Annotated in this window: 37 protein-coding genes and 1 pseudogene; 13 read left to right on the forward strand and 25 right to left on the reverse strand. The window is 59.4% G+C overall.

Annotated features, from left to right (window positions below; all coding sequences use genetic code 11):
• Positions 1-179: pseudogene (locus tag GCT13_RS36775) on the reverse strand (IS256 family transposase); the annotation flags it as partial.
• 408 nt (positions 180-587) lie between these two features.
• Between GCT13_RS36775 and GCT13_RS48715 the strand changes: the two are divergent.
• Positions 588-1,043 (forward strand): hypothetical protein, encoded by a 456-nt coding sequence (locus GCT13_RS48715; protein ID WP_193727851.1) that lies wholly within the window; start codon positions 588-590, stop codon positions 1,041-1,043.
• A gap of 207 nt (positions 1,044-1,250) precedes the next feature.
• Here GCT13_RS48715 and GCT13_RS49865 read toward each other — a convergent pair whose 3' ends face one another.
• Positions 1,251-1,634: a hypothetical protein gene (locus tag GCT13_RS49865; RefSeq protein WP_152766796.1), complete on the reverse strand. Its 384-nt coding sequence runs from the start codon at positions 1,632-1,634 to the stop codon at positions 1,251-1,253.
• A gap of 675 nt (positions 1,635-2,309) precedes the next feature.
• Between GCT13_RS49865 and GCT13_RS36785 the strand changes: the two genes are divergently transcribed.
• Positions 2,310-2,513, forward strand: a complete 204-nt coding sequence (locus tag GCT13_RS36785) for a cold-shock protein (RefSeq protein WP_007577962.1) — start codon at positions 2,310-2,312, stop codon at positions 2,511-2,513.
• 153 nt (positions 2,514-2,666) lie between these two features.
• Here GCT13_RS36785 and GCT13_RS36790 read toward each other — a convergent pair whose 3' ends face one another.
• The 3 genes from GCT13_RS36790 to GCT13_RS36800 form a co-directional block, all read right to left on the reverse strand.
• Positions 2,667-3,413, reverse strand: coding sequence for an H-NS family nucleoid-associated regulatory protein (locus GCT13_RS36790; protein ID WP_152766798.1), 747 nt, complete (start codon positions 3,411-3,413; stop codon positions 2,667-2,669).
• A gap of 967 nt (positions 3,414-4,380) precedes the next feature.
• A complete protein-coding gene (locus GCT13_RS36795; RefSeq protein WP_227747205.1) occupies positions 4,381-4,770 on the reverse strand; it encodes a 3'-5' exonuclease in 390 nt (129 codons plus the stop codon).
• 41 nt (positions 4,771-4,811) lie between these two features.
• The gene (locus GCT13_RS36800) at positions 4,812-5,480 is read right to left on the reverse strand and encodes a DUF6880 family protein (protein ID WP_152766800.1); all 669 of its coding nucleotides are present in this window, start codon (positions 5,478-5,480) and stop codon (positions 4,812-4,814) included.
• A gap of 173 nt (positions 5,481-5,653) precedes the next feature.
• Here GCT13_RS36800 and GCT13_RS36805 point away from each other — a divergent pair, with 173 nt between their 5' ends.
• Complete coding sequence (locus GCT13_RS36805; protein WP_152766802.1) at positions 5,654-8,734, forward strand: Tn3 family transposase; 3,081 nt, start codon at positions 5,654-5,656, stop codon at positions 8,732-8,734.
• Positions 8,735-9,042: 308 nt separating this feature from the next.
• On the opposite strand, the gene GCT13_RS36810 is transcribed toward GCT13_RS36805, so the two are convergent.
• Complete coding sequence (locus GCT13_RS36810) at positions 9,043-9,609, reverse strand: hypothetical protein (RefSeq protein WP_152766805.1); 567 nt, start codon at positions 9,607-9,609, stop codon at positions 9,043-9,045.
• A gap of 342 nt (positions 9,610-9,951) precedes the next feature.
• On the opposite strand from GCT13_RS36810, the gene GCT13_RS36815 reads away from it, so the two are divergent.
• On the forward strand, positions 9,952-10,233 hold the full coding sequence (locus GCT13_RS36815; protein WP_152766807.1) for a type II toxin-antitoxin system ParD family antitoxin: 282 nt from the start codon (positions 9,952-9,954) through the stop codon (positions 10,231-10,233).
• Positions 10,230-10,568, forward strand: coding sequence for a type II toxin-antitoxin system RelE/ParE family toxin (locus GCT13_RS36820; RefSeq protein ID WP_152766809.1), 339 nt, complete (start codon positions 10,230-10,232; stop codon positions 10,566-10,568). Before GCT13_RS36815 ends, GCT13_RS36820 begins: the two co-directional genes overlap by 4 nt.
• 216 nt (positions 10,569-10,784) lie before the next feature.
• Here GCT13_RS36820 and GCT13_RS36825 read toward each other — a convergent pair whose 3' ends face one another.
• From GCT13_RS36825 to GCT13_RS36910, 17 genes are all read right to left on the reverse strand, one after another.
• A complete protein-coding gene (locus tag GCT13_RS36825) occupies positions 10,785-12,104 on the reverse strand; it encodes an MFS transporter (RefSeq protein WP_152766812.1) in 1,320 nt (439 codons plus the stop codon).
• 312 nt (positions 12,105-12,416) lie between these two features.
• Entirely contained in the window at positions 12,417-13,874 is a 1,458-nt protein-coding gene (locus GCT13_RS36830) for a sulfatase-like hydrolase/transferase (protein ID WP_152766815.1), read from the reverse strand.
• 111 nt (positions 13,875-13,985) lie between these two features.
• Entirely contained in the window at positions 13,986-14,942 is a 957-nt protein-coding gene (locus tag GCT13_RS36835) for a GntR family transcriptional regulator (protein WP_227747206.1), read from the reverse strand.
• A gap of 17 nt (positions 14,943-14,959) precedes the next feature.
• Positions 14,960-16,630: a GMC family oxidoreductase gene (locus GCT13_RS36840; protein ID WP_152766816.1), complete on the reverse strand. Its 1,671-nt coding sequence runs from the start codon at positions 16,628-16,630 to the stop codon at positions 14,960-14,962.
• 54 nt (positions 16,631-16,684) lie between these two features.
• The gene (locus tag GCT13_RS36845; RefSeq protein WP_152766818.1) at positions 16,685-17,656 is read right to left on the reverse strand and encodes a PDR/VanB family oxidoreductase; all 972 of its coding nucleotides are present in this window, start codon (positions 17,654-17,656) and stop codon (positions 16,685-16,687) included.
• 24 nt (positions 17,657-17,680) lie between these two features.
• Entirely contained in the window at positions 17,681-19,117 is a 1,437-nt protein-coding gene (locus tag GCT13_RS36850; RefSeq protein WP_152766820.1) for a Rieske 2Fe-2S domain-containing protein, read from the reverse strand.
• Between the two features lie 55 nt (positions 19,118-19,172).
• A complete protein-coding gene (locus GCT13_RS36855) occupies positions 19,173-20,618 on the reverse strand; it encodes an NAD-dependent succinate-semialdehyde dehydrogenase (RefSeq protein ID WP_152766822.1) in 1,446 nt (481 codons plus the stop codon).
• Between the two features lie 961 nt (positions 20,619-21,579).
• Positions 21,580-22,614, reverse strand: coding sequence for a GlxA family transcriptional regulator (locus tag GCT13_RS36865; protein WP_152766824.1), 1,035 nt, complete (start codon positions 22,612-22,614; stop codon positions 21,580-21,582).
• Positions 22,611-23,651 carry a LysR family transcriptional regulator gene (locus tag GCT13_RS36870; protein ID WP_227747207.1) on the reverse strand — a complete coding sequence of 347 codons (1,041 nt, stop codon included), beginning with the start codon at positions 23,649-23,651 and terminating at the stop codon, positions 22,611-22,613. Before GCT13_RS36870 ends, GCT13_RS36865 begins: the two co-directional genes overlap by 4 nt.
• Complete coding sequence (locus GCT13_RS36875) at positions 23,648-24,982, reverse strand: MFS transporter (RefSeq protein ID WP_152766825.1); 1,335 nt, start codon at positions 24,980-24,982, stop codon at positions 23,648-23,650. The genes GCT13_RS36870 and GCT13_RS36875 overlap by 4 nt, the downstream gene beginning before the upstream one ends.
• Before the next feature lie 81 nt (positions 24,983-25,063).
• A complete protein-coding gene (fabF, locus tag GCT13_RS36880; protein ID WP_152766858.1) occupies positions 25,064-26,359 on the reverse strand; it encodes a beta-ketoacyl-ACP synthase II in 1,296 nt (431 codons plus the stop codon).
• Positions 26,360-26,406: 47 nt separating this feature from the next.
• A complete protein-coding gene (gene glyA, locus GCT13_RS36885) occupies positions 26,407-27,687 on the reverse strand; it encodes a serine hydroxymethyltransferase (RefSeq protein ID WP_227747208.1) in 1,281 nt (426 codons plus the stop codon).
• 139 nt (positions 27,688-27,826) lie between these two features.
• Positions 27,827-28,513 carry an isochorismatase family protein gene (locus tag GCT13_RS36890; RefSeq protein ID WP_152766827.1) on the reverse strand — a complete coding sequence of 229 codons (687 nt, stop codon included), beginning with the start codon at positions 28,511-28,513 and terminating at the stop codon, positions 27,827-27,829.
• Between the two features lie 203 nt (positions 28,514-28,716).
• Entirely contained in the window at positions 28,717-29,757 is a 1,041-nt protein-coding gene (locus GCT13_RS36895; protein ID WP_152766830.1) for a porin, read from the reverse strand.
• Between the two features lie 33 nt (positions 29,758-29,790).
• Positions 29,791-31,125, reverse strand: a complete 1,335-nt coding sequence (locus GCT13_RS36900) for an MFS transporter (protein WP_152766832.1) — start codon at positions 31,123-31,125, stop codon at positions 29,791-29,793.
• Between the two features lie 186 nt (positions 31,126-31,311).
• Positions 31,312-33,066, reverse strand: a complete 1,755-nt coding sequence (locus GCT13_RS36905) for a hydantoinase B/oxoprolinase family protein (RefSeq protein WP_152766834.1) — start codon at positions 33,064-33,066, stop codon at positions 31,312-31,314.
• 13 nt (positions 33,067-33,079) lie between these two features.
• Positions 33,080-35,173 carry a hydantoinase/oxoprolinase family protein gene (locus GCT13_RS36910; RefSeq protein ID WP_152766836.1) on the reverse strand — a complete coding sequence of 698 codons (2,094 nt, stop codon included), beginning with the start codon at positions 35,171-35,173 and terminating at the stop codon, positions 33,080-33,082.
• 405 nt (positions 35,174-35,578) lie between these two features.
• Here GCT13_RS36910 and GCT13_RS48720 point away from each other — a divergent pair, with 405 nt between their 5' ends.
• The 4 genes from GCT13_RS48720 to GCT13_RS36930 all read left to right on the forward strand — a co-directional run bounded on the left by GCT13_RS48720 (position 35,579) and on the right by GCT13_RS36930 (position 37,380).
• Positions 35,579-35,836 (forward strand): hypothetical protein, encoded by a 258-nt coding sequence (locus GCT13_RS48720; RefSeq protein ID WP_193727852.1) that lies wholly within the window; start codon positions 35,579-35,581, stop codon positions 35,834-35,836.
• Positions 35,833-36,069, forward strand: coding sequence for an ATP dependent DNA ligase (locus GCT13_RS36920; RefSeq protein ID WP_152766838.1), 237 nt, complete (start codon positions 35,833-35,835; stop codon positions 36,067-36,069). Before GCT13_RS48720 ends, GCT13_RS36920 begins: the two co-directional genes overlap by 4 nt.
• A 106-nt stretch (positions 36,070-36,175) precedes the next feature.
• Positions 36,176-36,676, forward strand: a complete 501-nt coding sequence (locus tag GCT13_RS36925) for a hypothetical protein (RefSeq protein WP_152766840.1) — start codon at positions 36,176-36,178, stop codon at positions 36,674-36,676.
• Positions 36,677-36,912: 236 nt separating this feature from the next.
• Positions 36,913-37,380 (forward strand): LPS-assembly lipoprotein LptE, encoded by a 468-nt coding sequence (locus GCT13_RS36930; protein ID WP_152766842.1) that lies wholly within the window; start codon positions 36,913-36,915, stop codon positions 37,378-37,380.
• 489 nt (positions 37,381-37,869) lie between these two features.
• Here GCT13_RS36930 and GCT13_RS36935 read toward each other — a convergent pair whose 3' ends face one another.
• Positions 37,870-38,538, reverse strand: coding sequence for an H-NS family nucleoid-associated regulatory protein (locus GCT13_RS36935; RefSeq protein ID WP_152766844.1), 669 nt, complete (start codon positions 38,536-38,538; stop codon positions 37,870-37,872).
• Positions 38,539-38,557: 19 nt separating this feature from the next.
• Positions 38,558-39,196 carry a hypothetical protein gene (locus GCT13_RS36940; RefSeq protein WP_152766846.1) on the reverse strand — a complete coding sequence of 213 codons (639 nt, stop codon included), beginning with the start codon at positions 39,194-39,196 and terminating at the stop codon, positions 38,558-38,560.
• Positions 39,197-39,295: 99 nt separating this feature from the next.
• Here GCT13_RS36940 and GCT13_RS36945 point away from each other — a divergent pair, with 99 nt between their 5' ends.
• The 4 genes from GCT13_RS36945 to GCT13_RS36960 all read left to right on the forward strand — a co-directional run.
• Positions 39,296-40,669, forward strand: coding sequence for a hypothetical protein (locus GCT13_RS36945; protein WP_152766848.1), 1,374 nt, complete (start codon positions 39,296-39,298; stop codon positions 40,667-40,669).
• A 333-nt stretch (positions 40,670-41,002) separates the two neighbouring features.
• Complete coding sequence (locus tag GCT13_RS36950; RefSeq protein ID WP_087733237.1) at positions 41,003-41,206, forward strand: cold-shock protein; 204 nt, start codon at positions 41,003-41,005, stop codon at positions 41,204-41,206.
• 242 nt (positions 41,207-41,448) lie between these two features.
• Positions 41,449-41,634: a hypothetical protein gene (locus GCT13_RS36955; RefSeq protein ID WP_152766850.1), complete on the forward strand. Its 186-nt coding sequence runs from the start codon at positions 41,449-41,451 to the stop codon at positions 41,632-41,634.
• A gap of 348 nt (positions 41,635-41,982) precedes the next feature.
• A partial coding sequence (locus GCT13_RS36960) for a helix-turn-helix domain-containing protein (RefSeq protein WP_193727853.1) occupies positions 41,983-42,222 on the forward strand: 240 nt, incomplete at its 3' end.

Genomic DNA, 42,222 nt, shown 5'->3' on the forward strand with positions numbered 1-42,222 from the left:
CGTACCACCGCGCGTTGTCCATGCAAGGTCTTGACGTTCTCGAATCGCTCCAGCAGCGCCGACAGCTCCGCTTCGATTGCCTGCTGAATCACTTGCCGCGCTCCGTGTCGCACCAATTCGTCCAGGCCCAGACCGACTTCCGATAGACCGACAACTGCTTTTTCCGTAAACTTGCTCATGGTGGATGGTTTGTTGTTTGCTGGTTTCCGACTTCGACAATCAGATTCTCAGCTGAAACCTCCACCGCCTTCAATCTCCCGCCTCAACTCCCCCGTACACCAGTTCCGACTTTAGCTCTCGAACCGCTGAGCTGCCGCGATAACGCACGGACTTTGGATGAACATTTGCAAAAGTCGCATCAACGATGATGTCGATCGCCAACGTTTTGTTCGCGCGGTTCAATATTCGCGATCACCGCATCGCCCCAGCTCGGAAAAAGCAGGCCGAACGTGATGCTGATTTTCCACGAGGCGCGAACGCCACAGAAGGCGCAAGTGCGTGTAGATTAGGATCTTGTTGCGACCCGCCACAGTGTCTTCGAGTCGGTCGCCATCGGAGTTAGTCCTGAAGTGCACACAGGAGCCGGCTTGAACACGAAACACAGCAAGAAGGGCCATCTTGAAGCCGCCGCATCACACCACGAGCATGCAGCGCGACATCATCGTGAGGCATCGCGGCATTTCGAGGACGGTCGAGACTTTGCCCACGCCGCACATCAAGCGATGATGGCCCATGGACACACGTTGCATGCGATCGATCAGGCCCACGACGCTGGGGCGCACAGCGCCAATACGCCGTCGATATCGCCTCCATCAAGCGTCTCAGGCGTAAGCGCTGCGGACGTGGCAAGACATCATGCGGCTGCCGTGGAGCTTCACACACAGGCGGCGCAGCATATGCGCCATGCCGTCAAGCTCTTCGATCAAGATCGGAGCGCGGTCTCCCACGACGCACAGCTAGCGCTCTCCCTCGCACTTCGCGCTTTGTCACACGGCAACGAAGCAGCGAGACTATTCGTCACGCTGACTGCCGGTGCTTCGTGAGTCAAGGTTGGTTGACTGCAAGCCAGTCACATCTTGTTTAATGGAGAATTCGGAGTGGTGCTGCGGTATCCGTTTAGACACATTGAACCGCTTTCTGCACTGCATGCACACCCTACAGCACCGGGTTGTTGCGCGGATCTACGGTCGTGGGCCCGTCGTAAAATCCACGCATTGACAGGTATGGCGCAATCGGCGGCCCACTCGCGACTAGGCCTTTCGCTCCAGCATGTCTATTGCGATAGACTTCGCATGCGCTACGGCCTCTTGCGCGTCGGGGAATACACCGAGTTGCTCCCAGTACTCTTCGACTGCGTACGTTCCTTTCATACCGAGTGCTCTCTGAACACGCAGTTGCGCTGCGTACCTGCCGTCCTCCAGTGGTCGAGCAGTCGCTATTACCTTGTGCGGAAGGTCGGATCTTTCTGGCTGAACCAACTCTACTGGACCGCCAGGCAGGCCAATATCTTTCAACTCGTTCCTGATTTTGCAGTCCGGGCAGTAGAAGCACCACCCGCTGTCCTCATGATTGGATCTGACCTGCCCGCGAGCCAGCACAGCACGACATTCAACGTTTTCGCAGATGAACGGCATAGCAGTTTCCCGAGTTGTTTGAAAGAAATCCTAGCATGTACCGACGGCCAATCATCGGCGTTGTTGCTTTGCCCGAGGCTAAGGAAAACCCTCAAGTGGAAGCCGGTGAGGTCGCGCCCAGGGCCTCCTCGCACTTGATCGTTCATATCGGGGTTCGGTTTCCTCGAACCGCTATTCCCGATGCATGCAGCCTGATGTGATCCGCGCGCTCACCATACGAGCAGGCCGTTGACCTGGATCACTTCCGGGAGGATTGGGGCGCTAAAGATAGCGGCCTTATCCCCGACCGCTGCAAGGCCGTGAAGATCTATCGACGCAGTGGAGACGACGTCCGCTGCCAACCCCTTGCGTGTGGCCCTGAGAGAATCTGTGACGTGTCGATGGCTCGCGAGCTTCGGAACCGGCTGCCGCGCGCCAGTCAAATCAGTCTCCGCGGCGACAGGGGACCGTTGTCGCGCTAACGCAAGACTCCGCAACAGCGATGCAGCCACCGTCCGTCGGCGCGACCAGCGCCTGAGCCGGTTCGGGCCAGGGAAAAGCAGACCACGTGCTGTCGGCAGACGTACCGATTGGCAGGTATCATCCCGACGTGGTAAATATTCTTCTGTCGCGGGCGGCCCCTCTGTGTGGAACGGCGGTCGCGAACGCGGATTTTAAACGTCTACAGGTTCGAAAATGGCAACCGGTACAGTTAAATGGTTTAACGATGCAAAGGGCTTTGGGTTCATCACACCGGACGAAGGCGGCGAAGACCTGTTCGCCCACTTCTCAGAAATCAAGACTGAAGGCTTCAAGTCATTGCAGGAAAACCAGAAAGTAAGCTTCGAAGTGAAGATGGGGCCGAAGGGCAAGCAGGCCGCCAATATCAAGCCTGTCTAAGCGGCGCGCGCTACCCTGACAAGTGACCCGCCCCGTGCCGGTCAAGTTTTTTTAGGTTCAGCGTGTCGGGAGTCGGTGCACGGGGTAGCATTCCGGTTCACCGATTCGAGCAGGACCGGCAGGCCCTGCTCATCACCGTCATCTCACTGACAATCAGCCCGCGACGGGCACCGAGACGCTTTCGCTGGCTGGTACAACTGCTACCGGATTGTTCGGCGCGCGCTTCGCGCGCGCCTTCCTCGCCGCAGCTTTCCTGGCTGCGGCCTTCCTCGCTGATACTGGCTTTGGCAGTGCCTTGGCTTTCTTCGCGACAACCGTTTTTTCCTTTACCTTTTTGGTCGCGGCCTGTTTCACGGTTGCCTTGGTGGACGAAACGGCCTTCGAGCCTGAACCGCCCGCTTCCGCGGTGACAATCAGAAACTTCGAACGGTCTTTGGCACCAGCCAACCATGCCGGCGCCGGACCGCGACCACTCCATGTCGCCCCACTCTTTGGGTCACGGTATTTCGGCGCCTGGGGGCCCTTCACGTAGTTGCCCGCCTTCGCGGGTTTCTTCGCGGCAACGGCCGGTTGTGTAACGCTGCCGTCGACCAGAAACTTCGTCCGGTCACGTACGCTCGCGATCCACGCCGGCGCGCGGCCGTGCCCCGTCCAGGTAGCACCCGTCTTCGGATGACGGTACATTGCCGACGCCGCTGGTTTGGCAGTCGTTGCGGCGCCTGGCTTGCGACCACGCTTCTTGCCGCCGGTATGTGCTTCGATGTCCGCAACGGTCAGACCATGCTTCTCCATGATGTCACGAATCTTTGCGATAACGCCGGACGACTGCTTTGCGGCAAGCGCTTCGGCTTGGGCCTGCAATCTGGCGATTTTCGCCTGCACGTTTTCGAGCGTAGCCATGATTTCCTCTTTTGTGTATGTAGTAATGGCCGAACTATGCCAGCAAGTAAGCCGCAGGTCGATAGTGGAGCGCTACAATTCAGGAATGCTTCAATTCAAAACGAACAATTGGGTCCTTCATCGGCTTTGGATAAGCTGAATTTACGGATGAGCGACTGCGACAGGATGGATTCGATAGCGGAACCCTGTTGCCCTCCAGTCTGTGGAGAAAAGCAATGGTGGAAAGGCTGTTTCGATAATCGCATCGCGAGCATCCCGACTCGTCCCGACCTCGAGGATAGAGCCAGCGCACCTCCTGGAAATTCTCCCCTTTATCGACCTGAGCACGCGAAAGAGCGGAGAGTGCTCGCCCGCCCTGGGAAGGTGTCAAGCCAGGTGGTGTTGCGCAAAAGTCATTTGAGTACCTCTTTTAGCGCATTTTCCTGACACACCGATTGTGCTGCGTCATAGAATGAATCTGCTTGCCGTATGAACAGATTCGCAATCGGATACTAATTCGAACGAGAGTCGACTGCGACCATTTGCGTCACCTTCGCGATAGTCCGAAAATGCGCCGTAACAAGGGTTCAACTTAACCAATTGCTGACGTCCCACGGTCAGCCTGTAAAGGCTTGTCTCGCGGCCCCGGTACAATCAGAATGATCGAAGCCCTCAGCGGATCATTTCGACGCCGGACTCAAACCTGATGCCAACGGAAGCTCCCTCGCCGTTCGTTCGCCTTTCTCCCGACGTCCTCTTTAGTCGGGAAGTGCTCGGCCGTCGGCTTGATGAAGAACCGTTTTCGCTCTCCAGCATCGCTGTGCGCCCTACGCCAAGGTCCCGGGCAATCACCCGGAAAAGCGCGGTCCGGTCCGACGTCGCTCCCACTGAACAGCCATCCCTCTTCTGAGCATCGCGGCACTTCGAAGAATCGCGGCCGACGATCTGAGCATCCTCCTCATCCAGTTCTTCCGCGTGATCAGATTCATCATCTGAACAAACGCAGGAGCGCGTCGCGAAGATCCGATACGTCCAGCACGTGCTGCGCGCGTGTGCACGCGACGTAGAGCAGCCGCAGCTCGTCCTCCTCCACAGTCAGGCGACCAGCGACGTATTTGAACAGAAAATCGTTGATGACTTTCACCCGTTTCCATTCAAGGCCCTTGGCCCGGTGCACCGTGGAGATCACGTAATCGGCCTGCGCTTCAGGCGTAATCCGTTGTGCCAGCGAGCGCAGATAGCCGGTTCCGAATTCATCGACAATCCTCACGACGGGAAGCAGATCGGCACCGGCCGCGCTGCGAGCGAAAGTCTGTGCATGGCTATTTTTACCCATCCCCCGAAAACTGAAAATCCTCCTCAAACGCTTGCCGGGCAAGGCACGCCGGGAATGCGCGGTGGCGAAAATCGCCGACCAAACTATGTTGGAGACAGGGAATCGAGTTCCTGCAAGGCACGCCGCAAATCCCTGCTGCGTTCGCTATTCGGATCGGGCGGCTCCTCCAGCAATCGATGGAGCAAGACTTTCAGGTCAGAGACGTAGGCAGGTGCCCACGGCTGAGCGGATGCAATAGCCCGAATCAGGGCACGGTACTCTCCGTACTGGCCGGAGGTGATCGCCGCGACAACTTTCGTGGCGAATTCCATCGGTTCGACTTCTGCGTCGACGCTTACCGTGACCAGATCGGAGCAGGCCTCGTCGAAAACGCAGCTGATTTCCCATCCCTCTTCGGTCGTACGCTCAAAGATTGTTCCAGCCAGCGTGAAGAGCTGCCACATCAGATCCAGCGCAAGATCGGGCGCCGCCCGGGAAACATTCGAGGCAATGGTGACCCGCATGGCGTCGAGCTCCTCTGCCAGTTCGCCGACCTGCTCCGCGTCGAGAAATGACGTTTGCGCGCCGAACTCGCTGATCCACTGGAGAACGGCATCTGGAACGTTTTCGCCTTTTTGTGCGGACAGCTCGAATTGCAACCGACGACGCATGCACAGATTCGTCATAGCCGCCTCGGCCAGCAGCATCGCCAGGCCTTCTGGTCCGACAGCCGCCGACGCTTTGGCATCGATCGGATTCCCCTCGTTCGACATTGCTCCTCCTGCAGAATGAAAGCCGCTGAGGCCACGGTTACTGTGAAATGGTGGATCGCTCGGTTGTGCTACGTTCGGCAAGGCAACTCAAGGCCCGCCCCCTGCCAGCAAGCTCACGCTCAGGCAAAGCGAAACCCTGATTCCCACTTGCGCGCGTTCAAGAATATAAACTCATGTCCGCCTCGCACCGCCTCTCGATCCTCAGACGTGCCGAAATCGACGAACTGTATGCGTTGCCGCGCTTCAACGACGAAGACCGGCACGCGTACTTCGAGCTCGGCAACGCCGAACAGCAGCTCGTCCGGGCGCGCACATTTTCGGTCGCGGTCCACCTCATCCTGCAACTCGGGTACTTCAAGGCCAGATTCCAGTTCTTCCACTACGATCCACCGGCCGTCGCAGATGATCTGCGCTACATCGTCGCACGGCACTTCCCCGACGAAGCGCCTCCCGCCGTAACGATTCCTTCGGCACCCACGCGCCGCGCACTACAGCGCAGCATCCTTGATCTGTTCGGCTTTCGGCTATGCGAGGGTGCCACGAAAGCCGACCTCGAAAAGCGGGCACAGCGCCTCGCGAGGCTTTCCACACAGCCCGCCTTCATCCTGCGCGAATGCCTGCAGTATCTGAAGCACGAACGTGTCGTCGCGCCCACCTACTCATTCCTGCAGGACATGGTTGGCCGTGCGGTCGCTGCGGAACGCCAGCGCGTCTCAGCGCTGCTCGAACGCGCGCTCACCAGGTCAATCGCGCAGCAACTCGATGCGATGGTCGAGGTCGACGACTCGATCTATCAGGTGACGCTCCTCAAGCGCGAACCAAAGGACTTCAGCTACAAGGAACTGCAGCAGGAATCCGAACGCAGAGCTCTCTTCGCACCGATTTACGCCTTCGCCCAGCGGTTTCTTGGCACCACCGGGATCTCGGCGGACAGCATCCGCTACTATGCCTCGCTCGTCACCTTCTACACCGTCTACAAGCTGCGTCGCATGGACCCCGGCGTCGCGCGCCTGTACCTGCTGTGCTTCACCTGCCACCGCTTTCGCCAGGTCAACGACCGCCTGATCGAGGCCTTCATCCGTCTCGTCGACGACTACGAGCAGACTGCGCGGCAGGCTGCCGGCGAGGCGGCGCAAAACGCGCTCACCGAAGCGGGCACCCACCTGAAAGCCGCGGGTGAGGTCCTGCGCCTGTTCGTCGACGGCTCGATTCCATACCATGCCTCCTTTGCCAGCGTGCGTCAGAGAGCTTTCGCGCTGCTCGCGCCAGAACGCATCGAGATCGTTTCACAATACATGTGCAACGTCACCTTCGATAAGGCCAGCTTCGAGTGGTCACGCTATACGGCTCTCTCACACGCGTTCAAACGCAATCTGCGGCATCTGTTTGCCGAACTGGCCGTGGCCGGCCGCGTCGAAGATACGCCGTTGCTCGAAGCCGTCACCTTTCTGCAGGAGTGCCTGCGCAGCGGCACGCCACTTCGACAGTGCAATCCATCGTCCTTTCCCACGGCGTTCATCCCGAAGACACTCAAGCCCCATCTCTATCACCCCGGATCCGGCAAGGCGAAGCGGCTCGATGTGGATCGCTTCGAGTTTCTCGTCTACCGGCTGGTGCGCAACGCACTCGAGGCAGGCGACGTCTTCTGTCACGACAGCAACGAGTTTCGCCGTTTCGAAGACGACCTGATCAGTGACGCGCGCTGGCGGCACAAGGACGCCATACTCAACGAGCTCAACCTGCCGGTCCTGCTCGCGCCCGTCGAGCAGACGCTTGCCGGGTTGCATGATGACATCGAGCGCCTCCTCGAACATGTCAACCATCACATCGACGGAGGCGACGATCCCTACATCAGGATTCGGCACCAGGGCGGCAAGCCTCGCCTGAACCTGGTCTATCCGGAGCCCGATGAGAACGTCAATCACGCCTTCTACGGCCAGATCCCCGGCATCGACATCGCGCGGCTGCTCTGGTTCGTTGCCGGTCGCACCGGCTTTCTCAAGGTATTCACGCATGTGCTCGACCGGTACGTCAAACACGAGGCCGATCCACGGGAGCTCCTCGCCTGCATCATCGCGATGGGCACCAATATGGGGCTGCGCAAAATGGCCGAAGTCTCGGGCCTCAGTTACGCCGCGCTCGTGAGTTGCGCACGCAATTATCTTAGAATCGAAACTGCCCATGCGGCCAACGATGCGATCAGCAACGCGACCGCCGCGCTGCCCGCTTTCCACCTTTTCAACATCGGCGACCAGATCCATTCAAGCAGCGATGGTCAGCGCTTCGAGACCCAGTTCGACACCTTCCAGGCACGCCATTCACCCAGATACTTCGGCCTCGGCAAAGGCATCAGCGCCAACACCGCCGTCGCCAACCATGTACCGTTCAACCTGACCGTCTTCGGCGCTCACGAACACGAGAGCCATTACGTGTTCGATCTGCTCTACAACAACACCTCCGACATCCGCCCGCAGCTGCATTCCACCGACACGCACGGCACCAACCAGGTGAACTACTGGACCCTGTATGCCTTCGGCTATCAGTTCGCGCCGCGCTATCGCGACTTCCATAAGAAACTCGGCGGCCTCGTTGGCCGTCACGCCCCGGGCCACTATGGCAAGTGGCTCGTCAAACCCTCGCGTAAATCCAATGACGAACTGATCATCCGCGAATGGCCCGCCGTGCAGCGCATCATGGCCTCGCTCGGGCAGAAGCAGGTCTCGCAGGCCACCATCGTACGCAAGCTCTCGAGCTACAAGCGCCAGAACCAGACGAAAAAGGCGCTCTGGGAACTCGACAACCTCTGCCGTACGCGCCACATCCTCCGCTTCATCAACGATGTCGATCTGCGCCAATCAGTGCAGAGAGCCCTGAACCGTGGCGAGGCGTACCACCGGCTGCGCCGCGCGGTCGCCTTTGTCAACGGCGGCAAGCAGCGCGTGCATACCGAGGCCGAGCAGCAATTGTGGAACGAGTGCGCCCGCCTGATCGCGAACGCCATCATTCACTACAACACGGCCTTGCTCTCACGCGTCCACGAGCACAAGCGGGCCGCGGGAGACAGGGCCGCGATGGCATTCATCGCAGGCATGTCGCCAGTCGCCTGGCGACACGTCAACCTGTTCGGCGCGATGGATTTCGGCGCCGCGACCGCGCCAGTCGACATCGACGCGCTCGCCTCGTATTACGCCGACCCCGAGTACTGGGCCCGCATGCTGCAGGCGGCAGCCGAAGAGGAGGATGAGGAAGGCTGACACCCGACTTTCAGGACGCCAGTTCCGCCATTTATCTGGCCCGGGAAGCCTTGTCCGTGAGGGGCTAAAGGAGATTTTCAGTTTTCGGGGGTTGGGCGAAAATAGCCAGATTGGTCGCTCACCGTTGCGTTTCTGGAATGGCGTTTCTGTTGCGCAAAACCCGGCTGCGAGGCTTGAACAACCATTGCCGGATGCCAGAAATACGCAACACGTCAAAAGATACCACCACTGACGTTGATCATTCTTTTTATGTCAACTTTAGGCCGACATGCGGACCGCGGCAACCTGTCCTGCTTTTCCCGCCTTGATCAGGCAAGCCCGGCCATCGGGACCAGCTCGCAGCAGCGCTCCAGTATGGCCTGCACCGACGCGGGCCTGGTCATGACCGCATCGACGCCTGGCCAGCTGTGCATCGGGCTTCGCACCGCTGACAGCAGCACAATGCGGCAGCGCCTGGCCTGTCGCCTGCACAGGTCGATCGCCTCGATTTTCGACGCGCGATGCGGCTCGTCATCCAGAAAGACCAGTTGTGGACGTAAGGCAGACAGGCTGTCCGCAAGGTCGCTGCACCTGCTGGACGCCGCGTCAAACCCTTGTAGCTTCGCCAGCTGCAGCACGGACTCCGCAACCGGCTCGCGCTCGTGAACCACGAGCAGCTGGCGGCCGGCGCCAGGCGACTTAAAGCGGCTCGATTCGGCGTCGGCCCTGAGCTGGAGCTGATGCGAGCGCCAGAAAAGATGAGCGACCTCATAGCGCACACGTGCGCGCGCAAATTCCAGCGAATTGCGCCCTTGTGTCCTGAGAACCGCGCACAGCGCGTCAAACGCCTCAGTCAGGCTGCCCGATGACGCGTCGAATGTCTCCCGTGTGCCCATGAACGCCCTTATATTCCGACTTACCGGGTAAAAAGCATAGGTCGTACGGGAATCACCCGAATGTCAGCAGGTCAATTTTGCACGATTCCTTTCAAAGGATGCCGATTCTGTCCGATTCTTTCCTGCTCGCTACCGTCTGACAAAATTTTGTTCTCTCCAGTTAGACCGACGATGGAGAACTGATACCGGTTACGAGCGCTTGATCGTGCGCCCTGCGCCCGGAGGGCACGCGAACGCAGGCTCAAGGGATTCGTAACGGTTTTCAGAGCACGCTTGAGAACCCGCATCGACTTGTCGCCTCAAACGGTGTAGGATTTAGTCATACACAGTCGGGGGGTAATCATGCGCTCAACACGACAGTTCAGCATTACGCTCACGCCGGAACTGGCTGAAATGGTTCACCGCCTGGTCGAGAGCGGGCAATATGCCACCGACAGCGAGGTCATCCGTGATGGCCTTCGCCTGATCGGAGCGCGTGATCGCGCCGTAGAGGCATGGTTGAAAGACGAGGTGGTGCCGGCATACGAGAAGCTCAAAGCGGACCCGTCGCGAGCCATTCCTGAAGAAGATTTCGACGCCCAGATGGAAGCACGTCGGGCGGCGCGGAGACGATCGGTTGCATGAAGAAATACAAGGTCAAGTTCGCGCCCGAGTTTTTCGATCAACTGCTCGACGTCGAAGACTTTATTGCCCGGAATAGCAAATCAGAATTAATCGCCGACAGGTACACAAAATCGGTCAAGGAATACTGCAAGACATTTAAAACCGCAGCGGAGCGCGGTACAAGACGAGACGACCTGATGCCCGGTATTCGAATCGTCGGCTTCGACTCTACGGTGCTCGCCTTCTCCGTTCAGGAAGACGAGGTATGGTTCCTCGGCGTGTTCTACGGCGGTCAGGATTACGAGTCGTACATTCCTTCAAGGCCATCTGTCTTCGGCATCAAAGTAATGAAGTAAAGCCCTGGAAAAAGCCGCCCCGGCGGCTTTTTCGTCAGGGCGTTCCGCCCCATCGCCATCGTTCCTCCCGGAACAGGCGAGGCAGCTTTCGAGTGCCATCAGCCGGCCCGCTTGTCCATGACGTCATGCTTCCATGCGCGATGCCGGCCAGCACGCACGGGCAGCAGCGGGCCTGCAATCGGCGGACGGGCCTTGGGATGAACTGCCGTCGCCCATCTATTCGGCCGCGGACATTGGCGTACTGCGCGGATACGACGTTACCTTCGCGGTTTGGCTCACATGCCTTGCCATCCGACGCCTACTGGCCTCCGGACTGATCGTGTAGAAGCCGATCAGACTCGCCACCACCGACATCACGCCTGCGAGAATGAAACCGGAGTCATAGCCGGCCGAATGCGTCGACGCGTGTCCAATGAAATAGCCCATGAGTGCCGGCGCGATGAGGCCGCCAGTCGTCGCCAGGGCACTGTTGATCGACAGCATCGCTGAACGCTGACCGTCGGGCGTGATCTCCGCGACAATCGCCGAACTTAGAACGAAAGTAATTTGCGGCAGGTTGCATCCGATGGCGAGTAACGCGGTCTTGAGCAACGGCTGCTTGACGCCGTAGACAGCAAGCAGGATGAGCGCGCCGCCAAACAGGGAGAAGCCACACGCCAGCCAGCCGCGTGCACGCACCGACGCGATGCCTTTCTTTAGCATCCGTTCGGACCACCAGGAACCTATCAGGACCATCGGGATGTTGAACGCCGTAAAGAACATGAACATCCAGCCTGTCGTGTTGGCGTCGTAGTGCATCACCGTGCGCAAATAAGATGGCACCCACGTGAAGATCAGCGAGAAGACCCAGTAAGTGGTCCAGTACAGAGCCATGTTGCCGATGAAAGTGCGATCTGTCAGTAGTGTCCAGTAGGGCACATGAGCCGTGTCGATACCTTCCCGTGATGGCGTACTTCCGATCGTGCCCTCCGCGCCGATCAAATACCACAGGACCATCCAGACGAGGCTCGCCATGCCGAGCGCGAAAAAGGCCGCATGCCAGCCGTGACGCACCAGTACATAGCTCAGAACCGGTCCGGAAATCAGGATCCCGCAGGTAGCGCCCTGAAACACGATCGCCGAAGGCAGATTACGCCGGTCATTTGGAAACCATTTGTAGCACGCGTGCAGCGCGAGCGGATAGGCGGGTCCCTCGCCCGCTCCGAGCAGGATGCGGGAGAAAAACAGTAGTGGAACGGAAGCCGCCAATGCCACGGGGAATTGCGCAACCGCCCATATCAGTGAACACCAGAGCAATAGCGTTCTGGATGCGATGCGATTGGCGAAAAAACCGAAGCTGATCGCGGAAATCGAGAATAGAAAAAAGAAGCTGCTTGCAACCATGCCGAATTCCGCGGGCGAAAGATGCAGTTCATTCATCAGTGGGACGGCGACGATGCCAAGCACCGCCTTGTCACAGAAGTTGATGACCATGAACAACGCCAGCAGGATCGTGATGGCCCACGCGCGCACAGACGAAGGGGTTGTTGGTTGCATGATCAGCTCCTGGCAGTGATGCTGCTACCTTTCGACGCTGGGGACCCGGCAGCCGAGCGTTGCAGCCGTTCATATCCGGCAAATACGGTCGGCCGAAGCCGCTGACAGTTGTTACTGTAACCAGAATGCATCATTGTCTCCTTCGATGTCTGCTTTTCTGCAGCACCGCTGTCTGGCGGTAAAAACTATATAGTTATATAGCTTAGACCGACTGTATCCTGACGCTTTTGGCTGCATCAAGCTCTTTGCCCATAGGTTTTAGCCGGCGTCCGTCAGGCGACGTCTATAGGACTGTTCGCGCTCCGCCGCGATTCAGTCGAAGACGATTGCGGCGCCAGGTGCCGGACTGAATCCAAGGTCGCCTCGTTCGATGACGGCTGCGCGCCCGCCATTGGCCGCGAGCAGCACGGCCTGGCGTTCACGAACCAGCTGATCCACACGATGCGGTTCACAGATCGCGAGCAACCGCTGGTGGCATTCCGCCAGAATGGCGGCACAGGCCGGATCTGCCGCCAGATCCTCGAACTCTTCCGGATCGGCCTTCAGGTCGAACAATTGGGGTGGATAGTCGATGTAGTAGACGTACTTGAAGTGACGGTGGCGGATCATGAATGCACCTGTGGTCGAACCCATGCCGTGATACTCGACCAGCACATTACGGTCAGGATGCTCGCCGGCAGCCAGCGTGTCGAGTGAGACACCAGGATATCCCTCGAGCAACCCGGGCTGCGTCTCCCCTGTCGCCTCAAGGATGTACGGGTAGACGTCGACATGACTCGCCGGCGTATCGACCACGCATCCAGCCGCGACATCGGGACCCGCCATGATCAGCGGAACACCCGACGCTTCCTCAAACATTGTCGACTTGCCCCACAGGCCACGTGTACCCAGATTGTCGCCGTGGTCGCTGGTGTAGATGACGCGCGTATCCTCAACGAGCCCGGCGTCCTCGAGCGCTCCCAGCACGAGGCCGATGTTCTCGTCGAGAAACGAACACAGTCCATAGTAGCCGGCCAGCGCTTTTTTCAGCTTCTGGTCGTCGAAGTAATCGTCGTAGTTGAAGCTGCCACGGTAGTCGACCAGGTACGGATGCATCGGACGCTCGTCGCGGCGATACAGCTTCGGCAAAGGAATCTGCCGGTCGTAGTACTTGTAGAAGTGCTGCGGCGGAGCCGTTAGCGGAAAATGTGGCGCGACAAAGGAAACGAACAGTACCCATGGTTTGTCGTGCTTGCGCTTTGCCGCTTCGCGCAGCCATACCTGTGCGCGGGCAGCGATCTCCCTGTCATAAAACGTGTACTGGCTTTCGCCGGGACCCGCAAGATTGGCCATCTTGTAGGCGCCCTTTCGGACGGGCAGATCGCTCCTGACAAGTCCCATCAGATCGCCCTTGCCCTCGATGACATGCATGGGGATGATCTCGTCGCTGAACCCGTGGTCTTCACCTGCGAGCCGGAAGTGCAGCTTGCCAATCGAAACAACCTCGTGACCACGGTCGCGCAGCGTGTGGTGCCAGCTGGGCACGACGCCGTCGTACGCATCTGCATTGTCCCAATAGCCCATCTGATGCACGTACTTGCCGACTGCGAACGACGCTCGTGCAGGAATACACACGGGACTCGTGCAATAAGCCGAGGTAAAACGCGTGCCGCGTGCCGCCAGACGGTCGAGATTCGGCGTTTCCACCATCGGATGCCCTGCACAACCAAGCACCTTCGGGTTGTGCTCATCCGACATGATGATGAGCAGGTTTCTAGCGGGTTTCTCCATGGTCACTCTCCGTTATCACCTATATAGGACTATAGTTTCGCGCAGACAAAAAATTTTTGCGCCAGTTTCGACCCGGCGCAAAGGCACCCTCGCTTCGTGTTCCCAATCCGCTCAGCGTTGCGGCCTGAGTGTCGCACTACCGCCGAGCATCTGTTCCGGGATGCTTAACGTACGGCGCGTCATCGGAATGAAAAACTCCTGGTAATAGACGCATGCCTTTTCTCCCATATGTGCGGCGGCTTGCATGAAAATGCCGACCGAATGCACCTTGACGTTGAGGATTGCAGCAACTGCCTCGTCAAACGGCTCCGCGCGAACCATGTGCCCGATGCGAGTAATTGGAACGTTAAGTTCACGCGCGATCATCGCCTTGAAGTTCACCCCGTTGAGCTTGCTGATCGGGGTGTCCCACAATGCGGGCAACATACGCGAATCCGCGAAGAAATGGGTAAACACGTTGAATTCATTATTCACGTTGATCACGCGGTCGATGCGAAAGAGACTCTCGGTCCTGTTCGGAAAGTACTCGCTCCAGCTGCCGCGCATCTTGACCCGCTCGCGTTTGACAACTTTCGAGTAGACCGGCAGGATCGTCTGCCCGTCATCGTCGAGAAAGCGGCAGTGCCACGGATCCTCGAGGCGCAGATCCGTTTCCGCAACGAAGCTGCCCAGGCCATGCTGCCGGATCACAATGCCCTGCTCGGCCAGGTTGCGCAAAGCCCGTTGAACGGTGCCGAGACTGAACGGCGTCATTTCCGCAAGTTCTTCTTCAGTTGGCAGCTTGTCGCCCGCCTTCCAGTATCCCGAGGTAATGGCCTCCACGAGCGCATCGGTGAGCCTGACATATTTGGGTACACCGTCGCGGCTTGGTCGCCGCAGTGCCTCAAAAACCCTTGAGTGTTCCGTCCCGGTTGCCATGTGGTGTGTGTCGATGAGATCAGCCCTGGAATCGTCCGCGCGACGGACGGCTATCCCAGAATCATACGGGATGGCCCGTTTCAACACTACCTGACCGGCAGGCTCACCAGTTATCGATCGACCCGCGCACATTTCACTGAAGGGTTTCATCCTGGCTCCGTCGAGCTTCAGGCAGACATTGCGACCTTACCGGATGCGCCCATGGCACTGACCTTTTCCGGTAGGACACAGACACCGTTGTCGGCGTCGGCCAGGATCATGTCAGCGGCTTTCTCGCCTATCATGATCGCCGCTGCGTTTGTGTTGCCGGAGACCAGCGTCGGCATGATTGACGCGTCAGCCACACGCAGGCGGGCGACGCCACGCACCCGCAGATGATCGTCGACGACGGACATCGGATCATGGCCCATCTTGCAAGTGCCGACGGGGTGAAAAATGCTGGACCCACACTGTCGCACAAACTCGAGTAACGCCTCATCTGTCAGTGTGCGACGCCCCGGGAGGTATTCGTCGAGAATGTACGGCGACAGCGCGCGCGAAGCCGCCAACGCCCGCGCAAACCTGACACCCGCGACCATGACGGCCCGATCGCGCTCGTCGCTCAGATAGTGCGGCCGCATTTCGGGTGCGACCTGCGGGTCTGTGGAGCGAATCCTCACGGTGCCGCGGCTTTGTGGGCGCAACTGGCACATCGACATCGTGAAGCCCGAGAATTTGTGCGGCTTGCCCGCCGTCATATCCGCGCTGATTGTGCCGAAGTGAAACTGGATATCTGGTGTCTTGGCGTCCGGCATCGCACGCGCGAACATTCCGCCCAATTGAATACCGATCGCCAATGGGCCCCTGCGGAACATCAGATACTTCAGCCCGATTTTCGCGCGCCGCCACAGACTCTTCAGGTCGTCATTGGTGGTAATCGGCTTGCCGCACTTGTAAATCAACCGTACCTGCAAGTGATCCTGAAGGTTCTCACCTACACCTGGCAGATCGACGTTTAGCGGAACGCCGTAGCGACCCAGCAATTCCGCCGGACCGATTCCTGAGAGCTGCAGAATTTGAGGTGACTGAATCGCCCCGGCACAAAGCACGACCTCGCGTGCTGCGCGCACCGTCCGGGTCGCCCCGTTCTGGCGATACACAACGCCGGTCGCGACTTGCCCGTCTATCAGCACGCGCTCGGTCATCGCATCGGTTTCTATGTGCAGGTTCGCGCGGCCACGCGCCGGCTTCAGATAAGCGACAGCCGTCGAACATCGAAGCCCATTGCGGGAGGTCAACTGAAAGTAGCCGGCGCCTTCCTGTCGCTCGCCGTTAAAGTCATCCGTGCGCGGCACTCCCAGTTCGTTGGCCGCGTTGATAAACGCGTCAACCAGTTCATGTCGCTCGGTGATCGACGACACATGCAATGGCCCGTTGTCACCGTGATAGGCGTCGGCACCGCGATGATTGTGTTCGGAGCGAACGAAGTACGGCAACACGTCGCGCCATGACCAGCCGGCGTTGCCTTCGGCCGCCCAGTGGTCGTAGTCTTGTGCCTGCCCACGAATGTAGACGAGGCCATTGATCGAACTGGAGCCGCCCAACGTGCGTCCGCGCGGCCAGTAGATTTTCCGCTGGTTCAGCTCGGGCTCGGGCTCGGTATAAAATTGCCAGTTGTATTTTGCGTTGAACATCGTCTTGCCATAGCCGATCGGCACGTGGATCCACAGGTGCTTATCAGGAGGCCCCGCCTCCAGCAACAGTACCGAGTACTTGCCGTTCTCGCTCAGGCGAGCCGCCAGCGTGCTGCCTGCCGAACCTGCGCCAACGATCACGTAGTCGTAGATGCGCTCCTTCATCCCTGTCTCCTTTACCAATTTGCGTTTCTCGTATGTCGGGCAAGGTCGTGCGTGTTACAGGTCCAGCACCAGCAATTCGGACTTCGACCGTGAGCAGCAAGGCATCAGGTACTCCCCTTTTTCTACATCGTCGAGGACGTAGTCGCAGTGTTCGGGCGTACCTTCGAGGTAGCGTGTCTTGCATGTTCCGCACACCCCGGCTTCGCAAGAGGTTTCACACGACATGCCAGCCTCCCGCAGAACCTGGACGATGCTTTTTTCCGCCGGCACGCTTAGCAACTGGCCGGAGCTGGCGATCTTGATCCGGAATCCGCCGGTCGCCACCGCATCGGCCGCCTCGCCCGTTTCGCGCGGCCAGACCGCAGGGGGTGCCGCAAAGTACTCGCAGTGGACAGTGCCCTGCGGCCAGTGCGCCGAAGCCCGTGCAATCGCACTCATCAGACCGACGGGCCCGCAGTAATACAGATGGGTACCCGGTTCGGGTTTGCGCAGCAGGTCGGTAACCGGCAACCCGTCCGACGGTACGCCGCGATCGTAGTGAGCGATCGCGCGGCCCCGCTTGAACTGCCCCTCGAGGCGGTCGAGGAATGCCGCGCGCCGCGGCTCTCGTGCGCAATAGTGCAGCGTGTACGAATCTCCGCGCGCCTCCAGCGTTTCAACCATTGCCAGCATCGGGGTTATACCGATGCCGCCGGCGATCAGCAGATGGTGACGCGCGCGTTCTGAAAGCTGGAAGTTGTTGCGGGGTGTTGACACCCGGAGCGCGTCGCCCGCGCGTACGCCCGCGTGCAGGGCTGCCGACCCGCCCCGCCCATCAACCACGTTAAGCACGCCGATCAGGTAGCGGTGTCGTTCGCGGGGATCGTTGCACAGCGAATACTGCCGCACGAATCCACCCGGAATATGTACGTCGATGTGCGAGCCAGCGGTAAACGCTGGCAGCAGATCATCGCCGGGCGCGACGAGTTCGTACGCATTGATGCCGATTGCTTCGTTCACGATCGAGCGTACGCGCAGTTCTAGCATGATTGGCCTCGCTTCGATAGACGACTAGCGGCCCGATGCCGCGGCGATTTCAACAGACTGCACGACGAAGCCTTCGCCCTGGCCGTCGATTTCATCCAGTCGCCTGCGTACGTGCGCATCACGCTCGTGGCTCGGCAAATCGTCGGCTTCCTTGAGGATGCTCAATACCAGCTTGCCGACACGTTGCAGCAACGCGCGGTCGTCTGCATTCTTCGGGACGGTCAGGACGGAATCCTGCGCGTACATGGGTAGCGTGTCGCCATTGGCCCGCGCCCGGGTACGTGTTGTATCTTTTGGCAACAGGCCTCGCGCGCCCTCACGTAGAAGCTTGCGGCACATGTAGACACCAATGTCCGACTTGCCAGGATGCTCACCCGCGTGTATGGCAACCGGGCGTTGACTCACCAGCGCCTCCCAATCACCCGGCGCACGCTGGCCCTCTTCGTACGTACGGTTGCCGGTCTGTCCGACCAGGAAGTCGATCTTGTCGACTCCACAATCCTCCGCGCTGCCGAGATGGTCCGGATCGACCTCATCGTTGAAATGGCGCCAACCGAAAATGATCATGTGCGTGTCGTCGACGGGAACCTGCCAGCGCGTCATGGCCGTCGTCGAGTGACGCTCGCGCGCTGCGGTCGGCACCAGCGAACCGATTTGCAGAAAGTTCGGAAACACCATTTCCGTAATGCGCACCCACACCTTGTCTTCGGGCAAACGCCGCGAAGCAATGAAGATCATGCCGTTGCCGCCCCGAGTGGCCTCCCACTGCATTACCGGCATGTCGCCGAAGCCATCGAGCGAGACGCCAGCTGAAGTTTCATCGTCCACGCCTTCAACGGTCATGTGGTTATGCAGCACCGCGGTGTGCATATGATCCATGATGTTCTCAAATACCTGCAGCCAGTTGCATGGATAGACGTTCGAGAACGGAACGAGCCGTGTACCTCCAGGCTGCACATAGCTGTCAAAGACTGGAAACTCAGGCCTCTCGTCAGGACGTCCAAAGTAGGCGAACACGAGGCCGTCACGCTCGAATGCCGGATAAGCGCCCTGACAGACCGTTTCCTTCAGGCGACTCTCGGGCGGCTCACAGGGAGTATCGAGCAACGTGCCGTCTGCGCTGTAATGCCAGCCGTGGTAGCAACAGCGAATGCCCTCGTCGGTGACAATGCCGTATTCCAGCGAAGCGCCTCGATGGCTGCAATGCCGATGAAGCACGCCCACCCCGCCCTTCCTGTTCCGAAACGCGACGAGATCTTCGCCGAGAATGCGGATCGCTTTCGGCAGGTCCGTCAGTTCCTCTGACAGGCACACCGGCTGCCAGAAGCGACGCATGTACTCGCCCATTGGCGTGCCGGGATCGGTGGACGTGAGTTCCGTGTCCGGAACCAGTTCGCCACGCCGGTAGTAGCCGCCAAACGGCATATGTTTGATGACGGCGGGCTTCATCGTTTCGCTCATGATGCTCCTCATGAAAAGTAGGGGTTTCGCGTGAGGGTTGCGTCTTGCGACGCAGTCAGACCAACGAGGCCTGACTGACGTATTTCGTGTGGAGGTAGGCGTCAAGGCCTTCGGGACCACCTTCGTAGCCAATGCCGCTGGTTTTAAGGCCACCAATCGGCGCGTCCGCAAGGGACGGTGTGAAGCTGTTGATCCCTAGCCACCCGGCCTCCAGGGACTCGACGAGCTGCGAGGCGCGCGTTAGCGAGTCGGTAAATGCATAGGCTGCGAGACCGAACTCGACGCCGTTGGCCTTGGCAATCGCTTCTTCTGTCGTGGCGAACGGCATGATCGGCACGACTGGGCAGAACGGCTCTTCATTCAGGATCGATGCACCTTCGTCAACGCAGGTGAGCACGGTGGGCTCAAAGAAATAGCCACGCGTCCCAACGCGCTTCCCGCCTGTTTCGATCCGCGCTCCGCGTGCGCACGCGTCTTCGACGAAGGCTTCTGCCGCCCTGAGACGTCGCACGTTGTTCAGCGGTCCCATTTTCGTGCCCGGCCGCAAACCGTCGCCGACTTCGATGCGCTGCGCGGCGGCCACGAAGCGCGCTACGAACGCGTCATAGATGCGCTCGTGCACGTAGAACCGGTTTGGCGACAGGCACACCTGTCCGGCGTTGCGGTACTTGAACGCCGCGCACATCGTGGCGATGCGTTCGACATCGACATCATCGAACACGATCACAGGCGAGTGGCCGCCCAATTCCATCGTCACCGGTTTCAACTGCTCGCCAGCTAATTTGCAGAGTAGGCGGCCGATCGGCACTGACCCGGTGAACGACACCTTCTTGATCGTCGTCGACGCTATCAGATGATTCGATACCTGTGCTGGCACCCCGAACACCATGTTGATTACGCCTGCGGGAACGCCAGCGTCTGTGAAAGCCTGTGCGAGAGCAATGCACGACGCGGGCGTCTCCTCGGCCGGCTTGATCACGGTGGAACAACCGGCTGCCAGCGCCGCCGCGACCTTGCGTGCGGCCAGTACCACCGGGAAGTTCCACGGCGCAAAAGCTGCGACTGGCCCGACAGGCCGCTTGATAGTCATCTCAGACAAGGCACGCGACCGCGGCACCATCACCCGGCCATAGGTACGCTTGCCCTCTTCCGCCGTCCACTCGATCGTCTCGATTGCGCGGTCCAGTTCACCGAGGGAATCGACCAACGGTTTGCCGTTCTCAAGCGTCAGCACGCGGGCGATTGATTCCTTGCGTTCCTTGAGCAGCTGCGCCGCACGCATCATCAGGCGAGCACGTTGGTGCGCAGACATCGCGCTCCAGATATGAAAGCCGCGCTGCGCGGCATGCAACGCTGCATCCAGATCGGCCTCGGTCGCAAGCGGCAGTTCCGCGAGGGGCGCTTCAGTGGCCGGATTAGTCACAACATGGACGTTACGTCCGCCCCTGTGCCATTCCCCGTTGATTAGCAGGCCAAGATCCTGTGGGTAGGCGTCGTTCATACGAAGACCCTCCCGCGCAGACAGACCGGATGGCAAGCTCTCTCTCTTCCCCGCCGGCACGCGGGCATCACCGAGTGGTCGCAGGGGTAAAAGAGAGAGCCGATGCTCAAACGGCGCCGGTACAAGGTACTCATGGTTCAGTCTCCAGCGGGAGCGTTAAGTTGGGTAAACTATAGTCCTATATAGTTAGTCCGACAACCCGATCCCCGCCGGGGAGAAACCCTGGTTAGGAAACGCTTCCTGTAAGGTCAGCAAAATGTTCGACCGATCAGCTCAACGGCGAAACGGATGACATGGTGGGAGACAACGCCCCATAGTCGAAGTGGCCTCTCTGTCGCTGACATTGCTCGCGTCGTATGCGACAGTTAGAAGGACCGTACATGTAACCGTCTGATGGCGGTGCCGACCTGCGGACGATCCATGACAAACTTGGCCACCTCGCTGAACACCACCAGCCTATACCTGCACACGGAAGACGACGAGCGGCATCGCGAAACAGTCGACTGCTGCATGAACTGGGGTAACGCGAACAAGAAGCTGGAGACGCGAGCATTACCGTTCCCGGTTCGCGGCAACGCACCTTCACGCCTGGGCATGCGCGCAAGCATCCGGGCGCCAGCAAATGAATGCTCCAGACGCAATTCGTAGATATGACGCGTCAACAAGACGCCTGCGCATAAAACCACGCTATGTAGTAGTCCTATTATATATCGATTTGATTTACGCCAATTCAACCGTCAAATGGGTGGCGCTGTGACTGTCCAACAAAATTCCCGGCCCACCGTTATCGCCACGAGACAAAATAGTACAACGCAGGTGCCGCTTGGAGCGGTCCCTTGATTCCGCGTGCAAACAGAATAAATACCGGGTGATCCCGATGCGCGCCATAACGAAGCGGCGAGTTGCCGAAAACGAAAGATCCGGATCGCGTGTCATCCGCTGGCCTGGTCGACCCTGAGATTCAGTTCGCAACCGGTACCGCCTCGACAGCCGTTACGCCACAGACGCGGTAGGCATTGGGCGACATTCCATACTGTTTGCGAAAGTCGCGGCCCAAATGAGACGCGTCCGAAAAGCCGCAGGTCGAGGCGATCTGCGCTACCGTCCTGTCGGAACTGGTCAACAACCAGGCAGCTGTACGGATACGGATATGACGCGCGTATGTCAGCGGTGCCTCACCTGTTTCAGCCTTGAAAAGTCTTTGAAGCTGGCGAGGCGACATTTCGAGTCGCCGCGCCAGTTCATGCAGGCTCAATGGCCGCTCGATGTGCTGCTCCATCAATAGAATCGCCCGTTTCACCTTGGGATGAGCGGCCGGCTTCAGACCTGGCGGATGCGGTTGCGGTGCATTCCCCTTCTGGACGTCGTCTACCAGGAGAATGCGCAATGCTTTCTGCACAGCGGATGTATCAATATGACGCAAAAGAATGGCGGCGGCGACATCTATGGATGCCCGCCCGCCCGAACAGGTTATACGCCGACGGTCAATCATAAACACGCGGTCGGCTACAAGGGAACTTTCGTCGACCCTGGGGAAGCGCTCGACAAAGTCCCAGTAGTGGAACCAGCTTAAGCAGATGCGGTACCCGCGCATGACGCCGGCACGTGTCAATGCAAACACGCCAGTACAGATTCCGACAATCGTGGCAGAGTCATCCGCCGCACGGCGGATAAATTGAAGCGTCGCCTCGCTGGCGGGCGGCCCCGAATGCAACAGGCCGCCTACCACGACGACATAGTCAAATACACCCGCGTCGTCGTATGTGGTCCATGGCGCGATCTGAATGCCGCAGCTTGCCCTCACCGGGGTCAACGTTTCGCCGATGACACTCCATGCGCAGCGGACCGGTTTGCTGGAGTCGCCCTCGTCGCTTGCAAGGCGTAACAGATCGACGAATCCGGAGAACGCCGTGAGCGTGAAATTGGCCAAAAGGACGATCCCGAAACGGATCTGCCGTCTGGTGCCAGCTCCCGAGTCTCCCCTTCGGTTGTTCATTTGGCAGGCACATCGCGATGTGAACCGTACAACCTGTTCTCAGATGGTTCCTGACGTCGCGTGCGAACCCGCTCCCGAGCACCGATCAACTGTGAAAGCTCACCTACGAAAGCTTCCGTTGAGGGATTCTGCGCATCGCTGCGCCAGCATGCGATTTCTTCAAGAGAAGTATCCTGATCGCTTAGTGGCCGGATGACGAGGCCACTGCGATGAATATTCCGGACGCACTCGGGATAGATGCTGATACCCGTGTTCGCGGCTACGAGCCCGAATATCCCGTCGCTGGTCGAAGCTTCCTGAGCAATGTCGGGCGAAAATCCCGACCGGTGGCACATGGAGAAAAAGTGATTGCGAAACGCTTCCCACGACTGGTGAGTGCCAAGCACGAACGGCTCATGCGCAAGTTCACTCAGGCGCAGCGCGTTTTTCTTCGTCAGCGGATGCCCAACGGGCAGCAGGACGACCATCTTTTCACGCCCGAATGGCATGCTCTCCACATTTTGCGCAGAGAAAGGCCCGATCATAAAACCGATGTCGATGGTCGAATTGAGGATCGCTTCTTTCTGCGTCGTGCTCGGCATGTGCACAAGGTCAATGCTGATCAGCGGGAATTTCTTGCTGAATTCCTCGATGATCGAAGGCAACGCACCGTTGATTGCGAAGTCCATGTACGCAATGCGCAGGTGGCCAATGTTACCGGCTTCGGCCCGCCGGGCGAGCGTCACGGCCTGGTCCAGATGCGCCAGCGCCAGGTTGCAATGCTCTGCAAAGACACGTCCAGCATTTGTCAGTTGCACACTGCGGGTCGTCCGGGTCAGAAGACTTGCACCGACGGCTTCCTCCAACGCCTTGATGATCCGGCTCAGCGCCGGTTGGGTAATGTGAAGCCGCTCTGCAGCGACCCGGAACTGAAGTGCGTCGGCGACAGCAAGAAAAGCCCGGATGTGATGAACGTCGATACGCATGATGCCGCCAGCGGCTCCCTTGATCTGTTCACGGATGCGCGGCACAGGCTGTCGCGCCTCTGCCGGCATCATACGCCTGATCTCCTGCGAAACCTGAGCGTGACAATCGCTCCGGCGAGCAGCAGTGTAGCGACGACATACAGACCGTTCGCGAGGCTTCCTGTCATCGACTTGACCCAGCCAAGGATGGTGGGACTCACGAATCCGCCAATCAACCCCAGACTGTTGATGAAGGCGATCGTTCCGGCCGCCGCACGCGTTCCGCCGAGGTAGTCGGTCGCGATAGCCCAGAAAAGCGGCTGCAAGGTAAAAATAGCAGCTGTCGCGGCGCTCACGACCGCGAGCGACAGCACAAGATCGCCGGCCACTCGCGGAATGGCCGCCAGCGTGATCGCCCCGATGGCCGCGCAGATCGCTGCGTGCCATCGGCGCTCGACCGCCCTATCGGAATGCCGACTGATGCACACCATGGTCAAGGCTGCCACGCAATACGGAATGGCCGAGAGCATACCGATCGAATACGCGTCCGACACACCCGCTCCTTTGATCAGGGACGGCAGCCAGAAGCTAATCGCATACACGCCACAGATGAACGTGAACCACGTGAACGCCATCGAATACACGCGCGCGACCTTCAGCGCCTCACCAAACGAGTGGCGCTGGAAAACCAGCGAGGCACCCTGGTCGCGCTGCACCGAGTCGCGCAGGATGGCTTTTTCAGTCGCACTCAGCCAACGGGCCTGGTGGGGCCGGTCGTCAAGGTAGAAAAATGCGGCGATACCGAGTACACAGGACGGCAGTCCCTGCGTCAGAAAGAGCCATTGCCAGCCCTTAAGGCCGCGCACTCCATCAAGATGATTAAGAGCCCATCCCGACACTGGCCCGCCGACGACGCCCGCAATCGCTACCGCAGTCAGAAATAGCGCCATGACCCGTCCGCGCCTGTTTGCCGGATACCAGTAGGTCAGGTAGAGAATCATGCCGGGGAAAAAGCCCGCCTCGAATACGCCAAGGAGGAAGCGCATCACATAGAACATCGCGGGAGATTGAACGAACATCATGCAGGCTGAAGTCGCACCCCACAGCAGCATGATGCGAACCAGCGTCTTTCTGGCGCCCACCCGCTCGAGCAGGAGATTACTCGGCACCTCAAACAGAAAGTAACCCGCAAAGAAGATTCCGGCGCCCAGCCCATAGACGGCGTCACTGAAGGCCAGATCCTGCCTCATCTGCAGCTGTGCAAATCCCACATTGATCCGGTCGAGATAGGCCGCGACGTAGCATATGAACAAAAACGGAATCAGATGCAGCGTCACCTTGCGAAAGGTCGCATCGACCGCCGAAGCGGGATGCGCGTGCGCGTCGTCTTCAACTGCAGCTCCCTGCCATGCATTCCCGTCCATCCCTTTCTCCTCTCAAGACATCTCAGGTGTCCCTGTGCGTGCTTGCGCCGAACGTCATCAGCAAAACGGCGCCACGGCGACTCAATGCGGCCCCGCGAATACGAGTGCCGCGTTGGTTCCACCGAAACCAAACGAGTTGGACAATGCAAATCCGATGCGGCGTGGTTTTGCTGTGTTCGCGACGAGATCCATGGCTGGACAGTCGTCCGGCGGATCGTTCAGGTTCAGCGTGGGAGGCGCAATCTGGTCACGCAACGCGAGGATCGAGATGATCGCTTCTACCGCCCCCGAGGCACCCAGCAAATGCCCCATCGCGGACTTGGTCGACGAAACAGACAAGGATCCCGTTGCGTGCGTGCCGAAGACCGTTTCGATTGCACGCAGCTCGATCTCGTCGCCAGCCTGGGTCGAAGTCGCATGTGCGTTCACATAGTCGATCGCATCTGGCGTGATGCCGGCGCGGCCGATCGCTGCAGACATGGCACGTACGGCACCGTTGCCATCCTCCGGGGGCGCCGCGATATGGAACCCGTCTCCCGACAGGCCGTAGCCGGCCAGCTCTGCGTAGATGCGCGCGCTCCGTCGCATCGCGTGCTCATATTCCTCCAGCACAACCATGCCGCTACCTTCACCCATCACGAAACCATCGCGACGTCTGTCCCAGGGACGCGACGCCGCGCGCGGATCGTCGTTGAAGCTAGTCGACAATGCCCGGGCAGCGCAGAATCCCGCAATGCCGATCCGGCACACCGCCGCTTCAGCGCCACCGGCGACCATCACGTCGGCATCGCCGAACATTATCATTCTCGCGGCGTCACCCAACGCGTGTGCACCGCTGGCACACGCGGTCGCGACCGCGTGCGTCGGTCCGCGCAGGCCATGCGCGATTGCGATATGTCCCGCCGCAAGGTTGATCAGATTTGACGGAACGAAGAACGGCGAAACGGCCCGAGCCCCCCGTTCATGAAGCGCCACGGCTGCCTCGGCGATACCGGGCAGGCCACCGATACCCGAACCCACCAGCACGCCGGTGCGCTCCCGTTCGCGGTCAGTTTGCGGTCGCCATCCCGAGTCATCCAGCGCCTGACTGGCCGCGCACATCGCATACCTCGCGAAGCGATCCATTTTTCGCTGGTCCTTGCTGCCAATCCATTCGGACGGGTCGAACCCGCCACTGTCAAACGAACCGGTGGGCACGAGACCCGCGATCCGGCACGGCAGGTCATCAACGTTGAAACGGTCGATCGGACCGATACCCGATTCACTTCTCAACAGCCTTGACCAGACGTGTTCAACGCCCACTCCCAGTGGCGTCACGAGACCGAGCCCCGTCACGGCCACACGCCTGACACCCGATTGCCCAACGTCCCTCCACATTGCTTTCTCCCTGTCTGCGTCCACTTTCATCAGTGCGCGACCGCCGCCTATACACGACAGTCTTCGGCCGACGCCGCCTGGTACACAGGGAAACGTCGGCAGAGCGATGCGACCTCACCGCGAACTCTTGCGATCACGGCCTGATCGTCGGGCGCATCCAGCACCTCGCACACCAGCGTTGCCGTCAAGGCCGACTCGGCCTCGCGGAAGCCTCGAGTGGTGATGGCGGGCGAGCCGATCCGGATCCCGCTTGTCACAGACGGTGACTGCGGATCGTTGGGCACCGCATTCTTGTTGACCGTGATGCGGGCAGCGCCTAACGCAGCATCAGCCTGCTTTCCAGTAATGCCCTTCCCCACCAGACTCACAAGGAAAAGATGATCATCGGTGCCTCCCGACACGATCTCGTAGCCCCGCTGCTGGAACACAGCAGCCATTGCCTTCGCATTGGCCAGAGTCTGGATTTGATACCGCGCGAAGGCAGGCTCGAGTGCCTCCTTGAACGCGACGGCCTTTGCCGCAATCACATGCATCAGCGGCCCACCCTGGGTACCTGGAAAGACCATTGCGTTGAGCTTCTTCTCGATCGCATCGTTCGCGCGGGCGAGAATGAGACCACCACGTGGACCGCGCAGCGTCTTGTGCGTTGTGGAGGTAACCACGTCGGCGAACGGCATGGGGTTCGGATACAGGCCAGCAGCCACGAGTCCGGCGACGTGCGCCATATCGACGAACAGCCACGCGCCGACGCGATCCGAAATGGCGCGAAACCGTGGAAAATCGAGCACCCTCGAATAGGCCGAGAAGCCGGCCACGATCATCCTGGGTTGGTGCTCGAGCGCGAGACGCTCAAGCTCGTCATAATCGATCAGGCCGGTCTGCGCGTTGACGCCATACTGCACAGCGTTGAACACCTTTCCCGAGAACGACACTTTCGCACCGTGCGTGAGATGGCCGCCGTGCGCGAGGCTCATCCCAAGAATCGTGTCACCCGGGGTCAGTAGCGCCAGATAGATGGCAGCATTCGCCTGGGATCCGCTGTGTGGCTGCACGTTTGCATAGTCCGCGCCAAACAGCTTCTTTGCCCGTTCGATCGCGATCGTCTCCACCCGGTCAACGTATTCGCAACCGCCGTAGTAACGCTTGCCCGGATACCCTTCCGCATACTTGTTGGTCAGCACGGAACCCTGCGCCTCGAGCACACGGACACTCACATAGTTCTCGGATGCGATCAGTTCAATGTGCTGTTCCTGCCGCTGACGCTCCTGCTCCAGCGCTACACCCAGTTCCGGATCGAATTCATTGATCGACTGCAAGTCGTTAAACAATTCAACCTCCGATAGTTCCGTTGTCGCCTGCCCCATCATTCGCGCAGTCGCAATGTATTGCTGCCCGCGTACCGGCGGTCCACCCTGAGCGCTGTCTGTCGCTCGGGTGAACTGCCGCTGGCGGCCGACGCTGTCCAGACTAGCCCTTCACCGACTTCAGATAGTCGACGCAGCGATCGACCGATTCGACATCGGCGAATTTCGCGTCGATATCGAACAGGTTCCACTCGACGGCGCCCGGCACGCGGTCACCGATGCACTCGCGTACCGCGATCGTGCGGAAGCCTTCCGCCAGACCGTCGCACAGTGTGGTGCGCACGCAGGCCGACGCAGTCACACCCGTCACGAGGATCGTGTCGACGCCCGCGGCGCGCAGGAAGCCGGCCAGATAGGTGCCGTGAAACGAACTCGCGCGCTTCTTGATGAGCACCTGTTCGCCCTCGATTGGTGCGATACGCGAATCGATCGCCCAGAGATTTTCGTCAGCCTGGTTGACCACATCCACCGGAATCTTGTTGTGCCACAGCCCCATGTCGGTGTGCGGATTCTTGCGGTCAGTGACCTGATAGCAGGTCGTCACGTGAACCACCGGATGATTGTTTGCGCGGCATGCCGCCAGCAGTCGTTGCACACCGGGAATGATCTCCTCGTCGATTTTTTCGCACGTGAACGGGTTGCCGGGGCGGGTCCACGCGTTAGCCAGATCGACATTAATCAGCGCTGGCTTCTTGCCAAATCCGACGCGCCGCTGAAAGCCGCGAGCCTGGTACAGTTCGGTTGCCTGGGCGAATGCTTGTGCCAGCATGTCATTCAAACTTGCGTTCATCTCGAATTACCTCCGGTAAGGATTTGCAGATTCTGTACGTGCCATTCGTGTTGGCACTGCGAACTATATTAAGGAAATTATTGATCGTCCAATTACAATTCAGCCTCTATTGTTACCACGGAAAGCATCAATTAACGGCATCCTATGAATGGATAAGGGTGCGCCAGGCACGCGTTGCGACGTGGCACAACTCCGTTTCGGCATCAAAACCGGCTTCGAATACCCACGCCGTACGTCAATCCGGACGACATACCAGTCGCGCGGTCCGCGAGAATCGCGGTGTACACGTCGGTCCGTCTGGAGAGGTTGTAGTCATAGCCGGCCGCCAGTGTGTTGCGGCTGACTCCGTTACCTCCCGACGTCTTCGAATGAACGAAAGACGCGAGAACATTGCCACCGTCAAGCGGTAACGAGATCCCGACCTGTCCTCCATTCGTGGTCAGATCGCCCATCGTGATGCGGTCGGCTATGCGCTGGTACTGACCGTAGAGCCGTATGCCGTTGAAGTCCCAGCTCGCCGCGACCTGCAGGGCGGTCTGACGTGAGAATCCAGGTGTGACAATGTCGAGGTCTCCCGGGACCGTGTCAAAAGGCTGGCTCTGATAGGCAACGCTCGCTGCGAATGGACCAATCGTGTAGTTGAGCGCCCCACCCCACTTGTGCGCGTTGCCGTCACCGGGTTGATTACCCAGCGCATAGATGACGTCCGCGGTCAGGCCTCGCACTTTCGGTGAGTGATAGACCACCGCGTTGTTCCACGCATAACCGCCGACCAGCCCCTGATTGTCGACACCGACGTACGTATGCAGCACCATCGGTGAGAACGTGTAGGAGTCGACGAACGGGTTGAAGATCACCGTGGTCACGAAATACGGGGTGACGAGGCGCCCAAGGTCAATGGAGCCATACGGGCCACCGATGCCAACATAGGCATTGCGGCCAAAGAACGGTTCGCCATCGAAACTGCCAGAGCGACCGTTCTGGGGGCGGAAAAACGCCTCAAGCCCAAAGGTAGCGCGCCATTCACCACCAAGGTCCTCGCTGCCTCGCAGTCCCCAATACGATGTGGACATCCCGCCACCGCCGATCACCCACGCGCCACTGTTGCCCAGCAACCGCTGTGATCCCGCCCATGCATCCACCTGCCCATAAAGTTCCACCCGTGATTGCGCATGTGCCGCATGTGAGCTCACTGCCAGAAGTGCACCCACACCAAGCGATGCAATGTAGTGTTTTGATCTCATCAGATGACGCTCCCGTGACATGTGTGTGCCGCGTCATGCGCCATATCCGCGCTTTCGGGCGAAGAGAACCAGCACCGCGGAAGCAAGACAAGGCAATACGCCGAAATAGAGCGCCCCCTCTTTCCAGCTGCCACCGTGAGCCAGCAGAGCGCTCACACCTGCGCTCGCGACAATTGCGCCGATCGGCCCCATCGAGGTCACGATCGCACCGCCCGTCGCGCGGATAGCCGTTGGGTAACTTTCGCCGATGAAAAACAGCGCGGCCGCATAAGGGCCGATCAGGAAGAACAATCCTGCGCTGTACAACGTGACGACCACGGGGAAGTCGCTCGGGGCGAACAGCATCCCCATGAAGGAAAGCGCGCCCAGCATCCAGCCGGCGGCGATGGTGTTGCGCCGTCCCAGCCGGTCACCGACAAAGCCATGCACGACATAGCCCGCATAACCGACCACGTTTGACAGGACGAGTACAAACAGGGAGCTTTGGAAGGACAGGCCGTGCACCTTCGTGATCACGGTCGTCCCCAGCACGCTGAAGACCTGGATCGTGAACCAGTTGAGCATGAAGCTCAGCCCGAGCACGAGTGTGCTGCGTAGTGCCGGTCCATGAAACGCAGCGCCGAAGCCTGCTCCACCGTGTCCTTCGTAGTCCAGACCATGCGCATCTGCGAGCACGCGCGCACCTTTGCTGTCGCCCGCGCGGCGCATTGCCATGATGCGCTGATGCAGGAGAAACTGTGGACTCTCTTTGAGCCTGTGCGTCATGACGAGAATCAGCACGGCTGGAAATGCCGCAAAGATGAAACAGCCACGCCAACCCACGAGGGGTAGCAGCGCAGCAGTCAGTCCGGCCGCCACCAGTGCGCCGATGGGCCAGCCCCCCTGAACCAGACTATAGAAAAGGCCCTTGCGCCGCTCCATCTTTGGATCATCGAGTGCGGCATACATCTCGTTCAGGTAGGTCGCGTTGACGGTCTGCTCGGCATAGCCAAGACCAGCCAGCGAGCGCACGAGAACCAATGCGCCCTGGCCTGCGCCGCCTGCCGCAGCCGTCAACCCCGAACACAACGCGGCGCCGGCGACCGTCGTGATCATCCCGGCCCGTCGCCCAAAACGATCAACGACGGGGCCGATCAGGAATGCAATGACCGCCGTGCCAACGGCAACCAGCGTGGCAATTTCGGCCTGCTGTGCTTCGCTCCAGTCGTAGTGCCGGCCAATCTCGGGAAGGAGCGTGCCGAACAGAATGAAGTCATAGACTGCGAAGATCCATGCGAAAAAAGCCGTCCAGCTCGCCCGGCTTACATCACGCGCATCGACACCCGGAGGCGTCCATATGTCCTGCAACATCGCTTCCTCGCGTTTCATCACCACTCTCCTCGACCCATGCATGGGGCTGAACGACGTACGTTGCACTGAATTGGATGACTTTCTTCATCAATGTTGTAGTTTGTATTCCTAATTACATTTAATGTGAATTCGCCCGAAAGCATCGGGACATCAAGGTATTGAAGCGGCGCGTCGCATTCACTCCGCGCCGCATAGGCGCTCCTGTTAACCGCGGAGTTGCCTGCGTCGTTCGAGCGTAGCCTGCTTGTCGAGCGTCAGCCCGGGCGTGATCACGACCCCGTAGGCGGCGTATGCATGCTCGCGCGTGCAAAAGTCGTCGAGCACGTCGTCCAGCACCTGTTCCGCGGGGCGCTCAAGCGGGTCGCCGTAGCCTCCCCCACACGGCGCGTAATAGGCCATGCTGCCGCCAGCGGGTAATGCCACGTTGGAAAACTTGGCTGGCATCTGCGTGACCGTTCCCTCTGCATCGGTGATCTCCACCTTGCCGACCTGTCCTGCATGACCGCCGAAGGCACCCCACGGCACATCCAGATGCCGCTCTGATTCGTGCGTGACAGTGCCGCCTTCCAGCAGACGCTGCGTCTTGACAACGCCAATTCCTCCACGATGGCGGCCGGCGCCCGGCAACACGTCGTCGCGCAATTCGTACCGGTCGCACACCATCGGCAGATGCATGCCGAGGTCTTCTATCGGGTTGTTGCGGGTGTTAGCCATCAGGTTGTCGATAGAATCGGGACCGTCGGATGTTGGCCGGCCACCATAAGCGCCTTCGTTGACCTCGAGGAACACCCAGTAGTCGCCGCTCGGGCGCAGACCTGAGTAGGCCGCAAACGAGAGGGTGGCTGAATTGCCGGCAGTTGTGCGCTCCGGCAGGACGGGCGACAGTGCCTTGATGATCAGATCGATCATCCGGTTGCACTGGGTAAAACGAGCCTCGGCCGCAGCAGGATAGATCGGATTGAAAATCGACCCCTCGGGTGCCACGACAGAGATCGGCCGGAACGAGCCTTCGTTCGGTGGCAGCGCGACCTCCATGAGCGCCGTGTCCGTCAGCAGTGCACGGAACGCGCAATAACAGGCCGGCTTGGTCGAACCTTCAAACGGCACATTGAATCCCGTCGGGACCTGGTCGGCCGAGCCAGTCAGATCGACTTCGACGCTGTCACCGCGCACCCTCACACACACCTTGATCGGCAAGCGCTTGTCCCGATGCACGCCGTCATCGTCGAGAAATCCTTCGGCAAAGTAGTCGCCGTCCGGAATCTCTGCAATGCGGTTGCGCATCATCGTCTCGGTGTAGTCCATCAGCTGGTTGGCAGCGCCGAATACCGTTTCGCGGCCATAGGCATCGAGCAGTTCCTGCATGCGGCGAGCGCCCAGCTGGGCCGAGGCGATCTGCGCATCGATATCGTCCCGGGTCTGCCGCGCCGTGCGGCTATTGTGATTGATAAACTGCCAGAGTCCCTCGTTGCGCTTGCCCCGTTCATAGAGCTTGATCCCCGCGAACAGCATGCCTTCTGCAAACACGTCAGGCACGTCGATGATGAGACCCGGCGTCGCCGCGCCGATGTCGACATGATGCGCGGTATTGGCCGCGTAGCCGACCAGTTCGCCACGCCAGAACACGGGCACGACAATGCACAGATCCGGGCTATGGCTTGCGCCATAGTAGGGGTGGTTGTGGATAACCACATCGCCCTCAGCCCATGCGCCGCCCTGAAGGCATCGGTCAATACCACGGAGGTATCCCGGTATGGATCCGATATGCAGTGGTGAACCTTCCGATTCGGTCAGCGTGTTGAACTCGAGATCGAACAGGCCTGCACCGATGTCCTGTGACTCGCGGATGATCGACGAGAAAGACATGCGGTACAGCACATGGCCCATTTCCTCCGCGATCGTATGCAGGGCTCCGCTGATCACCTGCAGCGTGACAGGATCGACACGTCCGTTTTCCATGATCTGCTCCTTGTCAGGCAGTGTGGCGATTGATGTGGATATTGCCGTTGGCCGCCACCCGGGCGCGATAGCCCGGTGGCACAAGCGTCGTCGAGTCGCGCTGCACCACGATGGCCGGGCCTGCCAGCGTGTTGCCGGCTTTCAGATGACTGCGGTCGTAGCGCGGCGTGTCGTAGGTCTTGCCGTCGTCGAAGGTCGTTCTGCGCACGAACATCAGCGCATCCGCATCAGGGCCAACCGCCCCTGCCGGCAGCTCCGGCCATTGCAGTGCAGGCGTATCGGCGATGCCAATGATACGGACCGTGACGATTTCCACATCGACATCGTCGAATGACCATCCGTAATCCCGCCGGTGCTGGGCGTGGAAGTTCGTCTTGATCCGCTCGACGTTTTCGAGCGTCACGGCGCCGTCCGGAATCTCGGCGCGCAACTCGAAGCCCTGTCCGTGGTAGCGGCACTCGGCAATGCGTACAAACCGCTGCCGGTATGCAGGCACGCCATCGTCCTCAAGGCTCGTGCGGCATTGGGTCGTCAGTTCGTCTATGACGCCATTGAGCCGCCCGACCGCCTCTTGCGTCACGTCCTTGAGCACCGTCAGCACCGAGCGCGTGAACTCGTACTGCATATCCGTCACGAGCAGACCGATGGCCGCAGTGATACCGGGCGCTGGCGGCACGATGACTTCGCGTGCGCTGACCGCTTCCGCCAGCGCGACGCCATTCAGCGGCCCCGCTCCGCCGAACGGCAGCAACGCGAACTTGCGCGGATCGAAACCCTTCGCGACGGAATTCGCGCGGATCGCCAGCGACATGTTGGAATTCAGGATGCGGATAATGCCGAGTGCCGCTTCCTCGACGGTCATCCCGAGTGGACCCGCAATCTTCTCCTTGATGGCCCGGCGTGAAAGCTCAGCATCGATTCTGATGCCGCCACCGAGGAACTGGTCCGGGTCGAGCCGGCCCAACACGACCTGCGCGTCCGTGACGGTCGGCTCTGTTCCTCCACGTCCATAACAGGCCGGTCCCGGATCCGCCCCTGCGGAGCGCGGACCGACACGGAAAGCGCCCCCTTCGTCGATGTATGCAATCGAGCCGCCGCCGGCGCCCATCGTCGCCATATCGATCATCGGCGCCAGCACAGGATACGCGCCGACATATGTGTCGCGCGGATTCATGATCTTCACCTGTCCGTCCGGGATCGTGCTGAAATCCGCCGATGTGCCACCAATGTCGACCGTGATGACGTTTCGCGCGTCGGACATCGCGCCTGCCCACCGGCCACCCATCACGCCGCCTGCCAGCCCGGACATCAGGATCGAGACCGGGCGCTTCGCGCACATCTCGACGGTCGAGACACCGCCGTTTGATTGCATGATGCGCAGATGCGCGTTGATTCCCGCCTCGCGCAGCTTGTTCTCGAGGTTGTTCAGATAGAGCGCCGTCTTCGGGCCGACAAATGCGTTCATCGCGGTCGTCGAGAACCGTTCGTACTCCCGGATCACGTTTACCACTTCGGACGAACAGGACACGTACGCATCGGGCAACACTGACTGCACGATTTCCTTCGCACGACGCTCATGCGCATCGTTCAGGAACGAGTACAGGAAACAGATAATCACCGAGCCAATCCCGCGGGCCTTAAACAGGTGCGCGGCTTCGAGTACTTCGTCTTCCGCGAGCGCGATCGCAACCGTGCCGTCCGGCGGCATGATGCGTTCGGTGATCGGGATCCGGTTACGCCGCCGGACAAGCGGATGCGACTGCCACGGCACGTCGAACTGCAGCGAAAAGTTATGCGGCCGCTTGTGACGCCCTATATGAAGAATGTCGCGAAAGCCGCGGGTCGTCAGCATGCCGACATCGGCGCCGTTGTGCTCGATGGTGATATTGGTCGCCACAGTTGTGCCGTGCACGATCATCGTCACGTCGCGGGGATGCACGCCCGCCAACTCGCAAATCTCCAGTACACCGCGCAGCACGCCAACCGACTGGTCGTGTGGCGTACTCGGCACCTTGTGAACAAATACGCCGGCGCGATCAGACTTACCGGTGATCTCGAGGACCAGGTCGGTAAAGGTCCCCCCCACGTCGACTCCGATTCTTGCCATGGTCATTTCCTTGTCTAACCATCGATGAATGCGGCCTGCCCGATGACAGACCGCTTAGATCCGCGGCCGGCTGTCTCCCTGTCGGCCGCAATGCAAGCGTGAAGCTCTGACAGGAAATTTGATCGCCCAATATTTGCTTGTCTATTGCTTTATTGCCATTGATTATTGTCTAAAATCGCATTAATTCACGGACGTGAACGTTGGCAGGCCCGAGTGGATATCTCCCGGAGAAGGATTCATGCGTGGCGTGACGGACGCCAGGTGTAAACACCGAGAGAGCGCAGGGTGAAAGCGGTGCCGACATCGGCACCGATCGTGCGACTCGTAGGTACCAGTCAGGCGCCGTCACGTTAGAGAAAAAACAACACCTGATGCGCTCGCTCCCGCGTAGCGCGGTGTGACGTCATGCTCGCCGGCTACCGGCCGAAGATCGGACGCGGGATGCGCCGGTCGTTGTGGTCAGGTCTGGGAAGCTGCCTTTGGTGCCGTTGTTTTCCACGCCTGAAATGCCTTGTCATGGATGAGTACATGCTCGATGATGAAGTCGAGCGACACCTCGGTACTGTTCATATCCTGATAGGCCCGCTGGTAGGCGAGCAGGTTGGCGCGTACGTCTTGCGAGAGACCAACCGGCAGATTCGTTTTTTTCAGGCTCGCGTTTGACGCACGCCACGCCGCAGGACATCTCGCAGCTCAAGCCCGAGATCGTCGTCGAGGTATCATTTCATGAATGGACGCCCCGCGGCGAACTACGGGAAGCAAGATTTCTCGGGCTGCGTCACGACAAGCTGGCGCCGCGAGGTGACTGTCAGCCTGCCATAGACCCGCGCTTGTCCTGGACAAAGGCGCGCGTAGAGACCGTCGGCCGTGTCATGACTGCTGGTAGCGACCTGTAGCGTGTCCGCGTCCACGCTATGAGGTATCGCGTTTGTCGCCGAGCTTCGCCCCAGTTGGCCGTCACGGCATTTGAATTGAGATCGCCAGTTTGAGAACGGAGCAAATTTGGACATCTTCTACTACTGGAAAGACTTCGTATCGGATGTAAACGAAGGGCGTATTGGCACACTTGGAACTGATACCGACAAGCTGACTGAACTTCAAGGGCGGCTGCCGCGCAAGGTGTGGACCTTCATAACGCCCAAGGGCATGAAGGGGAAGATCAGGGTTATCGGTTCTATGTGGATTACCGACGACCGGCCCGCGAACTTCGTGCCCAAGCGGCGGCATAACCTGTTCTATGACGCTGGTTCGCCCAGCTCGGTTCTGTTCACGGATTCAGGGAGCCCTGAGAAAATCGAGGAAGTCAGTTCCTATTTGAGCAACCGGTTCAATCAGGCCTTCAGATCCAACTTTCACGGCGAAAAAGGCCTTCTCGCGATGGAAGCCGATATCGTCCACGGTTTCGAAAAACTCGTGCGAAACTATGAGACCGTCCAGTTTATGGAGGGAATAAAAGAAGCCGCACGGCTGAAAGCAAGCCCTCCAGTCTCGGGCTGCAAGTGAACAGATGCTCCAGGTGTGGTGACTGGTGACCGGGACCTAGTGTTTCATCCCGCCGACCGTCGTTGTTTTATGCATCGGGCCGCATGCGGAGAATCACATTCGCATTCTTGCCGGTGACCGGGTTACGCTGGAGTCGTCGGTCTACGATCTGTCGAGAGGACGGGTTAACTTCCGGCACGTTCCGGGCAAAATGCGACAATTGAGGCAGGCAATATTGCCCGGGATTGAGAATAAGGATGGACAGTAAAAATATTTTGCCTGTGGCGCTAGCCCTGGCGTGCCTGACTCTGACAGCGTGTGGGTGGCTGCGTGAAGGTCCGGACGCATCGGACATCGACAGTGCAGTACGTCGGGCGCTGGATGCGGCTAACAAAGGAGGGCTGAATGCGCTCGCTGGTAATCCGTTGCCGACGGCTGACAGGGTTGCGTTGGTGAAGCCCGATGGTGACTGCGCTGAACAACGGAGCACGGGCGGTAGCCGTGCATTCACCTGCAACGTCAGCATTGTCCTACGGCCTGATGAGACTGGCGATGAGGGCACGACCCTTCACGCGGAACTACAGTTCGCAAAGGACAGCGGCGGTCGCTGGCAAACCGCCGATATCGACCGCTCGATTGTTGTGGGCACCGCGAAATCGCTGATCGATCAGGCGAGCCACGCGCTCTCCGGACAGGCAGCGTCGAAGCCACGTAATCCTGAATGAAACGCCGACTCCCAGACCAGCAGCGGCGCGTACGGCTCTTCTGGTACGATCGCATCACGCTAGATTCCGCCTGATGCATGGCAATTTCGTCGCAACCGAGTCGCATCCTGTGCAAGGCAGACCGGAAGGCGTGTCACCAAGGCGCGGCTATCGCCGATGCCTCTCCCAAAAGTTCATGCCCTGTCACTCGCTGCCACCTGGCGCCGTGACCATGTGCAATGGTCACGGCGGGGTCGACCAGATGAGGGCCTGCTCTCGAGTCGAACGTCGGCATAACACGAGCCGGGCAGTCTGCCTTGGCCGGACCATCGAGGCTCGCCGCTTTTTCAAAAGCGCTCGATGAGCGTCGGCACCGTCTACGGCTCCCTTTGGTAAGGGCGGGCCGTGGCGGTACTGGTCACTTACAAATAGATGCCTTTGGAGGGCACCAGATCAGGCTGCCGCGCGGACGCTGTTGCCGCCGCGAATCGAACTGGCGCGGTGTCTTCGTTAATTCGGCTTCGCCGCGCTTTTTCGCCCTGCTTTCTTTGCCGTGGCGCCGATCAGGAAAGCGTCACGGCTTTTTGCCTGACTGATCCACGCTGGCGGTCGTCCGGCTCCCGACCACGTAGCGCCCGAAACAGGATCCTGATATTTGGGTTTGAGTGAGCTACTACCTTTGTTTTTTGCACGCTTCAGCGCAGTTGTAGCTTTTGCTTTCTGAACCGAAACAGCTGAAGTGTCCTTACTGATCAGAAAGTTGGACCGATCTTTCGCATCCTTAATCCAGGCGGGAGGACGAGCGTGACCACTCCAGGTCGCGCCCGAGACCGGGTCGCGATACTTCGGTGGCAGTTTCCCGGGTTTCCCGTTAGCAGAGGAATGCTTTCCGGCCATTGGGGTTCGTTTAGCTCTACCCCCGCTCGCCCCAACAATTTCCTCAACCGTTACGCCCGCAACTTTCATCTGTTTAAGGATTTTCTTGACGGCACCGTCTTGCTTTTTGGCCATCGCATTGGCCTGACTTTTCAACCTGGCAATTTGCCGTTCGATAGCAGCTAAGGTGGCCATGTATTCCCCCTTTTTTATACAGCGCTCCATTGCGCCAGTAGTTGAATTATAGAGCCAGATTCGCGCGGGTGATAAGGGAATGATTGGCGAGATCGAATGTCGTTTCATCGGTTAGCCTGCTCAAGTCTTAAATAATGCTAACCGTCGTGAGGATCAGTGTGGATTTGAGGTGACCACTGCGTGTCAGGAAAATCTTCAAACCCGGTGCACGTTTTTTTCGTGTCTGAATAGAGTCGTCACTTTCGAAGTGTAACGGCATGAACTGCGAAGCGGTTATGTGCAACCATGACGTACGGTACCGCCGCAGCCTTCGTGAGGGATCCTGATAACGCTCACCTTTCGTTTCGTGTCTGACACCGATCCGCTTTTTCGCCACTGAGGTCTGGCGCGACTCTCCTCCTTGCCGGTCTACAACGGGTTTGCCACAGATTGGGCTATCCGGTACCATCGGATGCCGTGCGCGCCAGTAGAACAGGCGGCACAACCAGCGCGCGATAAATCCACGCCCCACCCGATGCCCGGAGCGCACCAGGACCAGCCGATGGAGGCCCTGGTGCAAACAGGGGGATCGGAAGATATCGTTGATATAGAAAGGTGTGCTTATCGGGCATGCAGCGCCATCTTTGATGGCCGTGCTTCCGAGGGCGAACTGGCTCTTTCGAATGCGATGCATCGCTGCCACGCGTCGATCGCAGTTGTTTTCACGATCCCGGGCCGCGCAAATCGAGTGTTCAAAGATGTCCCCTGGTACGTTATAGTTGTCCACGGCTGCTTATGTCACCGCTACTGATACATCAAATGCCGACACAGCCCCGTCTATAATGAAAAGATTCAGCAGACCAACGATTCCATGGAGCCCTACCTTATGAGTCAAGCCCGCGGGCGATATGCGGGATCCCGGGATAGCGGCCAACGTCAACCTCGCCACGAAATAAAATCCCCGCCCAACCGGCAGGGACAACCGTATGTTAAGCCCCCTCCTCGAGACTTCACCCAGACTGCCTCCATTTTCAAAACCCGATCGTTCCAGTTCCTCGTCGATGCGGTGGGCGCAGAGAATATCGCGATAGCACTTGAATCGAACATGACGCGCGTGGCCGAACTGATGAAGGGCGAAAGGTTCACGCCCGAGACCGCTTTTCATATGGAAACCACGCTTGGGTTGCCGCATGGGTTTTTTGACCATCCCAATCCCGCGCTCGCGGCCGAGACCATCGCTCGTCTGAAGTCGCCGCTCGACTTCATTCAAGCGCACGACGGACCCGACGTGGAGTCGGAAGCACCTGAGCCGGCTTCTGCCCTGAACGTCGATCAACAACCATTTCTTAGTTTGTCCGAGGAAGCGCAAATGCCAAGGAAAGCAGCTGGCGGGTCACCCAGAGCCGTCAAGAACAGTAGAAGCGAAATGGCCGGACAGCAGGAACCACCTGCGCCGCTAAAAGCTTCGCCGTCGAAACGCAAGACGTCTCCTGAAACGCCCCAACAGCAACCGCTGGCATTAAGCGACAGCGCCGAGATAGAAAGCATCCGGCGCGCCAATCTCCACGTTCTCACGAGTCGCAAGGGATCGAAAGTAACACTGGGTGTGGTCATGGCGATGAGTGGATCCAACATGAACCATCGGCTATACGGCAAGAAACGCATGGACAGCGTCGAGGCAAACCGGTTCACGGAGCGACTTGGTTTGCCAGTTGGCTGGTTGGATACGCCGCGATCCGAAGCCGAGATTCCAGAGTCGGTGTCGCGTAGGCTTACGCCTGCTTCGCGCGGTCGCGTATCCGAACAACACGAGCCGGTTGTGGCCGCAACAAACGATGGCGTGCCAGGGAAGGTCGATGCGAAGGCGCACGCGGCGCGCGCGCGAGCGGGTGCCCTGGGCGATCCGGAAGACCTCTCGCCTGTTTCGGCGGATGTGGCAGGCGAGAAAGAGACGATCGTCGTCAGCCCGCAGGTTCATGTAAGTGATTTCCGCGACGATCTTGCCGGTCGCTCACCTGGAGAAAGTGATGGCGAGGCCCCGGCAGCCACACCGGCAACCCGTGAGTCGTTCCCCGCCTCCGCCCTTCCGCAGCAAACCCCGGTACCGCGCCCATTCTCTTCCGTAACCAGCCTGGACAATCTTCACGGTATTGAACCGATAGCGGAAGCACTGCTCAAGACACTGGCAGGTAAAGCACGCACGGGTCGACTGGACGAATTGAAAGCGCTGGAACTTTTGCAGCGAGCGGTCCTGTTGTGAGCCGGTGGTAGCGGGGCCAAGCCCCCGCGTGCCATGACGCATAAAGCGATAAAAGCGCATCGGGGTGGCATGGGCCCGGTGCGCGAAAAATAGTTCCATTTCGGATCGACGATCGACGACGGATTCCGTCGCTGAGCCGATGCAGCCGCCGCTGGCCTGAACAACCAGCGCCTGAGCCGGTTCAGGGTCACCGGAAAGCAGACCGTGTGCTGTCCGTGGACCTGCTGACTGGCAGGTCTCATCACGGCATGGTAAAAAGTCTTCCGTCGCGGGCGGCCGCTCCGTGCAGTACCGCGTTCGCGAATGCGGTTTTCAACGTTTACAGGTTCAAAAATGGCAACTGGTACAGTGAAATGGTTTAACGATGCGAAGGGCTTTGGTTTCATCACTCCGGACGAAGGCGGCGAAGACCTGTTCGCCCACTTCTCGGAAATCAGGACTGAAGGCTTCAAGTCATTGCAGGAAAACCAGAAAGTAAGCTTTGACGTGAAGATGGGACCGAAGGGCAAGCAGGCCGCAAATATCAAGCCTGTGTAATCGGGACGCACATCATCCTGGCGCGTAACCCGCCCCGCGCGGGTCACATTTCTTATGTTCGGCGTGTCAGGAGTGCGCGAACGAAGTAACAGGCCGTTCACATGCAGCCGCGCAACGAGCGATAAGATCTTCATCGCGATAAATTAAGCGATCAACGCCCGCAGTTCCCGGAGACGGCGGTTGTTTTTTTATGCGCTGTTGCGCCCAGACTCAAGCCACGATAAATGCCTGGCTCTCTCGCCATGAAAGACAAGGCGCTCAAAGCGATGAAGCGCGCTCAAATTAAATTAACAATCTTCGTGGTGCAACGCACAACACAAGAAAAGGATCGCTGCAACACTGCCCCGAACTTTTCATCAAGGGCGATTGATGAACAGCACACCGTGGCAAAACGGCTTCCTCGCTGGACGTCTGGGCAAACCGCTTGAAGCCTGCCCGTACTGGGGCTTCGAAGTATGGGAGTGGATTTCCGGATACGTTGACGGACGCGCCGTGTCGTCTCCAATAACCGTCGATCGCAAGAATGCGGCGCAGATCCCAAGAATCATTGCTGGCCGCACTCTTCAATGAGCTCACGTGGTCGCGGTCGCAGACGCGGGAGGTTTCGACCAGGGGTATTCGTCCTTTTCCAACGCCTGCCCGCACGCGCCGTCGCGCGCTTCCGTGTCGCCAGACATAGGCAGGCGTCGAACAAACCTCAAGACGACCAGCCCGTCAGTTATTGATCCGGCAATAAAATATTGAAACTTTGAGCGCAACACATGGTCGGAAGTGTTATGGAAAAAATCGACTCCCGAACCTTGCCGATGGCGGCACTGAATGAACGCCGTCGCCGCGCGGTGAAGATGCGCATCGAAGGCGTAGCGTTGAAAGAGGTGGCGCTGCGTTGCGAGATGTCGCCCACGACGGTGATTGCGGCCTGCAAGGCGTACGAGGCGGGCGGCTGGCGTGCCGTGGATGTCGGGCCTCGCGGTCGTCCGTCGGGTACCGGACGCAGCCTGAGCGCAGATCAGGAG

It is taken from the genome of Paraburkholderia franconis, from assembly GCF_009362735.1.
In the GTDB taxonomy this organism is placed as follows: Bacteria; Pseudomonadota; Gammaproteobacteria; order Burkholderiales; family Burkholderiaceae; genus Paraburkholderia; species Paraburkholderia franconis.

Excerpts from the sequence above, each read along its gene's own strand:
- GCT13_RS49865 (WP_152766796.1), bottom strand. The coding sequence starts at position 1,634 with ATGCCGTTCATCTGCGAAAACGTTGAATGTCGTGCTGTGCTGGCTCGC.
- GCT13_RS36785 (WP_007577962.1), top strand. The coding sequence starts at position 2,310 with ATGGCAACCGGTACAGTTAAATGGTTTAACGATGCAAAGGGCTTTGGG.
- GCT13_RS36790 (WP_152766798.1), bottom strand. The coding sequence starts at position 3,413 with ATGGCTACGCTCGAAAACGTGCAGGCGAAAATCGCCAGATTGCAGGCC.
- GCT13_RS36800 (WP_152766800.1), bottom strand. The coding sequence starts at position 5,480 with ATGTCGAACGAGGGGAATCCGATCGATGCCAAAGCGTCGGCGGCTGTC.
- GCT13_RS36805 (WP_152766802.1), top strand. The coding sequence starts at position 5,654 with ATGTCCGCCTCGCACCGCCTCTCGATCCTCAGACGTGCCGAAATCGAC.
- GCT13_RS36810 (WP_152766805.1), bottom strand. The coding sequence starts at position 9,609 with ATGGGCACACGGGAGACATTCGACGCGTCATCGGGCAGCCTGACTGAG.
- GCT13_RS36815 (WP_152766807.1), top strand. The coding sequence starts at position 9,952 with ATGCGCTCAACACGACAGTTCAGCATTACGCTCACGCCGGAACTGGCT.
- GCT13_RS36820 (WP_152766809.1), top strand. The coding sequence starts at position 10,230 with ATGAAGAAATACAAGGTCAAGTTCGCGCCCGAGTTTTTCGATCAACTG.
- GCT13_RS36825 (WP_152766812.1), bottom strand. The coding sequence starts at position 12,104 with ATGCAACCAACAACCCCTTCGTCTGTGCGCGCGTGGGCCATCACGATC.
- GCT13_RS36830 (WP_152766815.1), bottom strand. The coding sequence starts at position 13,874 with ATGGAGAAACCCGCTAGAAACCTGCTCATCATCATGTCGGATGAGCAC.
- GCT13_RS36835 (WP_227747206.1), bottom strand. The coding sequence starts at position 14,942 with ATGAAACCCTTCAGTGAAATGTGCGCGGGTCGATCGATAACTGGTGAG.
- GCT13_RS36840 (WP_152766816.1), bottom strand. The coding sequence starts at position 16,630 with ATGAAGGAGCGCATCTACGACTACGTGATCGTTGGCGCAGGTTCGGCA.
- GCT13_RS36845 (WP_152766818.1), bottom strand. The coding sequence starts at position 17,656 with ATGCTAGAACTGCGCGTACGCTCGATCGTGAACGAAGCAATCGGCATC.
- GCT13_RS36850 (WP_152766820.1), bottom strand. The coding sequence starts at position 19,117 with ATGAGCGAAACGATGAAGCCCGCCGTCATCAAACATATGCCGTTTGGC.
- GCT13_RS36855 (WP_152766822.1), bottom strand. The coding sequence starts at position 20,618 with ATGAACGACGCCTACCCACAGGATCTTGGCCTGCTAATCAACGGGGAA.
- GCT13_RS36865 (WP_152766824.1), bottom strand. The coding sequence starts at position 22,614 with ATGAACAACCGAAGGGGAGACTCGGGAGCTGGCACCAGACGGCAGATC.
- GCT13_RS36870 (WP_227747207.1), bottom strand. The coding sequence starts at position 23,651 with ATGATGCCGGCAGAGGCGCGACAGCCTGTGCCGCGCATCCGTGAACAG.
- GCT13_RS36875 (WP_152766825.1), bottom strand. The coding sequence starts at position 24,982 with ATGGACGGGAATGCATGGCAGGGAGCTGCAGTTGAAGACGACGCGCAC.
- fabF (WP_152766858.1), bottom strand. The coding sequence starts at position 26,359 with ATGTGGAGGGACGTTGGGCAATCGGGTGTCAGGCGTGTGGCCGTGACG.
- GCT13_RS36890 (WP_152766827.1), bottom strand. The coding sequence starts at position 28,513 with ATGAACGCAAGTTTGAATGACATGCTGGCACAAGCATTCGCCCAGGCA.
- GCT13_RS36895 (WP_152766830.1), bottom strand. The coding sequence starts at position 29,757 with ATGAGATCAAAACACTACATTGCATCGCTTGGTGTGGGTGCACTTCTG.
- GCT13_RS36900 (WP_152766832.1), bottom strand. The coding sequence starts at position 31,125 with ATGAAACGCGAGGAAGCGATGTTGCAGGACATATGGACGCCTCCGGGT.
- GCT13_RS36905 (WP_152766834.1), bottom strand. The coding sequence starts at position 33,066 with ATGGAAAACGGACGTGTCGATCCTGTCACGCTGCAGGTGATCAGCGGA.
- GCT13_RS36910 (WP_152766836.1), bottom strand. The coding sequence starts at position 35,173 with ATGGCAAGAATCGGAGTCGACGTGGGGGGGACCTTTACCGACCTGGTC.
- GCT13_RS48720 (WP_193727852.1), top strand. The coding sequence starts at position 35,579 with ATGCTCGCCGGCTACCGGCCGAAGATCGGACGCGGGATGCGCCGGTCG.
- GCT13_RS36930 (WP_152766842.1), top strand. The coding sequence starts at position 36,913 with ATGGACAGTAAAAATATTTTGCCTGTGGCGCTAGCCCTGGCGTGCCTG.
- GCT13_RS36935 (WP_152766844.1), bottom strand. The coding sequence starts at position 38,538 with ATGAAACGACATTCGATCTCGCCAATCATTCCCTTATCACCCGCGCGA.
- GCT13_RS36945 (WP_152766848.1), top strand. The coding sequence starts at position 39,296 with ATGAGTCAAGCCCGCGGGCGATATGCGGGATCCCGGGATAGCGGCCAA.
- GCT13_RS36950 (WP_087733237.1), top strand. The coding sequence starts at position 41,003 with ATGGCAACTGGTACAGTGAAATGGTTTAACGATGCGAAGGGCTTTGGT.
- GCT13_RS36955 (WP_152766850.1), top strand. The coding sequence starts at position 41,449 with ATGAAAGACAAGGCGCTCAAAGCGATGAAGCGCGCTCAAATTAAATTA.